This window comes from Thalassotalea piscium (genome assembly GCF_030295935.1).
Taxonomy (GTDB): domain Bacteria; phylum Pseudomonadota; class Gammaproteobacteria; order Enterobacterales; family Alteromonadaceae; genus Thalassotalea_B; species Thalassotalea_B piscium.
This window is the reverse complement of sequence record NZ_AP027362.1, coordinates 807,400-865,070: the sequence shown is the minus strand read 5'-3', so window position 1 is coordinate 865,070 and position 57,671 is coordinate 807,400. Positions and strand designations below refer to the sequence as shown.

Below are 57,671 nucleotides of genomic sequence, written 5' to 3'. Positions count from 1 at the left end.
CACCATGCACTATTTTTATTTTTTTAGGCTTTATCTTCATACGTTTAACAAAATTAACTAAATCTTTTTGATCGGCATGGGCAGAATAACCACTAATGGTATGAATTTGAGCTTTTATATCAATACGTTGACCATTAATATACACATAACCACCCTTCCCTCTAGATGAGTCGCCATAATATTGAATGTCACGCCCCAGTGTTCCTTGTGCTTGGTATCCTACAAAAATAACATCGGCAGTTTCATCATTTAAGAACTTTTCTAAATAATTAACAATGCGCCCACCAGAACACATACCGCTTGCAGCAATAACAATTGCAGGCTTGTTTCTGCTGGCTAAATAGTTAACCGTACGAATATGCTCATCGTGGGTGTCGATAGTAACTAGCTGTTCAAAATTAAGCGGGTGTCGTTGATGCTTAACCTTATTTAACGCTTCTTTATCCCACAAGGTTTTAAACTGTCGATACTGCTTGGTAAAATTGGCAGCCATCGGCGAGTCAACAATAACTTCTATCGATTGCCACACACCTTTATTAGGTAACTTATGGGCTTGATGAATAATATGCTCAAACTCATACAACAACTCTTGCGTTCGCCCAATGCTAAACGCAGGGATCAGCACTACACCATTGTCTTTAACAGCATGCTCTATCACCTGTTGAAGCTTGGCGCTACGTTGCTTACGGCTGTCGTGAAGCTTATCACCATAAGTAGACTCTATCACTAACACATCAGCACGATAAGGCGCTTTAGGTGCAGCAAGTAATGGTGCGTAGGGAGCGCCTAAGTCTCCTGAGAAAACAATACGCTCAGACTTTTTATCTACAACCTGTTTAAATGCACAATCAATCTCTACGTAAGCTGAACCAAGAATATGCCCTGCAGGCTGAAACTTTACCTTTACAGCCGCTATGTTTGACGAAGCCGCTGGTATAAACGGAATTTCAATCCAGTGTTTATAGGGTACAGACACTAGCTGTTGTTTTAATAACTTAAGGCATGCATCGATAATTTTTTGATTGCGTGTAACGCCTACTTTTAAGGCATCAGCTATTACTAAAGGCAATAAGCTTGCTGTGGCTTCAGTTGCATAAATAGGACCTTTAAACCCAGCGGCTAATAAGTAAGGAATACGACCAACATGGTCAATATGGCAATGAGTTACAATAAGCGCTTGAACCGAACTGATATCAAACTCAATGGCTAAGGCATTTTCGGTATCGCCGTTAGTGATTTCTGCCCCCTGAAATAAACCGCAATCAACCAAAAGTGAATTTTGTTGGTTAATAACTAACTGATGACAAGAACCCGTAACGCCACTCACCGCTCCGTGGTGTAAAATATTCATAAGTACTCCTTTACTATTTAATTTATTTGCAATGTTAAATTAAACAATTAAACAATTAAACACTCTATATTATTGATGGCCTGAAGGCCAACCTACAATACCAAACAGCTTAACCCGTAGGTCGGTGTTTACGCCGTAAAAATATTAATGTTACTGATGACCTTATCGGTAATTACTCCTGCATTACCCTACAACCGTCATTTTTGATGGGCTGAAGCCCAACCTACAATACCAAAAAACTTAACCTGTAGGTCGGCGTTTACGCCGTCAAAAATTGATAATATTTACTTCAGAGCTAATTAAAGAAATGTTGATAAAACTTACTCGTTATTATTTTCTTTTCGATTGTCTCTGGCAGCTTATATGATAGTGCAAAGTGTTGATATAAATCGCTATACCACTTAGTTTCAGCGCTATTGCTGTTTACCATTATCAATTGTTTTCCAATAAACTTTTCAATTATCTCAACTGAAGAATCTAACCTGTCAGTTCTTACGCATAGTACACTGATATTGCCATTACTAATTTGGCTATACCCTAGATCTTTATCAAATGCTGTGCTGTATATATCAATACCCGTCATTGGTTTAAATTCTTTTTCAAACCAATTAAGTGCATACAAATGATCAAACTCTTCATTATAAACTTGTTCAATTAAGTCTTTAGATTGAACGCGTGTAGACAGTGGTTTATTTCGCGTGCTTAAACAATTGGTATGTGCAGCAAACAAGTAAGCATCTAGATCATGAAAAAACATAGATAAATTACGACTCCGTGGTTCTCGTACAAGCGTAATAATCTTAGTGTGCTTTCTTTTTTTAAATGTCCACCTTAATAACGCTGAAAAAAATGCTTGTTCAATGCTATATATAAAATACCGCCATCCAAACTTGGCTAATCCTTTAACTCTTACTGGGCAAGTATGGTTTTTAAGATAAAACGCATGTATATGAATAGCGCCAGGAATTGAGTGTTCTAATGATGTAGAACCCACCTTTCCCATTTGATAGATAAAAATGGTATCAGGATCTGCATACTTAGCCACTAACGCTTGTTTTGCACTAAAATAAGCTTTAATTTTTTTTACTATATTCAAGTCTTTTTACCTTAGTTAAAACAATGAAACCTTTAACTTTTTAACAACAAAGTAGTATCCAATGCTATTGTTCATTACCATTGCAATTAAAACAGCTGTTGCAGCCCCTAGTGCACCATAAGTTGGCGTAAGACAAACCAATAGTAGAACAAGTAGTGTAACCGCTATTATTAAACTTAATCGTTGCTCCTTTTCATGGCCAGTCATTATCAATAATTGCCCAACAGAGCCAACAACTGTTTTAAAAAACAAACCAACAACTAACAATCGCAGGGTCAAGCTACCTGCAGTATATGCCTCTCCAAAAACCAATAAAATGTCTTTAGCAAAAGAAAATACAATTACCAACAACGGTAAGGTAAGTAGTATCATTAAACGAGTAGAGCTTCTATAAACATCTTGTAATTTAAGCCTAGTATTTCCTAAATGGATCTCCTTCGATAATTCAGCAAATCGTGGAGACAAAACGCTGTTAGCTGCCATTAAAATAAAAGTCAATATTAATGCGATGCGGCTTGTTGCAGCAAAAATAGCAACCTGCTCAGGCGAGCTTAAAAATCCAAGTATCACCGTTGCGCCATTTGTCATAATAGTAGCAAGAACAGCCACACCCCAAAGTAAATAACTACTTGTGAGTATATCTTGCTTAGCCGATAATTCAGTTGCAGTGGTTAATACAGGTAGTTTTCTGCGCCACAACCAGTAACTGATAATTGCGGTCAGTATTATTGACACACCATACATTAACGCTAACCCACTAAAGTTAATCACAGGTACAACCATTACCGCTAGCATCAACAAAAACACAAGCACTATCCGAGTTAATGTATTTAAAAATGCATATGTATGCATGCTTTTCAAGCCTTGAAAGCATTGAACAAAAACCACAGATACATTAATAAAAGGGATCAGAATTGCCGTAAAAGTGAAAGCAATCGCATAATTATAGGAAATAAACGTTATGTAAAATCCAAGCCATCCTAGCAACAAAATTCCCCCTGAAAATAACACAGCAAATTTTATCGTACGTGTTATAAGAAATTGATAGGTTAAAACTAGTTCACTCTTATTGATCGCTTTATTAGCAATTGCAATATAGCGTGTTACAGCATTATCACAGCCAACCCTAGCTATTGTTGCCATTATAGTAAGCAAAGAAACCATAAAAAAATATAAGCCCGCATCCTCGGTAGTAGCGCTGTACCGAGTAATTAAGGTAACTGTTACAAACCCTAAAAAAGCCGCTAATACTCTAAACAGCAACACCGAACTTATTGCTTTTAACATGCTTATTTCTGATCTTCGAAGTGATAATTAAATAAAATAATGTCTTTTTCATAAAGTGTTTTTACATAGTTCATTGACTCTTGGTCGTAATAGTAAGAGTAATGTGATTTTGCTTTATTTTTACTAATTAATGAGAAGACAGACTGTTTAAATCTTGCTGTTTTTCCATGGGTAATATTTTTGTGCGGCAAGGGCACTTTTGGTAACCCCAACTGATTTTGCACGTAGTCAAAGTCTTGCTGTAAGTTCTCAAATTTACCTACAAAATCGACCAAGCAATTGTCATTTTCGTCATAAATAAATTGCCATTGCGAAATAACGTGTCGGTAGTAGTCTTTCGCATTTAAGTAGTCGTCTAATTCAGCTGTTGGAAAACGTTCAAATAAAAACTTTTTAAAGCTGCATTGATAACGTACATCTCCATGTTGTTGTCGATAGTTAAATTCTGACACCAACCTTGCCCAAGGATTACGCACAAATGTAAATTTGAAATACTGCTGAAATAACGCTGCTGAAATATGGCCACAATCTACATATTCACTCGCCTTTAAATGAGCCAAGCGAGGTGGGCCAAGTAATTTATTAGTATTTGGCTTTAGCAACAAAGGCGCCCTTTCTGCCCACGTTAAATTATTGGCTTTTACAAATACACTTTCAATGCTTTGCCCTGCAGCCTTAGGAATGTGAATAAAGACGCATTGATGACGGTGAGATATCATTTAAAACTTTGAAGGGTGAGTAATGATGAAAGGATAATGGTTTTATGTGATTTAGTCTAGCGTCTAGGCGCAAGCTTTTCTAGCAATGAGATAAGCTTTACACTTAATGTATTAACATCGGCTAGTTGTTCAATTTGTTTCCTAGCATTATTGACTATTGCTACTCTTAATTCAGAATTTTCGTAAAGTTTCATAATGTTATCACGCAGGCTTTCTGCACTTTTCTCAGGAGAAAGTAAACCACTTTCTCCATCTATGATCAGTTCAGGAATACCACTGTGTACTGTAGATATTACCGGCAAGCCAACAGCCATTGCTTCCATAATAGCTACTGGTACTCCTTCCATATCTCCGTTACGTGCAGTTACACTAGGTTGCAAAAAAATGTCGCAATCGTGCATCTGGGCTAACACTTGTTTTTGATCTAATTTGCCAAGCAGTACAATATTGTCAGATAAGTTTAGCTGATTAATTTGCTGCTTTATTTCGTGTTCAAGCTCACCGTAGCCTGCTAGCACATACTGAATATTTAATGATTTAGGTAACAATGCCATAGCGTTAATCGCATAGATTATCCCTTTTTTTTCAGAAAAACGTGCCACGGTAAATACTTTAAAAGCTCGGTGCGAATTTTTTTGAGTATTGCATAGATAATCGGTGTTGTTTGCATTAGTTTTTTGTACAAAAGGAAAGTTAGCTAAATTCACTCCCATTCTATGTACTTTTACTTTTTCTTTCGCGCAGCCCAATTCAATTAACTTTTCTCGCCATAAATTACTTATAGGCAACATAAGTTCAGTTTGCTTAAACAATTTCTGATATTCAGCTTTATATAAGGCTAAAGCTTTTATAGCTGATACTTCATAACCATGAAATACCGTTACAATATTACCGTTGAGCGCACCTAATTGTCTTAATTTGTTCGCTAATATACCGTTATAGCCAAAGTGGCAAACAATCGCATCAAACTCTAAAGGCTGTTCTACTTTGGCTAAAATACTTGCTAACAACAGGCTTTTACCTTGTTTACCATATTCCTTGTTGATACTTTGCAAAATCAAGCTTCTTTTAGCTTTATTTACTACTGCCCACAGAATATTTTTAATTCGATAGCATAATTTATTAACTTTACCGCTCGGCTCATTTAACAAATATACCGTTTTACTGATGAGTTGATATTGCGATACATCGGCGTGGTGTTTTCGACTTTCTGGCTTGTTTAACGCAATAATAGTTACATTTGCGCCTGCATCTATCAACGCGGTTACTTGGTTAAGCACAAACGTTTGAGACAAAACCGGGAACTGATCTACAAAAATAGCTATCTTCATGATACTCAGGTCTTCGCTTAATTATTACTCTAGGCGCTAAATCATCACAATTAGCACTGTACTGCGACTTCAATTTTCAAACTAATCTAATTAACTATGTAATACCAATCTCACTAATTATTTGATCATTTCTACTGGTTAAAGCAATCAACTACTGCGTTATTTATTTTATAATTAGAACAACTAGTTATGAAAATAAATGCCTTGTATTTGACTGTTTTCACTGCGTATAAAATAGATCACTTAATTAATGAAACTGGTATAAACATTTCTATGGGCCAAAATAATCAACTGCTGCGATATCTATTTTATAATTTTCGTTACAAGGATGTAGCTTGTGTAGACAATGCAGAAGCATAATTGTTCTGAACAGCTCGTTATAAAAATAAAAGCCTTGTGTTTGACTGTTTTCACTGCGTATAAAATAGTTCACTTAATTAATGACACTGGTATTAGTTTATTTGAATATTTTAAAAAAATAAAAATAAAAAATAAAAAAGCGAGCCTAAGCTCGCTTTTTTTAATTGTTACAGTAATAAAATATTACATATTAACAATATTTCTTAGTTTTGGTCTGAAGAGCCGTGCTCACCAAATGTACCAACAAAACCACGGTCTTGCTCAGAAAGTACTTTATACGCTGCGTATACAGTGATATCGCCTTCTGGAGCTTCAGTAGTAATTTCAATCGCTACTTTACCGCGTGTTGTACCAGCATGAGCCATGATAGCATCCATTACTTCGTTTTTAATGTCTAAAACACCACCAACTGAAGGAGTTGCTAATGGAGTTGGAATTGCAACCCATGCAGTATCAGCTGTGTTACCTGCTGAACCTTCAATCATGTAACGAATTGAAATCTTACCATCTTGGTCACCTGTGTTTGTGTGACGTAAGATAACTTGTGTATTATCACCAAATGGCATGTATGGAACTGTTAATACTGAACCATTTAATACCCACTCACCAGCGTCTAGGTCACAAACTGCACCAGTTGCTGCATCACATGCTTTCATTTCTTTCACTGTAGGAGCTGTAGAGAAAGCAGAGAATGAAGCTTCAAACATTTGTGCTTCAGCATATGGAGATAATGGGTTACCAATACCAGCAGCGTGTAATGCAGTTGTATCAAGTACTAATTGGTACTCTAAATCAAGTGTTTGGCTAGGCGTTGGAGTTGGGCTTCCATCTGCACTTGTAGTATATGTTAAGATAGTATTTGTTGCGTCTAACGTACCAGCAAATAACGTATCTGCACCAGCTGTAGCTGTTGTAGTTAACATTGCAGAAGCTGCAATTTCAGCTGCTGTAATAGTGCCGTCGCCGTCAGTATCCATCCAACCAAAACCGCCAGTTTCTTGGCTAGTAATAGATAACTTACCACCAGTGGCTGCTAATTCAGCACCAACACCTGCAGTTACTTCCTGCGTAACTTTTAATACAAACGTATCTTGATCTAAGGCATCAATAAGGCTTGGAATTGTATTTGGAACTAATGATTGACGTTTTTCAGTAACATCAATAATTGCATCAAATTTACGAGAAACAGCTGCAGAGTACTGAGGCTTAAGCTCTAATACTGGTGTCCAATCTGTTACATCATAATCTAAACCAGCAGTGTTAGTTGCTTTAGACTTAATATCAACAACTGTAGTACCAGTTAAGCCAGTTGCACTTAAAAATACGTCTCTAATAGTAATTACTGCTAGTGGTGGAATATCTTGTCCAACAGGCACTGTAAAGCGAACTGTATTTTCAGTAATATCTAATACTGGAACGTTAAATGGACCTGTACCATTAACATTATAGGTTAAGAAAGGAGCAACTGTTTTAGTTAAATCTACTTTTGCACCTTGAATGTCAATAGTAAGAGTTGATTCATCTTCGTAACCACCGATACCAGCAATAACCATACCTGGTAATTGTGCAGCGCCAACTTGTGCCGCTTCAATAGAAGCTTTAACAGTAGTTGTTGTACGCGTTTCAAATGATGAAGCATCACAAGCGTCAGCAGCTGTCATTATTGCAGAACCAACATCAGCACGGCCAGTTTGGTTTGCATCAGAGATAGTATCATTGTTACCGCCTTCAGCATTACCAGAGTTTTGTAAAATAGCACCTAACTCAACGGCAGCAACATCACAGTTAGCAGCACCTGGATTTGTACCAGTAACAGACAAACCTGTTAATATAGTATCTGTGTGACCAGTTACGATTTCTGCAGCATTTGCCATACCTGTTACAGCACCAGTAATTGCGAATGCGATTAAAGTTTTTTTAAACATTTTTTATCTTCCTTCGTTTCATGAAACAAGAGAGTATGTCTCTCATGTTATATACGTACGTTAAATTAACACTTAGGTATAACACTTAGGCCGTCGCCTAAGCGACTTCTAACGCGAGTTAGTTTAACCAGTGTTTCAACCATGTCAACAAATATGTGATCAATAAAAAACTAACTGAACACTTTTTGCACACAAAATATCATCCACACAGTTAAATCTTAACGTAAAATAACGTTAACTAATTATAAAGCATAATTCAAGCGTGTATAGTAATAATTTTATTGATTAATACGCTGTTTTTATTGATTAATGTCTAAATTGGCTAAACCCGCGCCAAACTTAGCCTTAATTTCTTCCCACTGGTCACTACTCTCTATCACTTTAGGGGTTACAAAAACTACTAACTCGGTTTTATCACCCGCTTCTGTCTCACCTCTAAATAAGTTACCAATAATAGGCAAGCTACCAAAGAAAGGTACTTTCGTATTTTTCTTAGTTTTATTACTACTAATTAAGCCGCCTAACATAATGGTTTGGCCGCTTTCAGCAACTACTTCTGTTTGAATAGTTCTTTCAAATACCGACGGGTTAAGCGAGCTTGTGGTACCAGCTTCTATGGTATTACTAACACTTTGATTAATTTCCATTAACACCACACCTTGTGCATTAATAGTAGGGGTAACCGATAAGTTAACCCCTGTTCTACGGTATTCAATTTTTGTTGTTTGTTTAGAGCCAGCCCCATCTAATGGGTTGCTTGCGGTTTCTCCCACAATTGGAATATCAGTTCCAACGGTAATATTAGCACTAACACCATCACGCACTACAATTGACGGCTTAGATAAAATATCAACTAAACTATTTGATTGAAATAACTGAATAGCTACGTCTAAATTACCACCACCTAACGCATATGATAAGCCACCAAAGCCCTCACCAAAAAATGCGCCCGTTGTATTAACTGCATAACGACCACTACTAAAAGCAAACTCAACCCCTTGCTTGAACTCATCTGCCATTGTTACTTCTGCAATAATAACTTCAAGCATAACCTGCTTAGGTATTAGGTCTAAACGCTTTATTAATGGCAATATTTGTTGGTATTCTTCCCCTGACGTATAAAAAATTAGCACGTTAGCACGTTCGTCAACCACCATTTTCATGTCTTTAGAGCTGGCAAAACCAATATTTTTTGTTGCTGGGGCTGATTTTTTATTTTGGCTAGCAGCCGATGTACTATTAGAAACACTAGCAGTGCCGCTGATTAATGCGGTTAAGCTATCACCCATATCCACTGCGCGAGAGTAATTTGGCGTATAAATAAAGTATTGTTGTTCTGATGTTTGTGTTGGTTTATCTATCTGGGTTGACCAAAACACTGCTCGCTGAATAACGTCTCTGCTATTAGCAAAAAAATAAAGCTCACCCTGGTGTGCAATTTCAACTATTGACAGTGCTGGCGATGTAGACTTTGAACTACCAACACTAATGCCTTCTTGACCAAGTAATTCAGTAAGTTTTTTAATAAGCTCGTCTGTAGAGCTATATGTGGTTTTATATACCCCAATTTGACGATCTTGCATCATGGGTTGATCCATTAATTGAATCAATTCTAATGCGCGAATAACATCTTTACGTTTTGCTTCAATGGTTATGGTGTTACGAGTAGTGTCTACCGATGTCTTCACACCAAGCATTTGTCTTAGCGTGTTTCCAATAGTAGCCTGCATTCCGTATTCAAATTGAACCATTTGCATAATTTGAAACGATGTTTGTGGTACATCACTTATTTTTTTACCATAACCGTAAACAACATTCCCTTTACCGTCGTCACTATCGGCTTTGTGAATATAAAAAATATTGTCATCAAACCTGATACTAAAGTTACGCTGATTCAGTAGCTCTTCAGTTAATGTAAATAATTTTTTTTGTGAAATATTATTTTTTAAATTTAGAGTAATTGGCTGACCACTCTTTTTAACATCATCCGCAAGTATATAGCTAACTTTCAGCTGTTCACCAAGCACATAATGTAAAAACTGCTCTAGAGGTAAGTTATCTGAAGCAACCTTAATTGTGTCTTTATTACTAAATTGTGCGAGTACATCTTCCGCTTTTAACGCGTCTTTACTGTTTAGCTTTAAAGGAGGAACAAATCTAAATGCTTTAGCTTGTTCAGCTATTGGCATTTTGTTCGCTGCAGGCGCTTCATTTTCAACCAAGGCTTTATTTTTACTTACAGCAGATAAATAAGACTCTTCTAATTTGGGCTTTTCAAGAGGCTGTGCTGCACAACCAGCTAAGAAGATTAAAATTGCAACGCTAATTGTATTACGTTTATTCATACGTTAAATGACACCGTGTTGATAACAACTGTTCAAAAGATTGTTATAGGGTTTATTCTAAATTGACTAAGACTTGTACATTACTAAAGTAAGTTGTTGTGGTTTGTTATTAAGCGTACGCTTCATAACCACTTCTGTATCTTTAATATTTACGATAGTAAAGCCCGATAATTCACTGTTAATATCAAACTGCTCTATCGCTGTTTTTTTTGTTTTAGTATTCCTTACCTCAATTAAAGCATGGTAAGTATTGTTTTTTCCTTTACTATTTTCAATTATAGCTTTAAGGCGCAGTACCGTATCACCTGCAAGTATTGAATTCAAACGTCCTTTTTGCTTTGCTTCTCTCGCCAAGCGCTCTTGTTTAAGTTGCTCTGCAGATTTTTTCTTAGGAACATTTTTAGGTTTAGAGCGGGGGGCCTTTTTTTTGTATTGTTCATATACTTTGTCAAATAACGCTGAAGCTTCTTTACTGGGTTGCGGTGTTACTAATGCAGTAATCTCTGTTCGTGTATTGCTCGTCGCATTTTTAGCATCAACTAAAGCTAAACGTTCGATGTTATGTATAGCTAAATATATAATAAGTATAGCAACACAAGCCAGACTTGCCTTGTTTAACATTATGCTCATTTTATGCCTTAGCCTCCGTTGAATTATCTTGCTCGGTTGCATTTGCGTAAAATTTAAGCATAAACCAGCCATTAGTTTTACCTAACTTTTTGCCCGATTGGTTGGCAAGGTCTAGGTAAAATTCAGTTATTTCAATTCTCTGTGGATAACGTTCAAGCGCACCCATAAACTGTATTACATTAAGTGTTTCACCTGTAAACTGAACTCTAATTTGAAAGCTATTAATGTTAATCTCTGGTATAGGAGTAATTACTTGCCAGCCTATATTAGAGGCTGCCACCTGGTGTTTTTTAAACAAACTCTCTAATAGCTTTTGTTGAGTTAATTTAAAGTCAGCTTCCTTTTGGTAAGGAAAAAAGACAGCATTTCCTTTTTTTACTTCAGCCGCAAGCTTTTCGTGATTCTGTTGAAAGGTTTCTTCTTGGTTTAAAATATTTTCAATTTTACTTTTCTTTTTGGCTAGCAATTTTATTTCAGCTAATTGTGCATCTTGCCAATCGTAAACAGGCACAAGTATAAATTTAACTGCCCCGAGAATCACCATCAGAGTAATTAGTAATGAATGCTTTTTTAACTCATCCATTGTTTGTACCCTCTTGTTCATTAGTGTCTAAAACTAAATTAGCTAACGCTACACTTTTAAAACTGATAACAAAAAACTCTATTTTTCCACCTTTATTAATAGGAAAATCAAATTTTGCATCTTCTATTCGTTCGTGATTATTCATAAAAGTTAATAAGTCGAGCGCATTTTCGGTATACCCCCGCAGAATGTATCGCCCATCGGTTCTACGCAAATTACTTATTCTAGCTTTTGGAAAAACATCAGAAACAGCTAATAATAAATCTAAATGGGAAGATTGCGTACTGAAGAAGCTGCTCAATGCATCAAACCGTTGGAGGTTTTCTTCCATTTCTTGTTGAGCGCTTAACATGGTTGTAAATTTATCATCAAATTGTGCCATCGATGTTTCAAGTTCATTTTTCTTGTAACTAATAAAAGCACTCACCACGAGTAAATTCAGTAAAAAAATAGCTGCAAGTGGCAACCCTAGCCATTTAATTTTTTCTTTTGACAATAGAGTGTCTGAAGGTTTAATAAAGCTAATCAAACGACTGAAAGGCATTTGTTTAAAGGGAAGACTAAAGCGTGTAGCAAATTGCTCTGCACCGATTATTTCTTCACTATCAGGCATGATCCCTGCTGACAAGGCAAACATTGCTGGATTTTTAACCAGAGCTGACTGAACTGAAGAATAAACTACATTATTTGTACGTGATACGAATAATGAAGTTTGCTTTTTATTGATGGTTAATAGTTGATTATTTTCAATTTGGTGCGAAAATATTGCCGTTTCAGGAATTGTAAATAACGCTGATGGAACATTTGGGTCTAAATGCCATACGTTAACTTTGCTTTGCCCATTATCTTGATTGCACAAACTATACTTGGTATGAAGTTTGTTTGGGTACTTAAGCGCCAATATTTTTTTTAATTCTTTATTGTTATCAACAGGAATGCTGTCAACAGACTCTTGATAATGCTTTCGAGCAAGGATCAAAAGTTTAATTGATGCAGAAGAATCACACGGAAATAGCGCTATTTTTTGCTCATGGTCTAAACGAAGTTCATAGAGTTGGCCATCATAATATTTCACTAAAGAAAGTAAATACGGCTTTATTTTCGACTTTGCCCAAGAAATTATTTTATTACTCAATACCTTACTCACATTAACCACGAACATACATTATTAATACTGGGGGAGTGTCTAATGTAGCATAGGAAGATAAAAACACTACAATCTCCTTTTCAACACTAGATTCACCCACAGTACTTTTCATTTTTATTGCTATGTTATTTGAAGGGTAAAAAAACATTTGCTCATCTTCAACCAAGCCTGTTAACTCACTAAAGTTTTTTTTGTTTAATTTTCCTTCATCGCGCAAACTAACAATATGCTGCGCCATCGCCTCATCGGTAAGAACACTAAGTAATTCGATTGGCGAATTCATCGGATTATAATAGCCTGACTGATAAATTGACATGTTATTTTGTAATACTTTGTATATTTCATATGGCAAATTAGGAATATGAATTAAGTCTTGAACATGTGGTACTTTACCGTTGCGCTTATCTGCTCCTTCACTACCACTTGGCCGAGGAGTGTCATCGATGTCTTGCCAGTCTAGTAGCAAGTCCGAAAACTTTATCGTGTTAGCTAACCCTAAAGAATTGACTAAACTATTTAATCTGCCTACTTCTGGGTAATGAATACTAAGCAACCCTGCTTGGTCTTGCATTGACACTACAACTGTTGCATTCATATTAAACGGCTTACTGTAGAAATTCCACAGCGGAACTTTACCTGTGGGGTCTTTAAATGTTTTAGTTTGTGTTAGTAAATTAAAAAGTAATGTTGACTCAGCGCTTTGTAACTCAACTAGCGCAGTATTTTTGTCATCAAACCATTGAGCAATTTTCACTTGATCTCTTGCTGTATTGGTTAAATACAACGCAAGAACAGATAATATTGCAACAATTAACAATACTTGAATAAGTGCTATGCCACGTTGATTCATTCATCTGTTCCAAAATAAGGCGATAACCATCGCTCTGTGTTGTTATCTAGCTCAACAGGAATAGACAATGACAAACCAGACTTTTTAATAGTAAAAGTCAATTGTTCTGGCATTATTTGACTGTCTATGCCCGAGTAACGATTTCGCCATTGTAATTTATCACCTGTGGTGTAACGAAAACTTTTAACTTTGTAGCTCGACCAACCTAAGTAATTAAATGTAGCACTGTCGAGGTTAGTGAATAATGTTAGTTGATGGTCAAACCTTATTTCTTGGTCAGTTTTTACTAGTAAGATATTTTCAATTGATACGGCTTGATAGATAAGATCAAACTTACCGTTTGTATTTGGCACACTAGTGATACGAAAAATTTCAGGAAAATCACCAGAAAAAATACCAGAATGTGTAATCGCTAAAAGGCTGTCTGAATGACCAATAAAAAAGAATGAAGGTGTTTTTTTATTATCTACCACTACTAGTGCGTGAATCCCTTCAAGTACTCGCTGAGTGGCTTCAATATTTTTTGCTATTAGTGCATTATCAGAGAAGCTACCTAACTGCTTATCCCATCGGCTCGATAACATGATATAAACATAACTACCAGTAAACAATAACATTGTTAAAATAGTTAACGAGATCATTAGCTCAATTAATGTAAAACCGTGGTTTCGTTTATAAACATTGCCACCTTTATGCATTATTCCAACCTAGCTCTTTATATTGATACTGTTTCTGCATTTTATTAGTTTTTAAGAATAATGTTACTTGCCATAATTTATATTTTTTGGGCGGAGTAACAAATTGCCCTGTATCTACATCGAGCCTTGTCGGTGCTGCTTTAAATTCTTCCAGCTGGGCTTGCCAGCTATACTCTGTTTCCCAGCTTTTACCTTTGCCTGACAACTCAGTTTCATTGCCATTACTTTTACCTCGAATCTCCAGCTTAATATTGGCTAGTATCGACGGTAATGCTGTTTTTATTACAATATGGTTATTAGCTTTATCGCTACTTAAATAAGCCCCACGATAAATTAGTGTAATTGCAGAGATTGAAATTATTAAAATAACCGTTGCAACAAGTACTTCAATTAAAGTGAAGCCTTTATACATTGAGGGGGAGTTTGGTATATGGTTTGTCATAGGTTGTTTTCTGCACTAACTGCTAGGTGTTAAGTAGGTAATTTCTTCTTCGCCGTTTACCCAACTTTTTAAATTTAAAGACATTGGTTCTCCTTTATATTCACCCGCCATTGTGCTTGGAGAAATAATTCCAAGCGTATTGAAGGTCATAATTTGTGGTTCAAAAAAAATTGACTCAAATGTCTCTACCGTAATAACGCTTTGATTATTTATCCCCACGGTTAAGGTAGCTCTTTTACCTTCCAACGCTAATTGATGTTGCTGGCCTGTCGCATAAGCACGGTAACTAATTCTTTTTAACCAGTTTTTTAGCGTTAACATTTCTTGCTTTGCTTCTGCTTTTTCAAGACTGTTGATTGCTAAAGGACCAACCATACCCATTATGAGTGCGACAATCGACATTACAATCATAAGCTCTATTAAAGTAAAACCTTTGGCTGAATGTAAGTATCTAGTCATGTCATCCTCTTTATTGCCAGTACAAATACCGACCTACATTTACATACTTAACTTTTTGTAGGTTGGGCTTTAGCCCATCAAGCATTAAGTTTTATTCTTTTTTCAGCCTTTTGACGGCATAAATACCGACCTACATTTATATACTTAATTTTTTGTAGGTTGGGGGTAAGCCCATCAAGCATTAAGTTTTATTCTTTTTTTCAGCACTTTGACGGCATAAATGCCGACCTACATTTACATACTTAACATTTCGACGGCATAAATACCGACCTACATTTCATTAATGTTTTTAAATGCCCATTTCGTTGATAGATACCATACTCATTAACATAACGACAACGACACCACCAACAAATCCACCCATAAACAATATCATTAAGGGTTCAAGCAAAGTAGTCATTCGCTCTGTCCAGCTTTCAAACTCTTGTCTTGAACGATTGGCAATTTCATCGAATACTCGTTCTAAATTACCTGACTCTTCACCAACTTCCAGTAAAGATACAAAAAATGCAGGGTACAATGAAGTTTGCTGCAATGCCGGTGTTAAAGCGCTGCCGCTTTTAACCTTAGCTTTTGCTATGTCCATTTCTTTTTGTAATATTTTATTTTTAATATTACCTGCTGACAGTCCTATGGCCCTGTCTATTTGAACTCCTGCTTTCACCATTAACGCTAGGCCACTGTTAAAGCGAATACGCTCTACTGTTATTATTGCTTTTTTTAAAAAAGGGATCTTTAAACTAACCGTTTGCCACCAGTTAATAAATGCCACTTGCTTACTTGCTGATATAAGTAAAAATATAGCGGCAATTACACCAACAATTAAAAAACCTTGGTATTCAACCATCCATGCACTCGTAGAGAGCATTATTTGGGTATACCATGGTAACGCAGCAACATCGGTGAACATTGCTGACATTTTTGGTACGATAAAGTTAAAGATAAAAAAGATACTCAGTATACATACGAAAAAAATGACGGTCGGATAAGCCAGTGAACTGATTATTTTACGTTGTAGATCACGCCTAAATTTTAAATCTTTCGCTAAGCCATCGAATATTTCACTTAAATTACCAGACGCTTCACCCAGTTCAATTAAATTACAATATAATGGATCAAATATATCACCATGGTCTCTTACTGATTCAGATAAACTTTTACCTTTTTTTAGATTGCTACTAATATCACCAAGTAATTTAGCTAAAGCTGGCTTAGCTTTAGTTTTTTTTATGATATCTATACCCTTATCAATCCTTACACCAGACTCAAGCAACAAACTCAATTCAGCTGTCAAAAACTCTAAATCTGCTAATGAGACTTTAGTACCGAAACTAAAGATACTAGCACCAGTTTCAGTCGTTTGTTTGACCTCTGTTGGTAAAAGATTTTGCTTTTTCAATTCTACTAAAGCCAACGTCTTATTGTCAGCTTCAATTTCTCCTTCAACCTTACCACCTGAGTTGTCGTATGCTTTATAGGTAAATATGGTCATAATTAGCCTGCTACTCGAACAACTTCTTCAACCGTTGTTAACCCAATAATAGCTTTGTAAAATCCGTCTTCTAGTAATGTTCTACGTGATAATGCAGCATTATGTTTTTTAGCTTTAGGGATAAAGTCAGAGTCTTTAGGCATCGCTTTAATTTCATCATCACAACGTAAATACTCTGTTACCGCCATACGCCCTTTGTAACCGGAATTACTGCAATGCTCACAACCTTTTCCTTTGGTCAGTTTAATTTCTGGTAAGTCAAATTTTTGTGCAAGCGAGCTAAGTTTATACTTATCGATTAGCATTTTTGCTTCAGGATCTGGCATTGCACATTCGCTACATACTTTACGTGCTAGACGTTGAGCAACTATAGAGACTAATGCTGCATTTAATAGAAACTCTTCGACACCTAAGTCTAATAATCGTGTATATGCACTTGCTGCATCGTTGGTATGCACCGTAGAGAATACAAGATGCCCAGTTAATGCAGATTGCAACGCAATTTGTGCCGTTTCTTTGTCTCGTATCTCACCAAGCATGATAATATCGGGATCTTGCCGTACAACTGAACGTAACCCTGCAGCAAAACTAAAGCCAATATCGCTATTGACTTGCACTTGGTTAATCCCTTCTAATTGATATTCTACTGGATCTTCTAGTGTGATTATTTTTACATCATCGTTATTTAAGGCATTTAGAAACGTATAAAGCGTTGTTGTTTTACCCGACCCCGTTGGACCTGTTAATAAAACTACACCAGCTGTTGTTTTAATATCTTCTCGGATCATAGATTCTATATCCGAAGATAAACCTAAAACCGACATATCGTATTGCACATTATCTTTACGGAGAAAACGTAGCACCATAGATTCACCATCATTTAATGGTAAGGCAGATACACGAATGTCTAACTCTTGATTGGCAATTTTCATTTCTATTTTGCCATCTTGCGGTCTGCGTTTTTCTGCGATATCCATTCCCGCTAATATTTTTAAACGAGTTACAATGGGCAATTGCATTCTAGGAGCTAATATTTCAGCTTCATGTAATACGCCATCTACACGAAAGCGTGCTCTATAACGGCCGTTATAAGGCTCTAAGTGCATATCTGAAGCACCTTGTCTCAATGCTCGACTGATTAAAGAGTTTAATAAATTTACTGTTGGAGCTTCAGTTGCTAATTCTCGTAGTTTAGCTTCCTCGTCTCCACCAATTTCTTGGCTACTGTCTGTAACATTTAATTGTGTGAATCGAGCTGATAGCGTTTGTATATCAGATTCTGAAGCAACATATATATCTGCAACTAAATTCTTTTGAGTTAGCCATTCATTTACACTCAAATTTAACGGATAGCGACAGGCAAATTTCCACTTATCGTTATAATTATCGAGTGGGACCCAGTGATTATCAATTAAAAACCTTAAGCTTATATCATCAACTTCTGGCGGAGGGTTATCTAGCCATTGACCAATATTTACCAGGGGCAATTCCAAGTATTGACTATATAGAGAAGCAATTTGATCATCAGGCAAGCTGCCCATATTAACTAAAATTTCTTCTAGCCGGCCACCATATTTTTTTTGGTAGCTTTCAGCACGAGCTAAGTCGTCTGGAGAAACTAAAAATTGCTGAACTAATAATTCCGCTAATGATAATTTTTGCATTATTTATGTACTATATCTGCATTGTTGTCTGCGCCACCGGGTTGACCATCTGCACCATAGGACATTATTTTATACGGGTTACCATCTTCGCCTGGAACTTCATATACATAAGGGTTTTTCCAGGGATCTAACGGAATATCTTTTGGTAGGTATGGACCATCCCAACGTGGTTTATTACTTTTGCGTAGCTCTTCAAGCTTTTCAGGATAACTACCCATATCTAAACGATAAGTATCCAATGCCGTTTCAAAGGCATTCATTTGAGCCGCAGCAACACCACGTTCAGCAGTGCCTAGTTGATTAAAGAATTTAGGTGCTACAAGAGAGGCCAGTAGGCCAAGAATAACAATGACGATAAGCAACTCGATCATTGTAAAGCCGTGGTGTTTTTTCATATTTATTTCGGTTACAAAGAATTTGCGTAAAGTTTATCAGCACAACATACTACTGTCGAATACATTAATGCTTAGTTAACCTTTTGATACAAAATATTATTACTTTAAAGCCCGTACAAATTTCCAAGCGTGTTGAATTGAAAAAGAATAGCCGAAAAATACAAGGATAAATAAACTGAGCATTAGCCACTCTGGCGTATTAAAATATTCGCCTGCAATTCCACATAAGGCTAGTGTAATTGACAAAGCACTTATTGCCCATAATGCTTGACGAGAAGATAAGCCTAAGCGCATACAAATATGATGCAAGTGGCCGTTATCAGCTTTAAATGGTGACACCCCTTTACGGATTCTTCTGAACATAATCGCGAACATGTCCATTAACGGTACTGCAATGATCCAAAGTGCGGTTACCGGACGAAACACCGCGGTATTTTCATCCGAGCTTTGTGTACCTATAGCAAGTAACCAAATAACACTTAGCCCCATAAACATGCTGCCAGCATCACCCATAAATATTTTTTTACCGCGTGGGTTGCGTGTACTCACGTTATAAAAAAGGTATGGAATAATTGCAACAACTAATATCAATGGTAATAAAATATCGGCGTTTGCATTTTCCAAAACTGTAAGTATTGCAACTGATGTTATAGTAACAATACTCATCGAACCTGCTAAGCCGTCAATACCGTCGATCATATTAAATGCATTAATCGCGGCTATACAGGCTAACATAGTAAAAATCATGCCGTAACGTCCAATATCAACATTGCCTAGCGCGAATAAATTACCAAAATCGTGAATATAAAGACCTGCACCAAAGACCATTAATGTCGCAACAATACCCTGAAATATCATGCGAGGAGCAACGCTTAGGTCGTATATGTCGTCCATTGTGCCAATAAATACCAGAAGTGCTGAAGAAATAAAATAAAGATTAAGCAGTTGGCTTTGTTCAACAAAAAATGTTGAGGCAATTAATACTCCGGTATAAATAGAGATGCCCCCAATCAATGGAATAGCCCCATCATGTTTTTTGCGATCATTAGGTAAGTCTACCAAACCTATATGAGGGGCAAGAGGAAGTAATACTTTAATCGTTAATACTGATACAAAAAAGGCAACGAGTAGAGCAGAAGAAATTAGCAACATTAATATTTTACCAAATATACTTGTTAGTACGTTCTTTAATCCATCAAAGAACAAGAGACCCAAAAATTGGGGCTAATTATAATAGTCTATTGCTTATATAGCTAGGGGGTAGCACTTAATAATAAATAAATAAATAATTAGCGTGTTATTAAGTGCTAAATGTATATTTTTTGTTAATTTTTTAGGCTTATATGCCAGATATTGCCGCAATAGCTACAGCTGCTTGATAAATAATTTGGGTAGATACTTGCCATAATGTGATATTTTCCATATAGGAAGAATCTAAAGGAACAACTACCGTATCACCCGGACGTAAATTATTCCCTGTGTTACTTGCAAACCAATTTCCACTATCGGTCATTTGTACTGAACCGTTAGCTTTAATTACATAGATTCGCCCTTCATCAGCTTGCTTCTTTGCACCACCACTTAGCTTTATGTAATCGTATGCATCTAATTCTGGTTGATAAATATGCGAAGTAGCTACTTGTACTTGCCCAACCACATTAATAGAGTCTTGGTTAGTAGGCACATATAATACGTCGCCGTTTTCTAACATTATATCTGTATTAGTATCCGAAATAACTTTAGGTATATCAACAACTAACCGACCTACAGGTGTTACCTTAGTTAAGTCTGCTAGTAATAGTCTTGCTTGGCTATAATCTAAGCTCTGAGAGCCATCACGCTGCGCTAAACTTTTAGATGCGATCTCCATACGCAAACTTTCCGACACTTTTATTAGATTTTCTAACTCCATTTGTTTGAGTTTTTCACGAGTAAATAATGACGCCTGAGTATCAGCATAATCTGTAAAGCCACCCACTCTTTCAATTAATTTACTAAGAGATTCGCCTCGTCTAATAGTGTATTTGCCTGGAAATTTAAACTCACCTTTTAATTCCACAATATGATTTTCTTGCCAAGCAGGTATATGATGGATATTAAGTCGGTCTTTACTTTTCACCTTGATATTTTCATTAACATCACCTTTAAGTGCCTTTGCTAAATTCAATTCTAATGTTAATTTATTTGCTATTTCTCTATTAACTTCATCACGTGTTATTTCAGCCTTAACTAAATAGGCTGACTCAAGTAAACCACCAGCAGCCTTAACAATATCTACCGCTCTTGCATTTTTAGATAAAGGGTATATTCCCGGGTATTTAACTGCACCGTCTATTTCAACAATTTGCATAGGTTGACCAGAAGCAGACTGTCTTCTGAGCTGATCAATAACGGGGACTAGTAGACGTTTACGAGAAAAATAACCTAAATCTTTTATGTCAACTTCTGCCGTGATATTTCCAGCTAGTTCATCTAAAGATAAATACGCTTGTTTTAAAGTTTCTTCGGCTTTATCAATGCTTGCCGCTCGTTTACTTGATAAGTTTTCAGGGTCGTCGCTGTAATACTCCCAAAACATTCGTTCATTGTAGCTTTCTTCAGCTTGTTTTTTTTCACGCTCCAGTAATAGCTCTTTTGTTAATGCAAAGTCATCTAACGACTTTACATTTGCCGTATCGGTTTCAACATTTGAGAAAACTAAAATTTTATCACGAGGCTGTAGTTCAATATTATCAGCAGAGTTTTTATCAGCTACCGCTTTAAATATACTGAACTGTAGTACGTCTATGTTGCGACCTATATCTTTTTCACGAATAATTAAACTATAAGTAAGATCAGCTTTATCAGCTAAATATGAATGAATATTTGGCAATAAGTCAGTAACTTTTTGTCCTTTTTTCCATTGATATTTTCCTGGGCGAGTAACAGCTCCAATAACCATTACAGATTCTTCATACAGTGAGGATGTTTTCATTACTCGTACATAGTCGCCGCCTTGAACAGGTTTATCTAATGTTTCTTGCTTAGATAAATCAACATTTAAAACAGTGCGTAAGTTTTGATTGTTAAAGCGCTCGACTACAGTTGACGATGGGTAGGCTGATGGAAGTAAACCACCTGCCATTTCCATTAATGACTTGAAATTGTCTTGCTTTACTAATTCATAAATAGCTGGTCGTGTAACTTCGCCATCAACAGTAACGCGCTCGCCTACAGGAGCTATGAAGATTACATCACCAGATTTTAATAACAGATCATTTGAAGAGTCACCTTTAATTAACAGATCGTATAAATCAAGCGTAGTTATTAATTTTCCACCACGTTTTAATTGGATATTTCTTAAAGAGCCAATATCGTTTATACCACCAGAAGCAAAAATTGCATGTGTGATACTTGATAATGAATTTAATACATAAGGACCCGGTTTAAAGGCATCACCTAAAACAAAAACGCGGATAGAGCGTAGTTCTTTAAGAGTTACAATAACATCAACACCTAATACTTTATTTTGAATTTGATTCGATAGGTATTTTTTTGCTTCTAAAAATGTCATTCCCGTTACGGTGAATGGCCCTAGTTGCGGAACAATAATTTGCCCTTCGCGACTCACTTCTAATTCGTATTCATTATTTTCTTTACCAAACATCTGCAAAGAGAGTAGATCGCCAGGGCCGATCATATATTGCTCGGGCACTGCAATGTCTATTGTTGGAGCAAAGGTATATGGTGCATTTGCGAAAACGTCGTAACCAAAAGGCTTAGGCTTACCATCATCTTTTTCTGGCTGTTGAACAAATTGTTCATCTTGGTATATAGGATTACCTAACTCATCATATTGCGTACCACGAGGAAAGTACTGTTGCAGGGGTTCGTTTTCATTTGCGCCAGTTTTGGTTGTTTTTTGATTTAACTGTGCTCTGATGGCGTTGTAGTCGACCCCCATACTTTGCGCTAATGATTTTTGCTGCGCTGGCGGCAGCTTTTTAAATTGTGCAAGCTGTTGAGGTGAAATATTACTCGGCAATTGTGCAGCCATGGTAATACCAGTGAACATTAGTAGGACAAAGCCAATATACTTACAAGTTTTTATCATTCTAAACGCCAAAATTTCCAATTAATTAATATACTTACAGCCTAATAAAACTAGCCCTGTAAAAAAAAATTCTTTCAAGTGTACCACTTTCAAAGTAACACTCAATTATTTAATCTGATAAGAAGCTTTACCTTTTCATTATTCTATAGGTGCTTCGTCAAACTCTTCAAGAAATGCTTCTAAGTCTGCTTCATCGTCTTCGTTAATAATTATCGGTGGATTTCCGTCGTAAACTTTATAACGCATATTCTGATAATAGGCATTTTTAACAAATTCGTATGAGTCTATTGAGTTTCGAATAAGTTGCTCTTGGTCAACCAATGCAGCTCTTGATTCAAGGCCAATTATTGCACTTCTAACCACATTCGGCCAAAAATCAATAACTGCTAACGGCCAATAGTAACGATCAACATAGTCTCCAACTTCTTCTCGTACCGAAGAGGGCCCTAACACGGGAACAACAAGATAAGCGCCATCGCTTACACCGTACTTACCTAATACTTCACCAAATTCTTCATGTTCTCTTCCCCAGCCAAAGTCACTGGCAGGGTCAAATATTCCTAAAAGACCAATAGTTGAGTTTAGTAAAAATCGACCTGTACTTTTTGCAGCACTACTAAACTTGCCTTGCAGTAAGCTGTTAATAATTGCAGACGGCTCATTTAAGTTAAGTGCGGCATTATGGAGGCCTGTTCTAATGTCTGTAGGAACGTAATTAACATAGCCCTCTGCAACAGGTTTAAGTGCGTATTTGTCGGCATATTCCCATGTAAAGGTCCAAAATGGGCGGTTTATTGATTCTAACGGGTCGTTAATAGCGTTTGCTTGTTGTTGGTCAACAGCATTAGTTGAAGAACAGCCTGATAAAATTATACTAGCCAATACGATAATTATTTTTACAACAGGTAATATTTTTACAGACATTAATTTCACTAACTGATTTCCTATATTAAAATATATTTTTTATTTGCTCTGATTATCAATAAAAATAACGGAAATGATTATTAAAAATAATAATTTCTCGCAATGTTAAAATAAAAATAAGCAAGACTTAGCCATTATTCATAAACTGGATATTAAGACGCAATAAGCTTAAATACCTAAATTAACATTATGCTTTCAATTGTAGGTCGGCATTTATGCCGTCAAGACGTTTACCGTCAACATTTTACCATTAATAGTTGCCTTTAATTAATAGTACTGTCTAATGAGCTGGTAGGTAATTTCATCTACATCAACCTAATTATCATCACCCTTTTCAATTGTAGGTCGGCATTTATACCGTCAACATTTTACCAACAATAGTTGCCTTTAATTAAGAGTACTGTCTAATGAGCTGGTAGGTAGTTTTATTTACATAAACCTAATGCCCGATTCTTCGACAGCAACGCCTAACCTAAAAAATATGATATTACTCTTAAATTCTCACCTATGACCGCTATTAAACTTATTATTTCTTTATTTCTTTAGTACGACTTGCTTCGTTAACTTCAATTTGTGACTCTAATATTGCTAGCTTTTGTACAATACGGTCTAGTGTTACATCTACTTTATTTCGCTCAATATCCATTAACAATATTTTAATTATTGCAGCACCTAACCCTAAAATAACGGGGATTATAGGCGGATAAGAAATTCCTGCTGCATGACCAATCCAGTCAGTTATTACAGGAAATGTGCCCAGCACTAATACAATAAAAGCAACAAAAATCCAGCGTAATGCTTGGCGAGGAGCTATATGATCTCGTCTAACCAACCAATAAATGGTGAATGCCAATACCACACCAATGATAGAAGAAACAATTTGCGGATTAGTCAAAATTATTAAGCCCTGTTAATCGTTTAAAATAGCGCTCTTTTTTGGTCGGAAACGCTTTACTTACTGATAAGAGGCCGCTGTATAATAAGTAATAACCGACAGCAAACCATGAATGAAATATTCTAGAAACTCCCGCTTTTCTATCGTTCATAGTGACAGCGACTTCTTCAATAGAAAGGCTCATATTTCTCATCATTAATAATACTCCAACACATTGGTATTCAAACATAGTTGCTTGTCTTGAAGTTAAACATTTCAATGCTTTTTCATTATAAAGGCGAAAGCCTGAAGTAATATCAGAAACAGATAGGCGGTTAACACGTTTAAAAAACTGCCATGCGATATGTCTACCCGTACTGCCCCTTTCTGTGCAGTTACCAATAGCAACATCAGCCCCTTCTTTATGACTTTTTATTAATGTCGCTATATCGCTTACATTATGTTGACCGTCTGCATCCATAGTTACAACTAACTTGTAACCTAATTTATCCGCTAATCTCAATCCCGCTTGCGTGGCTTTCCATGCACCTAAATTTTTTATAGGAGAAAGGACTTGTGCCCCCGCTTTTTTAGCCTCAATCGCAGTATTATCTGTGCTCGCATCATTTATAACAATCACTTTATAGTTAAGCGCACAAGCTTGAGACACTATTTTTCCGATAGTGTCTTCTTCATTCATTGCTGGCATAACAATACAGATTTCTTGATGGTTCAATTTAGTTGGCTTTGACACGAATTAATAATAAAAAACAAATTATAAAGTTTTCACAGCAAAACTGCGAGTAATAAGTTATTTAGATGACATCAAGATAATAGTTTTTGATAAATTTTTGTAATTTTATTGCTAACTGAGCTTATTGCAAAGTGCTTGTCAAAGCGCTCTCTCCCTGCTTTACCATAGTTGGTAAGCAATTCAGGATGTTCGATAACATAACGAAGTTTATCAACTAAGCTTTTAACGTTATTATGTTTAACTACAAATCCGGTTTTATTGTCTTGAACTACCCAGCTCATACCAGAGCCTTCAACATCAGAAACTAAACAAGGTTTACTTGCCCTCATTGCTTCTAAAAGCACCACACCAAACGCCTCTGTTCGCTCTATTGAAGGTAGGCACAGTAAGTCTGTGTTATTCAATTCGACAGCTAGCGCTTCATCAGACAAATTAGATAATAATGTAACTTGTTTAGCCAAATTACATTTTTCAATCTGATTTATTATACGTTCTTTTAATTCCCCGTTACCGACTATGGTTAAATTTATAACTAGACCCTGTTTGCTTAATTCAGATAATGCATCAAGTAATAAAGTATGTCCTTTGTAATAGGTAAGACGACCAACCATAAGTAAGTTAAGAGTATTTTGAGAAACACTCGCATTGATAACATCACAGTTATTGCCAAATAGTCCTAGAGGAACAACCTCTATTTTATTTTGAAATAGGCGTAATGGTTTGCTTGTCTGAGCATACGGAGGAGTTGCTACAATAATTTTACTCGCTTTATTAAGTAAAGCCCTTTCAAATAACCGATAAAATGGATATAACATCGTTATTTTTGTATCAGGTACGGCTCCAATGACATCTGATTGCCATTGTATTACCCATGGAATATTTCTTACACAAGGAAAAAACAAACACCAAAAGGCTGATAAATTAGGAGTATGAATATGAATAATATCAGGTTTTTCTTCTTTAGCTATCCGTTGGAGATAATAACCAAAAGTCGGTGATATAGGCGCATATACCGCTTGTCCAAAAAATGGTACTCGATGCACTTTAGCTCCATTTATTACTTCCACAATAAATGGCTGCTTTTTCTCATGATGATGTACTATTGCGCTAACTTGATGCCCATCAAGACTTTGTTGCTCCATCAAAGCAAACATAAAGTTTTCAACACCACCATGAAACGGGGGGAAATATTTACCTATGTGTAATATTTTCAATTCCATACCTTAATAGCATTAATAACGAACTATTAACTATTTTGACACTAACTTATAGACACCAACAGTCTCATTAGCACATTTATCCCAAGAGAAATCTCTTGCACGGGCAAGGCCACCTTGGATTAAAAGGCTTGTCCACTCTGAATCAATAGCCAAACGTTCAATTGCTAGCATCATATCGTATATGTCGTCAAAATTAATTAAAGCAGCATTTTCTTGTGTAATTTCTTGCATTGACGAGTTTTTAGAAGTTAACACAGGTATGCCTGATTGCATTGCCTCTAGCACCGGTAAACCAAACCCTTCATATACTGATGGAAATAATAATGCAGCCGCAGCCGAGTATAGAATGGGAATATGCTGTTGGTGAATATAACCTAAATATTTGCCCCACCCTCGACTCGTTAACTTTTCAATTTTTTTCACAATACGTTGATTATTCCAGCCCAGACCTCCAATTAATATTAATGGTAAACCATTCGTATACTTTTCACGATAAAGCATGAATGCATCGAGCAACCCTTCTAAATTCTTGCGTGGTTCGAGTGTAGATACAAATAAAAAATATTGTCCATATTCAAGCTGGTATTGTTCTAGTATACACTCACAGTCACTTTTTGTTCGAGGATAATATTGTGGGTCTGCACCTAAATGTACTGCAGATACTTTCTTCTTATTTACGGAAAACTTGCTTAACAGTTCATTTTTAATAAATAGGCTATCGGTAATAATATGATCAGCTGTATCTAAAGAGTGCAATATCGCTTGGTTGACAAAATCTACTCTAACTTTGGGATGGAATTCAGGGTAAATTAATGTTGATAAGTCATGTATTGTAACAACTTTCTTACCATCAAAATTTGGTAAGATAAAGTTAGGAGAATGAAAGATATATGAACCATATCGCTTAAGTGCCGACTTAGTCACTATCGGTTGTAATAATTGGTATGCCTTTACAACGCTTTGAAAGGTGGCAAGTTTGTTCCTTATTCTGGCAAAAGAAGTCGATTGACTGTCAGTATTCTTTTCAGGAGAATCATAATTGACGATAGGGTCAGAGAAAAATTTACCATGAGCAAAAAATTTAAGTTCTTCTATTTGCTCATGCTCTTTAATTAACTTACCTAGGTTATTGGTATAATGACCAATACCTGTTAAAGGTTGTAATAATGGGTCGCAGCCTAAAACAACCTTCATTTAAGGTTTATACATCCAATTTAAAGTATCTAACAATTCATAATTTTGATATTCGCCAATTGCCTTTACTAGTTTAGTATTATCTCCATATAACTCTTTAATTTCATTACCTCTAACAAAGTCAGGATTTACTTCGACATTAATTTTATAACCTGAGAATTCATTTAATAAATTAATTACCGATAACAAGGATGTCGCTACACCTGTACATACATTAAATACCTCAGACTTAACGTCGCTTTCTAAAAGCTTAATATATGCAGTCACTACGTCTCGTACATCTGAGAAATCTCTTGCTACCTCTAAATTACCTAACTCAATTGAGTTGTCATTACGTTTAAAGGCACTAACAATTTTAGGAATTAGAAAATGTTCAGCCTGCCCTACCCCTGTATAATTAAAAGGACGCACAATTATAATCGGCAATTGATTAAAACGAACACTTAGTGCTAATTCCATTGCACTTTTAGAAACAGCATAATCATTAACAGGAGTGAATGGCATACTTTCTTCGATAGGTAGTTGTGTATTGTTTCCATAAACATTACCACTACTTGCCACTAAAACCTTTTCAATAGGTAATTTAAGCTCTACCAAGCAATCGATCAAATTAGTGGTACCAATTAAGTTAGCCCGGTAAATGTCTGTGACATCACCATGGGGTACAAAAGAAATAGCGGCCAAATGCACAACAAAATTAGGCTTGAGCTTACATAGCTGTGCTTTAAGCTCAGTTTTATTAGTTATATCAGCAACCACAACTGAGGTACAACCTTCAATTCTATCTGTTGTTTTATGACATAAAGCAACACATTCATAGCCCAGTTTATTTGCTAGAGAAACAAAATGGCGCCCAGTAAAACCCGAAGCGCCAGTTACAAGTATTGTTTTCATAACTAAAAAGAAATACCTTTTTCGTTACGCCTGAGATCAGCTTCTACCATCATCGCACAAAGCTCTTCTAAAGTTGTTTTTGGCTCCCAGCCAAGGTCATTCTTCGCTTTAGTAGCATCACCTATTAACAATTCAACTTCCGCTGGTCGATAAAACTTAGGGTTAACGCTTACTAATGTTTTACCTGTACTTGCATCTACAGCGGTTTCGTTTTCTTCACGGCCTTTCCATTCAAGTTCGATATTTACTGCTTTAAATGCCATGGTTACAAAATCACGTACGGTTTCGGTACGATTCGTAGCCAATACATATGTATCGGGCTTATCTGCTTGCAACATACGCCACATCCCCTCCACATAATCTTTTGCAAAGCCCCAATCACGTTTGGCATCCATATTACCAAGCTCTAACACTTCAAGCTTACCTAATTTTATTTTAGCAACAGAGTCGGTTATTTTCCGTGTAACAAACTCTTGACCACGTAAGGGTGACTCATGGTTAAATAAAATACCACTAGTAGCAAATATATCATAAGATTCACGATAGTTAATCACCATCCAATGTGCATATAACTTGGCTGCACCGTATGGACTTCGAGGATAAAAAGGTGTGCTCTCTTTTTGAGGGATCTCTTGAACTTTACCAAACATCTCTGACGTAGATGCCTGATAAAACTTAATTTTAGGATTAACAATGCGAATAGCTTCTAGCAAATTAACCGGGCCAATACCTGTAATTTCAGCAGTCGTTATTGGTTGCTCAAACGAAACCCCCACAAAACTTTGTGCGGCTAAGTTATAAAGTTCATCGGGTTTAGTTGCTTGTAATAAACGAATACTGGCAGATAAATCTGTTAAATCATATTCTAACAATTCTAAATTTTCATGGTTTTCAATACCTAGCTCTTCAATGCGCCATAAGTTCACAGTACTTGTTCTGCGGTAAGTGCCGTAGACTTTATATCCTTTTTCCAAAAGAATCTCAGCTAAATATGCTGCATCCTGCCCGGTGATCCCTGTTATTACTGCTGTTTTCATTTTTCAAATTCTCTTTCATTAATAAATTGAATAGATTTAATTGCTATACCTAAATTTCGTGAATCAACATCATTATATCTCACTAAGTAAGGCACTGAAATAGTTAACTCGGAAGTAGTAGCACTTAAGTTTTTGGGTAATTTAACCGTAACTTCAAATTGACCACTACGCTTTAAAAAAAGCTCTGCGACTAGTTCATCATTAAGTAAAAATAAAATATTTTCATTTATATAATGTTCATTATACCCATAAATTTTCATCAAGGTATGACTTTCATTATAGGATATTCTTATTTGGCTTTTTTGGGCTATTGTCCAACGAAATTCTTCAGGCTTAGACCATTGCCCTGTAGCTAAATAATAAGAAGATTGCTCTGAATGTAAATAAAAACAATCATTTCTTCTTTCTTTTATATGCTCAACATCATTATTTTTATATGTTGTCTTATTTATATTTATATTTTCATTGACTGCAAAAACATCTAAAATCATTCCTTGATTTGGATAGATAAGATCAAATAAATACCGCCAATCATGATCAAAACATCGTAAATAACCATCGGTTTGATCTCGCAACTCTCTCAATGATAATTCTGACATACCTACTAAAGAATATTTTGATGAAACAGCAACACCTCGAGGAAAATCCCCAATTCGAATTACTTTATTATGGGTATTAACTAAGAGGCCTTCAGCTGAACTACAAGTAAAAAAAGCATTATTTTCATCTAGCCAGAGGTTATGTGCATGCATGCCTAAATCAAAGGTTTCAATAAGTTCTAATGTGTCAATATGAAATATATAATGCGTACTTTTACCCTTATTATGGGCTACAAGCCCAAGCCTATTATAAGGAAGTTTTACAATAGAATTAAAATGATTGTAGTCTTTTCCTCTTTCAGCTACCGGGTACCATTTACGCCATACTTTAGTATCACTATTCCAAATAACAATGGAATTATCAGCCGTTGATGTACACCATATTTCATTATCTATGGCGACTATTCCATGAACATCGCCAAAGTCAAAATCAGGAGAAATCCTGCCAACTTCTTTTAAAGAATCATCAAGTATAATTAATTCACATTTTTCAGTTTCAGAGTGATAACTGTCGATGTTATTACGGCAAGCAACATAATAATGCTGCTGCAATTTAGCAACTCCGTAATAAAGCCCTGATCCAGAATGAATTGTTATACTTATATTGTTTTCTATATTAAGAAAAATTACAGAATGACTGGTTGTTACAATAAAGGAATTCAATACTAACTACTTATTAAAAGTCGATTTTACAAACTGTGTGTATTCTAATGCCGCAATACTAACGTCATGTTTATTTAAAATAAATTCTTTTGCTGTTTGCCCTATCTGAAGCCTAACCTCTTCATCATTTGCTACATACTTAATTGCACTTTCCATCATCGTTGTATCAAAGGTGTCTAAAGGTACTTTAATGAGGGTACCTTCTGGAAAATCTGAGAACGAAGCATAATCAAATACCAAATTACAACAACCTAACCCCATAGCTCTAAATAGAGCTGCTGATGTTTCTCCTGCACTCGGATAACGCAAACTAATTACAACATCAGATGCCTGTAAATAATGATGAAACTCTTCAAAAGTTACAAAGCCCGTCAACTTGACATGTTCAACTAAGTCCAGCTCTTCTAGAAGCGAGTCTAAATCAATAGCGTCAGACTTATCACCAACCAACCAGTATTCAAAGTCAGGGATGTATTCTTTTACATTAGCTAGCGCCCTTAATGCAAATTCAATTTGTTTAGGAGGCGTGATAAATCCCATAGATGAAAAAATCAACTTCTCTTTTGGAATACCTAACTGTTCCCTAGCAACTGTTTTACTCTCCAAAAAACAGCCATCTATATCATTTGTAAATGGAAATGGTATCCGCCTAGTTGCTTTTTCAGGAAACCTATATTCTAAATCTAAAAGTGACTGATATGAATGAACAACCACGCCCAGAGAAGAATCAACTAATGTTCCGTTAATCGGCATCATAAACTCAAGTAAATGATCGAAAATATAATTTTCTCTATTTTCAGCAATTCTTTCACCAAGTTCGCCATAATCATGGCGAAGCAATGCCTTATACTTCTCGGTATCGCCTTTAGCTAAAGTCTCTTCAACCAATAAATGGTGCATAGAGTAATCATGTAAAACTAATAAACCTGGTTTATTTTCAATTTCATCTAACATATAAGCATGGTGAACATTGTTCCCCATCTGATAGATTCTAGGAATCTTCTTCATTTTAGATTTTTTAGAAAACTCATCTAATCGATAAAATGAGCAACCATCAGGCAGCCAAGTTGGGTCTAGTGCATCATTAGCAATAACGAAAATAACTTCCCAAAACTTCGTTAATGCTTCTCCGAGCTCGCAGCAATAATCAGCGATTCCTGTTTTACTTGGTGGTAACGGAGTAAAAATAGCTAATTTATTTTTTTGTGACATATTTATTTACTCCCTTGTAAATAAATATTGCCGCCACCACTAAATAATATTTCATTCAATACGTCTCCTGACCGTTTATCAAGTTTAGAAAAATTAAAATTTTCAGGAATATCATCACTAAAATTTAATTCTACATTTCTAAAACCAGTTTTTTCTAATACAAATTTAATTAATGAGGGGTGCTTTGGTCGTAAATGGGTTGAGTCCATATAATAATAACGACTCAAGGTAAAAAGCGATTGTACATTTGGCGTTTCAATAAATATCCGCCCTTTTGGCTTGAGCACAAAATAAACTAAATTAAATATATCTCTCAATTTTTTAGGCGGAATATGCTCAATAATATGGATTAGTGTGACATAGTCATATGTATTTTCTTTTTCAGTCGACAAATATATTAAAGCATCACTAAGGTTAACATCTAAACCTTTCTCCCTGCACGATGCAATTGCCTTTTCACTTATATCAATACCTTTTGAAATAATGCCTTGCTGCTGAGTATATTCAATAAGCTCACCTGCACCACAGCCAATATCAAGAAGTTTATCTTCTTTATTAACACCAGAAATTAAACTTTTCAGATATTCTTCTTTATCTGTTTTATTCTCAAACTGTAATTCCCATTCTCGATATTCATCATCAAGTAATATTTCATTACTTAAGCTTTCCATAATATCATGGTTAAAATCAGAAATTTTTTCATTGATGTTAGCTTGAGTTAATATCTCTTTTTTTGTAGATTTCAATAAATCAGCAAGTTCAGATTGCAACTTTGCTTGCTTAGTAGAATTTTTTTCTATATCGCTTTGCAAATGAGTTTTTATTTTACCCAAATTTGATTTTTCAGTATGAAATTCACTTTGCAACAACTCTTGTTTTTGATTTAATAGCTTAAGCTTAGACTCTATATAAAGCTTTTGTTTAACATCTTGCCCTGCAAGTGTTTCATACTTTTGATTTACTAGTTGTAAAACAGAGTCTATATAAAGCTTTTGTTTAACATCTTGCCCGGCAAGTGTTTCATACTTTTGATTTACTAATTGTAAAATTGAATCGGCATAAAGCTTTTGTTTAACATCTTGCCCTGCAAGGGTTTCATACTTTTGATTTACTAATTGTAAAATTGAATCGGCATAAAGCTTTTGTTTAACATCTTGCCCTGCAAGGGTTTCATACTTTTGATTTACTAATTGCAAAATAGAGTCCATATAAAGTTTTTGCTGAACATTTTCACTTGCTAGCCTCTCATACTTCTGGTCAAGCACTTTCATTACATCACTGATCCAAGCTTTTTGTTGGTGATTAAAAAGCAAAGCAGAAAAGTAATTTATCATTTTCTCTTTAGTTTTTTTAGGTATAAAAAAAACCAAGAACTTATAAACAAAAGACATAATATTCCTAGATTCAGCTTATGGAAATAGAGCTAATTGCAAGCCCTAACTGCCTTGCACCTGCCTGCTCCGTCGGTTCTTTTTCAGTTGCTGACATAATACCAATTTTTTGAACAGATAAAACACTAGAGCCAGCATCTCCTGATACTTTAAATATAACATCATACCCACCTGTTAAGCACTTTTTTACCTTAAAATCACTAACAACTTCTCCATTAACATTAACAGAAATAGACTCTAAAACTGCTTCGTTTAACACCGCGATAGCATGAACTTTAACTTTATATTCCGTTGATGCTTTTAAACACTCATTTAACTCTAAGATACATAAAGACTCATTTCCAGACCATCTAAAATGCTTATCACCACTACGTTCCAAAGAGTAAAAACCTTGAACATAATCTACACATTCGATAGAAATAATTTTATTAGTATTTAATACTTTATTACTACTACATGTGCGACTCTTATTAAGACTTGCTATTCTATTTAAACGATCATTATCTATGTAATACTTGTTTAACGTTCTTAATCGATTGAAAAATAACTCTTTAGCAAACTGATATAATTCCATATCCATAGAATTGCGCTTTTCGATCAGTGATCTTGTTTCAAAGGCTAAGTCGTATTTACTACCCAGGGTTTTATCTATATTTAAATTAGTTGTAAAAGCAGAACTATCTGAAAACGGATATCTACCAAATGTCATTGAAAATATATCTAAACTTAGATCAAAATACTCTTGTAATCCAATAAATTGAAAGTTATTGGCTAGATTTCGTTTAGCTTCATTAACCAAATCTTCATCGTAAATACTCCAATCTCTTTTATCTATACGACAACCAGTCTCATCAGTTTGATAACGGTTTATAAAAGATTGCGTTTGTAAGTTACAGGCTGTAGCGTTTGCATGGCGGTTTTCAGAAGTTACCCAGTCAATTAAGGTATAATCTTTCATAAGTTTATGGTATTCACGCCATTCATCACTAATAGGAATATCTTCTGTTTTTGTGTTTTGTACTCTATCAATCCATGACTTTGGTTGTCTAGCTTCATGAAGATGATTATGGTACTGAGAAACAACGCGCTCTACCGGTGAACGCAAAAAAGTAAGCCAAATATCGCCTTTCAAGTTCTTATCAATAACATCATAAGTAAAATGCCCTGCAAATAATCGATATAAATTAGGGTTATCTTGGATACTTTTTTGCAACTCCCAATGAGTTTCTGCTGGGCAAATTTCGTTGCTATTAAAAAGACCATCTAAAATTGCTCTGAAAGTAGAACCTGCTGTTTTTGGTAAATGGTGAAATAGTACTCGCGTACTTTCTGGGTTAAGTACTTGACCACATAAAGTATCGGCTGTACGTAAAAAATTTGGAAAGTCTGAACTCATCTTTAATCTCTTTAATCTAATATGTTATCTAATTCTTCAGGCCCAGTAATTTTTTTTACTTGGCCATCTTCTAACCAAAGCACTCTGTCGGATAAATGCTTAAGTAATTTAATGTTATGGGTAACCAATACAACAGTTTGGTCTGAATTAATCTTTTGTTTAAGTAAGTAAGTTGACTTCCTTCTAAATTCAGCATCACCTACACCTAACATCTCATCGATCAAAAGAATATCTGTGTCTAAGTGGAAGGCAACAGAAAAACCAAGTCTTGCTTTCATACCGGATGAATATGTGTAAAAAGGTTTATCAATAACAGCGCTTAAACCAGACAATTCAATTATTGCTGGCATTTTCAAAAATATATCATTATATGAATAGCCTAAAAACAAGCCTTGCAATACTGCATTCCTACGACCAGATAGACGAACGTCCATGCCTAAGTTCAAGTTAAGTAATGCAACGTTGTTTTTAAAGGTATTTATTGTTCCTTTGTCTGGGCTTACAACACCTGCTAATAATGATAGCAATGTACTTTTTCCTGCTCCATTAGACCCCAAGACCCCTAATGTTTCTCCCTTAAACAAACTTAAAGAAATATTCCTTAAAATATTTTTTTCTTTAGAAAAAATTGAGAAAGATTCTCGAAAATTTATATCTACATCTTTAAGCTCAAGTACTACTTCATTCGTCATCTTAGAACCACTTTAAAATAAGAATTATTGAATCGCTTAGCAAAGGCTAATGCACCTAGAATAAGAATGATAAAAACAAATGTCATTTTAGATAGATAAACCAAATCAGGGACATTCCCTTCAAGTAAAACATCCCGATAACATTGAATCAGGTAAGCCATAGGATTTAAATAAAAATAGTTTTCGATACTAGGGGGGATTAAGTCTGTAGAGTAAAAAATACCAGATGCAAACATCATTGCCATTAACACACTATTTATTAAAATTTTCACATCAGGAAGAAATGGAACAATGAGCGCAGCCCATAGTGAAATAGCAATCACTAAAAGAAGCTCTGAAGCAAATAGTAGAGGTAAAACCCAATATGCACTAGTTATTTCATAACCCACAATAAATAAGTATAGAAATAGCACCAAAAATACAAATAAAGACTTCGCAGCGTCAGTTAATACTGTTACAGCCGGGAAAAAAACTTTATTAATTGAAACCTTACCAATTATACTCCCTGCGTCTGTTATTGAGTTAGCACTATTAGTAACAGTTCGGAAGAGCCACTGCCAAACGACTAAACCGATAAGTAAATATGACACAAAGTCTTCTGTTTCCACACTTAAAATGAGGCCAAATACTAAATAATAAATAACCATCAAAAGCATTGGTTCAAAAAACCACCATAAAAAACTTAAATACGTTTTTTTACTTTCCGCCATTAAGTTTGACGATGCTTTATAAAAAATCAGATTCCAAAAATTAGACACAATTCGCCTTTGCTTATATTTGAAGTAATCATTTAAAGTAAGAATAGTGCTTTAAAAGCGCCATTCAAAAATTTTGCGACAATATAACGTTTATTCTACTTATTGTCATTGCATATAAAGGAAAATAATTAATACAAAAAGTTTATCTTAGCTATTATTAATGCTCGGTTTTAATAAAGTATCCAAATGAACATAGCAACACCGCTACTATACAAATAATGCTTTGTAACTCAATCAACAGTAATGCGCTTAAAGTAAAATTTAATTTTCCGTTTATCTTTACTTTTGTTTAACTCAAAAGGTGATTTAATATTACTATGTCGTAAGGTAATAATAAGGTTATTAGTAGTAAGCCTTTGGCTCGGCAAAGAAAAGGTTCTGTTTTTAAGCACATGAAACCCCATTGATTTACCATTTATTAACACTTCTGTTTTATCAGTACCATTATAGTATTCACCGTCTAAGGTAATATTAATTATTGGTTGTTTAAGTAAACTATTTTCTAATAAAAAACTGATAATAGACTCTTTTCCGATACTCCAAACACCCGCCTTTTGCTGAAAGGACCAACCTTTTACAAAAAGCACCTTATTTGGTAGTTCACTGCCTGATATAGACTCTTTACTTATTGTTGAATAGGTTTTAATTAATGTATTAGCAATATCATCCCTAATCTTTGCTAGCTTTTCAGATGTTTTTTTCAAAAAGGGCTCAAGGGTACTGGTATTATCAATCGGTAAAACATTACGCTCTGCGAATGCTTTTACTAGCCTAGTGGTTCTTGTTTGAGCACATTCCTTTTTTATATGATAGTAAGTGTTCAGAAAACATTCACTTGAGAAACGATTATCTTTATAATCACCAATAAATTCAAAGCCTTTGTTCTCAATCATTACTTTAATTTTATGAGCAAAGCCTGGTAATTCTCTTTTAGCAATTTTACCTGTATAACAGGTACTATCCTTTCCATCAACTACTGTAGGCCAAGTAAAGTAAACCTTTACACCTTTATCTTTTAATAATAATAAACGCTCTAAATTATCTTTAAATACATCGGTAATCATAAATCCTTTGCTAAGTTGAGCATCTAACACATACTGGTCACAGCTTTTATTATGACTTCCGTCTTTTTCTATCCGCTCTAAACCATTGCGTTCTGAGTTTCCATAGGTTTCATTTGAATTTTTCCCGAGTAAAATATCAAACTTTGATAAGCGTTTTAAATCCTCACGTAAAAGTTCTCCTTTGTTTCGTTGAATAAACAAACTTGTTAGCGCACTTTTAAGTGGGTACTGAGTGAAGACAAACTTCATTTTTTCCACAAAAGGCAAGTTATTAAAATAATACTCAAGTTTTAAGTTTTTGTCAGCAAGCGCTGTTAAGAAGTTGTCTGGTAATTGCTCATTATAAGAGTACTGATTCCATTCTAATGGCAAGATCACAACATCACCTGTTTTAACCACCTTTAATAAATTGTATATCTTCAGTTGTAGGGGATAGCCTGCATTATCTGCACTCGTTATAGCTGGGGCATTAAAATAGTCAACCAATAAAAAAGGATCTATTGAATGAACTGAGTTTGAACCTGACTCTACTATAACTTTACCTTGCGTATCAGCAGAGGTTTCTAATAAAAACTGTCGATAAGAAAAAGGCGCTGTTCTGTCAATAATTATATGTTGATCAACAATATAAAAGTAGCCTATTACCAGACCAATAAACATAGAGAGTGTAAGTATTAAAAACTTTTTATAATACATAATGTTAAAAATTAAAATAAAGAAATTCTGATGCAGTTGAGGCAATTCCCAATAGCACCGCTAAAAGCAAAGACAAACTAATTACACCGCTATCAACAAGTGAAAACTTGTTTTTATTCATTCCTATCTCAAGTGTGTTTTTTGCAAAAAAAACAACCAACCCGAATACAAACACCATTTGTATGGTAGACACTGAGCCAATTAAATGATTGCCGTTAACAATTTCCCAACTAGGTGTCCACCCGGTAAAATACTGAATAAAACTAGAAAATTGCGCCGTACCTTTAACACCATTTAAACCAAACATTCCCTTGAGCATTGCAAAAGCAGATGCTATATCATTCGCTCTAAAAAATACCCAAGTAAAGTTAATAAAAAGAAAAGTAAGAGTCCAAGCGAGATAGGCTGGTAATTTAACATTTACTATTTGCCATATTCTATGTATTGCTAAAGCCCCACCATGAAGGGCTCCCCATACAATAAAAGTCCAACCAGCACCATGCCATAAACCACCTAAAATAAAAGTCGCCATTAAATTAAAATAAGTTCTCCCCGCGCCCTTCCTGTTACCACCTAACGGTATGTAAAGGTAATCTCGCAACCATCGAGATAACGTCATATGCCAGCGACGCCAAAAATCTTGAATATCTGTCGCTTTATAGGGGGAATTAAAATTCAAAGGTAGGCGAATATTAAACAGTAGTGCTACACCAATAGCCATATCGGTATAACCAGAGAAATCGTAATATAATTGAAAAGTATAACTAAGACTTGCTCCCCAAGCTTCAAAAAGACTTAGCGGAACTTGGCTATCAAAGCCTAGATTAGCCCAAATAGCAAAGGTATCGGCAATAACAACTTTTTTAAATAACCCAATTGAAAAAATGAACAATCCTTTAGCGATATTATGATAATTTATAAAAGTATTCTTTAAATTAGCAAACTGCGGCATCATTTCTTTATGATGAACAATAGGTCCTGCAATAAGTTGCGGAAAAAAAGAAACAAATAAACAGTAGTTCAAAAAATCATATTCTTGCGTGTCATTTTGATAAGAATCCACTAAATAAGCAATTTGTTGAAAGGTAAAAAAACTAATCGCTAAAGGTAGTAATAAATTCAATAAATCAATATTTAAACCGAGCACTTCATTTAAGTTAACAATAAAAAAATCGCTATATTTATAATAAACTAGCACGGCTAAATTCAATACTATTCCAAGAATAAGTACAGATTTTCGAGATAAAATACTTTGGTCGCTGGTTTTGGTTTTATGTAATGCATTACCAATACCAAAATTAACTAGCATAGACGCTATAATTAACAGTAAATAAGCAGGGTTCCAATAGCCATAAAAATATAATGACGCTAAGACCATCCAAGCTTTACCGAGATGGGTGTAACGCATTTTATTCAATGTAAAATAAACAATTAATACAACAGGCAGGAAAGCAAAGATATAAAATGGAGAGTTAAATAGCACGCGTTATTCCGTTGTTATCATTATTTAAATGGGGTAGTTTTATTTATATAGCAAAAGGCAAGCATAGTAGATGACTTTACTAATCTGATCAATTAATATTTATTGCAAGTATTATGATGTTTCACATGATTAAGAAATATAACTAAGGGGTAGCCAACATTGGGGGGACAATCAACTACATCAAAATCCCCTTTCGACCTTGGCCAAGCTAATTTATAAACTATGCATCATTACTTCGAAGTCAAAAATACTGTTTTTCTAGAAGTGATAATAATTATTTAAAGTATGCTTCTAAAAAGTTGGTTTTAAATTTTTTGTCATGAATGTCTAATATTGAAGCTGATAAGTCATATTTTTTGTAAATAAAATGCATTATTAAAGAAGCTTTCTTTAATTTTGTACTTGTCATATCTAGCAAGTGCTTAGGGCCTTTGACATAACAAAAATCTCCCCACACTAACCGTGACGGTTGTGGAAGATTAGATTCAACAAACTTATCTTTTATTTCACCAAAAGAGGTTAACCTGCGCCCTAATGGAAACATATCAACTAACTCAAATCCATTTTCTCTAATAACGGGATCCAAGTCTGACCATAATGGCATATTTTCATAAAATGGAATAAAAAATGATTCGGCATGAATAACTAAAACGTCTTTTAATAATTCTTTGGCTCCATTGATTACAGCAAGTTCACCACCTTGGGTGTCTAGTTTTTAAAAGTCACAATTGCTAATACTTTTAATATCATCGAGTTTTTTTGTTTTAACTGATTGAGCATCCTTTACACCATACATTCCATGCCCTCCCACAAACCTTTGGCGTAAAGCTATATTTGGCTTATATACAGAAGAAAGCGCCGAATTGTTCGTTTCATAAAAAATAGCGTCTTGCCCATCACCAATAACAAAGGGAAATATTTTACATTTACCACCCACTGCTACATATTTATCTCTTGCTTCAGTTACAGGCTCAAACCCAACAATAGTAGTATTTAAATTTTCTACTAAAGGTTGATAAATATGCTTTTCATAATCCAATACCTGAGCGCCAACATCAACAATATCAAGTTTACCTAAATCTAGTAAAAATTGATCGTCTGCTAAAAGGTCATTAAAACAAAAAGTTTTCAATGTATGATCCTTAAATTAATTAATTAAAATTTTTGTTCTTCCCTCTTTTCGTAATCGCTTTATTACTTTATAAAGCTTTATAAAATTAAACTACTATTCGCTCTTTAATATCTTTACGATTATTTTCTTAACTAATTAACCACTTGCTTTTATTGTATTTATCTCAACATTATAATCAATCATATCGTCTAATAAAACACTATTTTCGGTAGGAAACATGTCTCCATAATTTATTTCATCAATAGTTTCCGTCATCGATTCTAAGGAAATATTTTGGCTATATTCAACCATGTCTTCAACTTTAACCTCATTCACGGAAAGCATTTCTAAAGGAATATCTTTGGCATAGTCTTTAGGTGGTTCAGTCACATCATCAATCACATAACTGCTATTAACATACTCATCTAAAACAATAACATGCTCTTTTTCTAAAAAGTCTTCTTCTGAAATTATATGCGCTGAAACTTCAGTGTCGTTAGGCCCAATACCTTCAAGCGGACTTGATTCATTTGTACTCCCTGTGCCCTTAGTAGAAACTTTTAATGATTTGGCCAACTTCATTGATGAGCCTTTATCACTTATTTCATTGACTAATGCAACTTTAATGGGTGCCGAATCATCACCTCCTACCTTATAGACAATAATAAGAAGAGCTATCAACGCGAATATGAAATATTTATTCAAAATATTCTCCAAAAATTTATTATCTCTGTGTAGTTAACTTTTTTACCCTAATAAAACGCAACACACAAAATCAGCACTATAGGAAAAGTACTACTCACCTTAAAAATTAATTTAACAAGCATCTTTCTTATCAGTGGTTGAAATTTAAGCAATACATTCAGGTTGTGGATATTTAAACTTATAATTTTAAAGCCCCAGTTACTTTACTGGGGCTTTACATTATATAATTTAATGGCTAATTACCACTCATTTAGCTCTATTTACTGATACATCCAACTGCCATTAGTGGTCATTCCTACACCACCTGAGCCAGCGGCAAAGCCTCTATTGCCATTAAGGTGATACAGATACCATGCGCCATTACTGTTACGTATAAGCACGTCGGTATTACCATCACCATTAAAGTCATTGGCTGCCTTAAACTGCCATGCTGCGCCAGTTGTTAGTCCTAAACCTCCAGAGCCCGCACCAATACCTCTTGCACCAGTTAAGTGGTATAACCACCAACCACCAGTTGCGCTATTGCGTACAAGAATGTCGGTATTACCATCACCGTTAAAGTCTTGTGCGGCTTTAAATTCCCAGTCGGTGTCGTAACTCATACCTATACCACCTGAGCCTGCTGCAAAACCACGGTTACCATTAAGATGATAAAGGTACCAAGCCCCTGTACTGCTGTTTCTCACCAGTACGTCGGTATTGCCATCGCCATTAAAGTCTTTCGCTGTTGTAAACTCGTAGCTTGCGTTTGTTGTTAAGGCTATACCACCTGAATTAGCCGCTAAACCACGCGCACCATTCATATGATATATCCACCAACCGCCTGTTACGCTGTTACGCATTAAAATGTCAACGTTACCATCGCCATTAAAGTCTTCGGCTGTTTTAAATTCCCAGTCTAAGCTCGTTGATAGGCCAACACCACCTGAATTAGCTGCAAACCCTCTTGCACCGTTTAAGTGATACATGAACCATACTCCTGTATTCATGTTTCTCACCAGTACATCTTCAAAACCATCGTTGTTAAAGTCTGCTTTGGCTTTAAGTTGATAGTTCGTATCACCTATCATCGCTATGCCGCCTGAATTAGCTGCAAGACCACGATTGCCATTAAGGTGATTAATCCACCAAATACCATTGCTATTACGCATAAGCACGTCGGGAATACCATCGCCGTTAAAGTCATCGTTGATTATTGCATCTTCTTCTGCTTGCTCTGTAGGGACAACATGCCAGTTGATATCTTTAGTCATGCCCATGTTACGACTACCTGGTACTAGGTTGCCTTGTCCATTAAGTAAGAAGCCTTTCCAGCGGCCATCAGCTTTGTGTCGTACAATTAGGTCTACGTTACCGTCTTGGTTATAGTCTGCGACTTGTTGAAGTACCCAGTTTTCATCTTGTGGGATACCTGCGCTTAAGCTGTGAGTACCTGCTACACGCTCTGTGCGATTAAGGTTTAAGGCCACGGCTTCATAGGCATAAGTGCTTTGATGTTGTAGCAATAAGTCAACCACGCCATCGCTGTTCATATCAACAAGACGTTTAACCTGCCAATCGCTATTGCGACTTACCCCTAATCCGCCTGAGCTTGATAATACATCGCCATTCGCATCAAGGTGGTTAACATACCATGCACCGTTGGTGTTATGGCGTAATAACACATCAACATAACCGTCGTTATTAAGGTCGCTAAGTCCTTCAAATACCCAGTCTTGGTTAGTTGTTACCCCTAAGCTTCGATAGCTCGCAACGCCTTTAGCTCCATCAAGACGATATAGCCACCAACTGCCATTGGTGCTATTTCTGACTAGTACATCGGATAGCCCATCGTTATCAAAGTCCTGCAATCCTTTAAATTCAAAGTCTTTTGATTGTGGCAGCTGTCCTATAAACCCTACATCGCCTGTAACACTACGGTTACCATCTAAGGTAAATTGATACCAATGGCCATTATCATGGCGTACCAGTACATCAGCATTAACATCATTGTTTAAATGCCCTATGTCTTGTACTGTCCAGTTACTGTCCGTTGTCAGCCCTACACCGCCCCAACTCGCTAAGCTTAAGTCGGTATTGATACCGTATAAGTACCATTGACCCGTGCTTTTATTTCTGAGCAGTATGTCTGCTAGGCCGTCACCATTAAAGTCAATGGTTGACTTTACGCCACCTAAAGTTGGATCTAAGGGAGCATAGTCTTGTCCATCCAAGATACCATCGCCATCGGTGTCGTTATTGGTTGGGTCTGTGCCTGCTTGGTATTCTGTAAGATTGGTTAAACCGTCGTTGTCTTTATCGCCAAATGCATCAAGACCATTAAGTGGATCAAGGCCATTGTCAAACTCATACTTGTCATCCATACCATCTTCGTCAGAATCAGCGTTATTAATGTCAGTGCCTAAGTCTGCTTCTTGATAATCATTTAAGCCATCGCCATCTGAATCGGCAAGAGAATTCCAAGCTTCTGGATATTGACTTAAATCGGCCAATTGCAAAATATTAAAACGCGGTGGAATATAGTTACCTCGTTCAAACTCTTCAATAATACCGTTATTATTTGAATCATAATCAAATGTTGAGTGCTCAATAGCTAATGCATTACCTCCACTATCAACAGAAATAATCTGCCATATTCGCTCTCGCTCTGTATCAACACTACTATATGTCATTGTTACTAGATATTGAGCTACTGAGTAGTTCCACTCACTCCCCATAATAAAAGTTTGTCCCGTTTTATTTTCCCAATCAGTATAGCTACTATTAATACCACGACGTAAAGTACCATCAGCCTTAAAGTGATAACCAAAAAGCCAACTAAATTCGACCTTATCACCGTCCCAAGCATCAATATTGTATGCGTTAATATTTGATTGAATAAAATAAGGCAATTCGGTAGTCATTACTGATGTGAAAGTTTCATAACTATTATCGAATTTTGCTAACTGGCTGGAGTAAACCCTTGTTAGTATCTCATTCTCAAAATGCTTTATATTGGCTAAATATGTTTTCTCTACTTTAATGAAAGGAGTGATAACAAACTTAGTTGCGCCATCAATTAATACAATAGTGTTATTAATAAAAGACCAAGTAAAATTATATCCACTATGGGTTGTTGTTGTGCTCCCTCCTTGTATCAAGCTTATTTTATCAGCATAAATGCCCGGCGTACTTCCATTACCACCATAGACAGGTCCATTCTCATGATTATAGTGAAGGGAAACTCCCCAATCGCCTTGAATATCAAAGGAAGATAATTCAGACAATAAACTACTAGGGTTAGCATAATATGTTTCTACTGTACTAGACACTTCATTAACAAGTGGCTGTTCATTAGTCCAAGAATATCCTTCTGGCAGTACCAAATATTTTTCTAAAGTGTTCACAATATTAACGCGAGATACACCATTATTATCTGATATTTTTTCAATTGTACGTAGAGTAATTCCCACTTTCTCCTCTATTTCTCCAAATGGAAATGCTCCTTGAGCTTCTAATTGAGCTACTTCACCTGCAACACCTTGCCCATAAGTTTCAGTAATATAATCTGAAGGCAGGTAAATATTATTAGAGGTTTTTTTGGTAGTCTCAACTAAAATGCGGTCATCTAGAATCGACCAATTAATTGTTTCTTCTTGATAATTTTGGGCACTACCGTTACCTATCAACCCCGTATTATTATCATTAAAAGTTAAACTTATACCCTCATAGGCTACATACCCTGGGCGTCCGTCTGGAATAATAACAGCCGAAGTGTTGCTTATATTTCCTGGTGTAAATGCTAGTGGGCCTGCAACTGGGCTAGATGCACTTGAAAGAGGATCTGTACCCGAGTTAACCTCGAACCCATCGGTATAACCATCACCATCTGTATCCATTAACGTAGGATTTGTACCTAAGTTATATTCCTCTAGATTAGTTAAGCCGTCGTTGTCTGAATCTAATGTTGAATCGTAACTATTATTTTTATCTAATCCGTTCGCTTGCTCCCACGCATCGGGTAATGTATCACCATCATCATCGGTATCAATATCGTCATTTAAACCATCACCATCTTTATCAAGGTCGCGTAAATTTAATACGCCATCATTATCCAAATCTAAATAGTCAGAATTGCCACCAATTTGCCAAGAGTTACTATCCCAATTATTTACATTCCATTTAAGATCTGCCGCATTAGCTTGTAGAGTTAAGCCAATTACAGATACAAAAAAACACATTTTTAAATTTATGTTTATATTCACATTAACCTCCTAAGTTAAATAGTAAATTTATTTAACTTAATAATTACTCTGGAATAGAATGATTAGATTTAACTAAATCTATTAAAGTAGTAATGGAAGATTGGTCTAAACAATTGGAGTTGGGTGCTGTTGCTAAAATGTCATTATTCCCCTCATATTCCACTTGAGAAAGCCCCCAGCATGCAAGTTTACTTGTTGGCATTTTAGTTGTGCCTAGAATTCTCACATCCGACTGATTTATATTAAATTGCGAACCATTAAAGGTGATGTCTTCTAAGATAGCAGTAGAATTACTATCAACATCAAAGTTGCTTGTAATAGTTGACGTTGTAATATCTAACATTGCATTGTTTTGGATATCAGCATTCAAGATTGTTAAGCTTTGCCCGCTTAAGGTACTATTGTTAACAAGAACCCCACTAAGTGTTGTATTTTCAACACGCAATAAAGATCTTTCTGTAAGAGTTGTAAATGCTGTAATATTACCACTCGATATATTAAAACTAGAGTTCCACAAATACAGCCCAGTAGCATTAATATTTTGTGCATTAAGTTTCGACATATAAAAATTGGTATTTCCACCTACTGTCGCATTAACTAGGTTAAGCTCACTATTAGACACTTGTAAATTACTTGTCGATGATAAGTTTGTTGCCTTTAATAATGAAGTATTTTCAACATCAATAACTCCTGTTACATCTAAAATATCTACTGCAAGCGTTGAACCGCCACCAATCAAAATATTATTGCCTGTTGCTGTAATACTTTGACCCCATCCCATCCAGTTCGTACCTCCATCTAAATCAAGTGCCTTACCTTGAGCAGACGTAATATCAAGAGCTACTTGCTGACGAACAGAGGAACCTAATACTTTTACAGCTTCACTTTGGCTAGAAACCGTACTAGGCGTTTGAATAAACCTAATAGCTGCATTATTATTACCAAAAATTCCCAATGCAACCTTGCTAATATTAACTCCAGAAATATAAGCTTGTGCTCCCTCTTGAAGGAGGATCCCTGTTCCATTAGGTGTATCCGGACCAATTATAGTGACATTGATAACTGAACCGTGACCATTTCGTGAAAAAGCCGCACCGTAATCCCAGTCGTCTCCTAGTGTAATTGTTAAGTCGATAAGGTATAAGCCACCGCCAAAACCGCCCCATATTGCTACTTTGCCCGATAAGTCGTTTGGAATTAACTCAGCGGTATGCCCTTCTTGTGGCTGTATATTAATACTTTGACTAGCAACTTGATAAGAGTTTCCTTCCCAGTTGTTATCCCCATCAAATGTACGTTTAACAGTTATATCGCCATAACAATTACCTTTTATTCTAAAATTTAAATCTTTATAATTTACATGTTCTGTATAAGCCTTATTCAAGGCAGCTGCATCAGCAGTACAATCAACATCTACTTCTATTTCACCATCAATTAAATTCATCCCCATAGATTTAGATGCTAAGAAATCAAAATTTTCATTTACCTCAGCCGCTTTAGCGGGGGTATTGGGTGAAAAAATGTTTGGCACTGTTTCAGCTGAAACACTTAATGATATAAATAATAATGTAGATGGTATGATAAAAGCAGTTTTAATATTCATTGTATTTCCTTAAATAATCGTATTTAACTTGTTATTTGTTACTAAAGAAGCAAAATTATTTCTCTTAATTTAGCTTTTTATAAAACTAATTTAAGAGAAATAACTAGATCTAATAGGCGTATTTTAGCTAACGCTTATACTTAATGAATCAAAAACATCATATTGAAAACTAAAGCCCCAGTTACTTTACTGGAGCTTTACATTATATAATTTAATGGCTAATTACCACTCATTTAGCTCTATTTACTGATACATCCAACTGCCATTAGTGGTCATTCCTACACCACCTGAGCCAGCGGCAAAGCCTCTATTGCCATTAAGGTGATACAGATACCATGCGCCATTACTGTTACGTATAAGCACGTCGGTATTACCATCACCATTAAAGTCATTGGCTGCCTTAAACTGCCATGCTGCGCCAGTTGTTAGCCCTAAACCTCCAGAGCCCGCACCAATACCTCTTGCACCAGTTAAGTGGTATAACCACCAACCACCAGTTGCGCTATTGCGTACAAGAATGTCGGTATTACCATCACCGTTAAAGTCTTGTGCGGCTTTAAATTCCCAGTCGGTGTCGTAACTCATACCTATACCACCTGAGCCTGCTGCAAAACCACGGTTACCATTAAGATGATAAAGGTACCAAGCCCCTGTACTGCTGTTTCTCACCAGTACGTCGGTATTGCCATCGCCATTAAAGTCTTTCGCTGTTGTAAACTCGTAGCTTGCGTTTGTTGTTAAGGCTATACCACCTGAATTAGCCGCTAAACCACGCGCACCATTCATATGATATATCCACCAACCGCCTGTTACGCTGTTACGCATTAAAATGTCAACGTTACCATCGCCATTAAAGTCTTCGGCTGTTTTAAATTCCCAGTCTAAGCTCGTTGATAGGCCAACACCACCTGAATTAGCTGCAAACCCTCTTGCACCGTTTAAGTGATACATGAACCATACTCCTGTATTCATGTTTCTCACCAGTACATCTTCAAAACCATCGTTGTTAAAGTCTGCTTTGGCTTTAAGTTGATAGTTCGTATCACCTATCATCGCTATGCCGCCTGAATTAGCTGCAAGACCACGATTGCCATTAAGGTGATTAATCCACCAAATACCATTGCTATTACGCATAAGCACGTCGGGAATACCATCGCCGTTAAAGTCATCGTTGATTATTGCATCTTCTTCTGCTTGCTCTGTAGGGACAACATGCCAGTTGATATCTTTAGTCATGCCCATGTTACGACTACCTGGTACTAGGTTGCCTTGTCCATTAAGTAAGAAGCCTTTCCAGCGGCCATCAGCTTTGTGTCGTACAATTAGGTCTACGTTACCGTCTTGGTTATAGTCTGCGACTTGTTGAAGTACCCAGTTTTCATCTTGTGGGATACCTGCGCTTAAGCTGTGAGTACCTGCTACACGCTCTGTGCGATTAAGGTTTAAGGCCACGGCTTCATAGGCATAAGTGCTTTGATGTTGTAGCAATAAGTCAACCACGCCATCGCTGTTCATATCAACAAGACGTTTAACCTGCCAATCGCTATTGCGACTTACCCCTAATCCGCCTGAGCTTGATAATACATCGCCATTCGCATCAAGGTGGTTAACATACCATGCACCGTTGGTGTTATGGCGTAATAACACATCAACATAACCGTCGTTATTAAGGTCGCTAAGTCCTTCAAATACCCAGTCTTGGTTAGTTGTTACCCCTAAGCTTCGATAGCTCGCAACGCCTTTAGCTCCATCAAGACGATATAGCCACCAACTGCCATTGGTGCTATTTCTGACTAGTACATCGGATAGCCCATCGTTATCAAAGTCCTGCAATCCTTTAAATTCAAAGTCTTTTGATTGTGGCAGCTGTCCTATAAACCCTACATCGCCTGTAACACTACGGTTACCATCTAAGGTAAATTGATACCAATGGCCATTATCATGGCGTACCAGTACATCAGCATTAACATCATTGTTTAAATGCCCTATGTCTTGTACTGTCCAGTTACTGTCCGTTGTCAGCCCTACACCACCCCAACTCGCTAAACTTAAATCAGTATTGATACCGTATAAGTACCATTGACCCGTACTTTCATTTCTGAGCAATATATCTGCTAGGCCGTTATTGTTAAAGTCGACTCCACGATTATCAGCTAACGAAACTAAAGGTGATAAGTCGTCGCCGTCAAGTACGCCGTCGCCGTCTGTGTCAGCAAGTGTTGGGTTTGTCCCTAAAGTAAATTCTTCTAAGTTCGTAAAACCATCCCCGTCTGAGTCTGACAATGCATCTGAGGCGTCAAGTGGGTTTAGGCCGTAAGCCAATTCAAATTCATCTGATAAACCGTCCCCATCAGAATCAACGTCATCAATATACGACCATAATTCCCTTCCCATATAAGAATCAGTCATTATGTATGTGCCATGAAGGCCATCTGCGATAAAGTCATCCATCCATGATAACTCACCTAGTTGAGTTACATTATTTTCTCCATTTTGAATTTTGTAATAATTCATTGACACTACATAGTAAACAGAATTTCCAACCACGCCTTTTACTTCAATACTTGTTTCAACAGACTCGACTTGGGTAAATACTTTTGTATTTAAATTATATTTATAAATATTATAAGTACAGAAAAAGAGTATCTCATCATCGAAAGGCACCACATCCATTCGACTTTTACAATCATTAGACAAAACAACATTAGGAATAACAGATATTGCTAAATTAGATTTATTTAATTTCCACAGCGAAGGTTCGAAGCTTTGATTATCAGCGACAAAGTAGAACTTATCTGGATATTCATGAATATGATCATTAGTTAACGCTTTTAGAGGTGTGATCAACGATGAATAACAATCACTGACACAGAAACTTTTAGCATCGGTTTTTGTATTTGACAATATATTAAATATATTTAAGGTATTGTTATCGACGTTTAATAATTTACTTTCAGAGAGAGCATAAACATCACCATAGAAGTCTTTATTTAGCTCATTTATAGTTATTTTGCCATTATCAACGATAACACTCCATAAGCGATTTACCCAATAATCACTTTCATTCGTGCCATCTGCCGAAAAGTATAAAACATCATTGACTACATTTAAGGATGTTGGAGTACCTTTATTCTTTATTAGTTTAGGTGGGGATTTGCCATCGGAAAACCATAACTCCAGACCCCAACCAATTTTCTCTTCTAATATGAAATAAAAACCTTCAGAAACAACTGCAAAATCCTGAACCCATTTGTTTGTTTTTACGGTATCAGATTTAAACACTATACCAACAGAGTTATTGCTTAGATCTACTTTCCATATAGCATAGCCGTTAACTAAATCAAATGCTTGTATATAAAAATCATTATTAAATTTGCCGAGATATCTAATCTCTGAATTCCCCGTACCTTCATTTATTTCATCAAGTAATGTTAGCTGTTTACTTTGATCTAAGACCCAAAGTTCATCACCAAACTCAACTGTCTTAATAATAAAAAGTTCTTTATTCAGATATTCTCCTATATACGTAGGGGAACTGCCTAAATCGTAACCAGTATTAATAGTGAAGCTCTTTAGTCCTTCGCCTGATAACAGATATAATTTTTGACCAGATAATTCTGTGGCCGTATAAAATAATCCTTTGGATGAATTATAAAAGTTTCCAGGATGAGAACTTCCCGCCCCCACTAAATTGTCTTTATACAATGAAACAGTGTTATTTGATAAATTCACTTGCCAAAGTTCGCCGCCTGTTACCGCTGTATTATTAGTAAAATAAAGCAAATCATCAATTACTTGGTGAAATTCAGGAAAGATCAACCAATTATAATCTGTATGAATATTATAATCTTCGTCGTAAACATCTTTGATTTTTATAGTTGATGAGCTCGTACAATCACTCCTGTATAAAATCGTACTGTTCCATGAATACTGCCTCTTTTTAGTAAAGAATATTTCATTTTTTCCGACAAATAAGTTATCAGGTTCGTAATTTCCTTCCATCGTAGTACCATTATCTGTACCATCTGATTGCCACATTTTTTTGCTATATGATTCTGAAGTAAATACACAAAGTTTATTATTTAAGCTAACAATTTGAGAAATATTGCCAGCAAACGTTTTTACAACACTAACCTGTTGATTATTTAGATTTATCTGCCAAAGGTTTTCATTGCCCACAACATATAATAACGAATTTAACCATACAAAATCATTTGCATCTGATCCATCACTTCCAGTATTTAAATCAAAATCGTATACAACACCAGAAGAATCTATAAATGACATTTCGTTACCCGTCGCGCTACTATATTGTGAGTAAGCTATACCTCCATTTATTAAAGTTATGTTTTTAATAGAATCTTTTTCGTCAATCAATACTGTTGTGCCATCTGATTTCAGCTCTAAAATTTGATCTTTATAATTTGAATATGACTTTCCATGAATTAGAAGTTTATTACCTAAAGGAATTAAAGAGTTAAAATCAAATCCAGATGGAATATTGTAGATTTTACGTGTACCTGTAGGAGTGCCATCACTTTGCCATACTTCACCGTATCCACAACAAGCCCCTACTTTAAAATAAAATTTGTTATTAACTACCACGAAATTAGTCGGTCTACTTGATGATGAGCCAGGGAAAATATCTTTGAACAACGATATACTATGACCGTTGTAAAACCACAACTCTTCCCCATACTCTTTTGTGTCAATTGAAAAATAAACATTATTTCCCATCTCACCTAATGGAGTTAATTGTAATTGGTCACCCTGTTCTATATTTTTAATCAGACTCAGTGTTGCATGAGCTGATACGGTAAAGATTAAAAAAACAAGAAGCATTACTACTTTTTTTAAAGAAAAAACCACTCTTTTATTAAAACATAAACCATTGAACAACATTAATTCTTACAACCTTATAACAAAAAGAAAAGAAACTACCTTACAAACACATCAGATAAATTGTTTTTTTGTTTGCTCTGCGAAATTACTACAATCATGATTAATAGCAGAAATTTTTACTGATACACCCAATTTGTATCAACTGTCATACCAATCCCACCACTACCTGTTGCAGCACCAAGTGCTCCGTTTAAATGACTTAACCACCAAGTGCCTGTTGTCGCATTACGAATAAGTACATCCGTATGACCATCGCCATTAAAGTCATTGGCACTGACAAACTCAAAGTTTTGATTCGTCGTGATACGTACCGCGCCACTTCCCGCTGCAAATCGTCTCGTGCCATCTAAATGATATAAGAACCATGAGCCATTGACCATATTACGCGTTAATATATCAAGCTCCCCATCATCATTAAAATCAGCTATCGCTTTAAACTCGTAATCCAAGCTCCGCGTCAAACTTATACCTCCACTACCCGCTGCTAAACTTCTTGCGCCATTTAACTGGAATAAGTACCAATAACCATTGCCACTATGTCTCACTAACACGTCGGGGCTATCATCACCGTTAAAATCACCTACGCCTTGAAATTTATAATCAACGTTTCTCGTTAACGGTAAACCGCCACTATCTCCCATGATGACTCGTGAGCCATCTAAATGGTATACCCACCAAACACCATTGGTTTTATGTCTAACAAGGACATCTACATTACCATCACCATTAAAGTCTGCCGCCGCTTTAAACTCATAATCTAAGCTGCGCGTCATACCTACTCCACCACTACCTGATGCTAACCCTCTACTACCATCTAAATGACTTATATGCCATGCACCATTGACATTATTACGTAATAGAACATCTAAATGACCATCACCGTTAAAGTCTGCTTTGGCTTGTAATTCCCAGTCGGTACTTCCTGGTAAACCCACACCGCCTGAGCCCGATGCAAAACCTCTAGCACCATTCAAGTGATATAAATACCAAGCTCCACTACCTGTATTACGCAATAACACATCGGCATTGCCATCACTATTAAAATCATCAGGGGTTGCTTGCTCTTCCTCTTCGTCAAATTCATTCGGCACTACGTACCAAGAGATATCTGATGTCATGCCTACATTACCACTACCAGAGACTAAGTTACCTTGCCCATTTAGCAAAAACCCTTTCCAACGACCATCGCCTTTATGTCGTAACAACAGGTCTACTTTACCGTCTTGGTTATAATCCGATACTTGTTGGAGTACCCAGTCTGCATCTTGTGGGATACCCGCACTTAGGCTATGACTACCCGCCGCTCGCTCTGTTCGGTTTAGGTTTAAAGCAACTGCTTCATAAGCATAGCTGTTTTCATGTTGGAGCAGTAGGTCAACCACCCCATCGCCGTTCATATCGATTATCCGTTTAACTTGCCAATCACTATTGCGACTCAACCCTAATCCGCCTGAGCTCGATAATACATCGCCATTCGCATCAAGGTGGTTAACATACCATGCACCGTTGGTGTTATGGCGTAATAACACATCAACATAACCGTCGTTATTAAGGTCGCTAAGTCCTTCAAATACCCAGTCTTGGTTAGTTGTTACCCCTAAGCTTCGATAGCTCGCAACCCCTTTAGCTCCATCAAGACGATATAACCACCAACTGCCATTAACACTGTTTCTCACCAATACATCTGACAGTCCGTCGTTATCAAAGTCTTGCAAGCCTTTAAATTCAAATTCTTGTGAGGCTGGTAACTGACCTATAAACCCTACATCGCCTGTTACACTGCGGTTTCCATCTAAGGTAAATTGATACCAACGACCATTATCATGCCGTACCAGTACATCAGCATTACTATCATTATTAAAATGCCCTATGTCTTGTACTGTCCAGCTACTGTCCGTTGTCAGCCCTACACCACCCCAACTCGCTAAACTTAAATCAGTATTGATACCGTATAAGTACCATTGACCCGTACTTTCATTTCTAAGCAATATATCTGCTAGGCCGTCACCATTAAAGTCAATAGTTGACTTTACGCCACCTAGAGTTGGATCTAAGGGAGCTGAGTCTTTTCCATCTAAAACGCCATCTCCATCAGTGTCTTGTGAGTTGGGATTGGTGCCTAAGTTGAATTCTTCAAGATTTGTTAATCCGTCTCCGTCTGAATCAATATATGCATCAAATTGGTTGTAAGGGTTTAAACCGTTAGCTAATTCATACGCATCGGTTAGACCGTCATTATCACTGTCAACACTCGCATGATTGTTAATAGATGACAGAAGATTTCCCGCTGCATCATATTGATATGTTACTTTTAAATTATTGCCATAATCAGCTTCAGTAATGCGACCTAAGTCGTCATAAGTGTATGTAACGGCGAAGACGTTAGTGGTAAATAGTAAACAAATGATTATAAAAACGTTTAAACTCTTAAATTGAATTTTAGTTATTTTATTACTCATAAATACAGCTCTATCGATTAAATAGTTAAAAGAGTTTATTTTAAAAAAAACTCTACAAATATCACTTTGACTCATGAGCCATTGCTCCTTTTATTCCAAGGACATTTTTAAGGATCAAAGTTGTTGATTCACTGAAAATGCCAAGCCTCATATTTTTCCCTAAAAAAGCTTTCCTTAATTCCTTATTTCCTTTAAATAAATCTTTAAGCCCTAATCCCTTTGCCAATTTTTTACTATTTATCATCGAGCTTTTAGCGGGTAATAATTTACTAAAAACTCCCCCAGCCAACATCCCCACAAGTATGTCTTCTCCAAACTTATTTAGATGTTCAGCTTCTAATTTCTTTGGATTTAAGCCAATAGAAAGAGCTATATCAACTGCAGAACCCGCCATTGAACTAACGCCACCAATTGCAGCTCCTTTTAGAATAGCTATCCCTTTCACTCCTCCTAAAACGAAAGGACCAACAGCTGCTGCAGTAGCTCCGGATGCTGCACCAATGCTAGTAGATTTTAACAAACCGAGCCAAAATTCCCCACCAGACTTGTCATGATTTTGTATCGCATACATAGCTCCTCCGAAAAGGCCTCCAATTACAGCTCCTGCTGCTATATGCCCCAACTCCCCCTCGGGATCTACAAGCATCACTGGGTTTCCCTGTACATAAGCGTAACGATTTAAGGATTGCCCTGAAATTGGATTGCCCAACAATACATCACGGTTGATGAAGCGTCGCATACTCGGGTTATAAAAACGGGCGCGCATATAATACAAACCATTATTATCAGTCATTACACCGTCGCGGCCATTGTAAGCAAAAGGTTGAGTACTCGAGCCCCACTGTTGAACTTTTTGGCCAAAAGGACTGTAGAAATATCGATTACTAATTGACGCGTTTTCACGTGTTAATGCTACGGTACTGCCACGATAATCATAGTGATATGTGTGGTAGCCTTCTGTGGCACTTTGTCGACCAATTAATCCTATGCCGTAAACATTCCAAGCTTTCACCGTTCCATTTTGATCTGTTTCCATGAGTACTTGTTCTAAAGTGGTTGCTGGGTTAACGATGTACCGTGTTGTATTCGCCCCTTCTATACTAGCAATACGGTGATTATCAGGATTGTATTGATAGTTAATACCGCCTGCGCTAGTTAAGCGATTACGTGAGTCATACGTAAAAGAGGAAAGACCGTAATTTAACCAGCCCGATGTCATATTTCCATCAAAGTCATATTGCACTGGTAGGTTATTCGCGGTTAGTGCTCGGTTGTCTAATCCGTAGGTAATATTTGTGATAACAGGTGCTGGTTTTAAACTATTAAAGCCTGTTTCTTGAGTTAGCATTCCTGCTAAATCATAAGTGTAGCTGTAGTCAATTATATTATCATTACCTGAATTCTTAGTCGTTTTACCTGTTAGTTGACTCGCTTTGTCGTAACTGTAGTTGGTCGTCAAACCATTAGAATGAGTTGTGGTAATTAAACGACCTAAAGTATCGTAATAATAACTCGTTACTCTATTTTCCCAGTCCGTGACTTTAGTTAACTGGCCAGCTTGGCTATATGTATAATGAACAGCTTTTCCATCAGGGTAAGTTATTCTGGTAAGTTGATTCACAGCGTCGTATTGATATTGAATTAAGTTACCATAAACATCTGTATGAGTGATAAGGCGATCTAAAGCATCGTAAGTATATAGCCATTGCCCTTGTGAAGTAGTTGCTTTAGTACGATTACCATTTGCGTCGTATTCATAACTAACATTACCTGTAGTTTCAATAGTAGATGTTAATCTTAGTGCATCGTCATACGTAAATTGACTAACTTGCCCTCTAGCATTTGTGAGTTTTTTTATCGCGCCTCTAGAATTAAACACAGTTTGCCAGTACTTATTATCCATTGTAGTTAAGCGAACCAAACGTCCTTCAGCATCGTACGTGTATTGCAAAGTATTATTATTAGCATCAGTTAAACTTGCTCGTTGCCCATTTAGTGAATAACTTTGTGTTGTCGTACCATTGAGTGCGTCGGTTGTCGTGAGCAATCGATTAGAAGCATCATAAGAGAATTGCGTTTTATTTCCTTTAGCATCAGTTTGGCTTAATAAATTATTGAGTTTGTCATAACTGAATAATTGATTGCGGTTTAGGGTATCAATTTGAGTAATTAAACGATCTAAACCATCATATCCAAACGCTACTGTATCTCCTGCGGCATTAGTTTCTGATATTTTATTACCTACGGCATCATAACCATATTGAGTCGTATCAAATAATGCATTAGTAACACCTATCATTTGTCCTTTACTGTCATACGTAAAAATAGTAGTTATATGACCCAATGCATTTTCGATAGTAAGTAACCTGTCTTCACCATCATAGGTATATTTGGTAACACCATTTAATGCATTAGTTTCAGTGATTAACTTGTCATTTCCATCATAACTATAGCTCGTTGTAAAACCTCTAGCGTTGGTTATTGACGTTTTCCTACCTTTAGCATCATAAGTAAAAGTAGTGACATGATTTAGTGGATCTGTTTGCGTTAACAGCTGGCCTTTCAGGTCATAGGTGTAAGTCGTAACTTTACCAGCAGCATCAGTCATAGTAAGAACACGACCCGCATTGTCATAAGTTAAGGAAACGCTATTTCCAGTTCCATCTGTAATTGACTGCGTTTGACCATTACTAATAACATAGTCCGTTTGAGACTGATTAGGTTTAATCGTAGCAACAACTAACCCATCAGCATTGTATTGTGTTTGCGTGATTTGAGACAAAGCATCTGTCGTTGAACTTAAGCGATTATTTGTATAGGTAAATTGAGCACTTTTTGAATTAGCATTGGTCAAACTAATCAGGTTACTATTTTCATCATAAGCAAAGGTACTAGTGCTACCGAAAGTATCTACCGACTGAATTAAGTT

General features: G+C 36.0%; 41 protein-coding genes and 1 pseudogene (2 of these 42 only partly in view). All 42 read right to left on the bottom strand.

Annotation, left to right across the window (positions count from 1 at the left end; all coding sequences use genetic code 11):
• On the bottom strand, positions 1–1,351 hold the 5' portion of the coding sequence (locus QUD79_RS03615; RefSeq protein WP_184423565.1) for an MBL fold metallo-hydrolase RNA specificity domain-containing protein. The gene continues 77 nt to the left of window position 1, outside the view; the window shows 1,351 of its 1,428 coding nt (coding positions 1–1,351); its start codon is at positions 1,349–1,351; the stop codon falls past the left edge of the window.
• A 295-nt stretch (positions 1,352–1,646) separates the two neighbouring features.
• A complete protein-coding gene (locus QUD79_RS03610) occupies positions 1,647–2,447 on the bottom strand; it encodes a putative capsular polysaccharide synthesis family protein (protein WP_184423566.1) in 801 nt (266 codons plus the stop codon).
• Between the two features lie 15 nt (positions 2,448–2,462).
• Positions 2,463–3,734: an oligosaccharide flippase family protein gene (locus QUD79_RS03605; RefSeq protein ID WP_184423567.1), complete on the bottom strand. Its 1,272-nt coding sequence runs from the start codon at positions 3,732–3,734 to the stop codon at positions 2,463–2,465.
• Positions 3,735–3,736: 2 nt separating this feature from the next.
• A complete protein-coding gene (locus QUD79_RS03600; protein ID WP_184423568.1) occupies positions 3,737–4,453 on the bottom strand; it encodes a sulfotransferase family 2 domain-containing protein in 717 nt (238 codons plus the stop codon).
• 56 nt (positions 4,454–4,509) lie between these two features.
• Positions 4,510–5,784, bottom strand: coding sequence for a glycosyltransferase (locus tag QUD79_RS03595; RefSeq protein ID WP_184423569.1), 1,275 nt, complete (start codon positions 5,782–5,784; stop codon positions 4,510–4,512).
• Positions 5,785–6,347: 563 nt separating this feature from the next.
• Positions 6,348–8,069, bottom strand: coding sequence for a hypothetical protein (locus QUD79_RS03590; protein WP_184423570.1), 1,722 nt, complete (start codon positions 8,067–8,069; stop codon positions 6,348–6,350).
• Positions 8,070–8,368: 299 nt separating this feature from the next.
• Positions 8,369–10,414, bottom strand: coding sequence for a secretin GspD/PilQ domain-containing protein (locus QUD79_RS03585; RefSeq protein WP_184423571.1), 2,046 nt, complete (start codon positions 10,412–10,414; stop codon positions 8,369–8,371).
• Positions 10,415–10,480: 66 nt separating this feature from the next.
• The gene (locus QUD79_RS03580) at positions 10,481–11,044 is read right to left on the bottom strand and encodes a hypothetical protein (RefSeq protein ID WP_184423572.1); all 564 of its coding nucleotides are present in this window, start codon (positions 11,042–11,044) and stop codon (positions 10,481–10,483) included.
• A 1-nt stretch (position 11,045) separates the two neighbouring features.
• A complete protein-coding gene (locus QUD79_RS03575; protein WP_184423573.1) occupies positions 11,046–11,627 on the bottom strand; it encodes a hypothetical protein in 582 nt (193 codons plus the stop codon).
• Positions 11,620–12,762 carry a hypothetical protein gene (locus QUD79_RS03570; protein WP_184423574.1) on the bottom strand — a complete coding sequence of 381 codons (1,143 nt, stop codon included), beginning with the start codon at positions 12,760–12,762 and terminating at the stop codon, positions 11,620–11,622. Before QUD79_RS03570 ends, QUD79_RS03575 begins: the two co-directional genes overlap by 8 nt.
• 13 nt (positions 12,763–12,775) lie before the next feature.
• Complete coding sequence (locus QUD79_RS03565; RefSeq protein ID WP_184423575.1) at positions 12,776–13,624, bottom strand: hypothetical protein; 849 nt, start codon at positions 13,622–13,624, stop codon at positions 12,776–12,778.
• The gene (locus QUD79_RS03560; RefSeq protein WP_184423576.1) at positions 13,621–14,322 is read right to left on the bottom strand and encodes a PulJ/GspJ family protein; all 702 of its coding nucleotides are present in this window, start codon (positions 14,320–14,322) and stop codon (positions 13,621–13,623) included. Before QUD79_RS03560 ends, QUD79_RS03565 begins: the two co-directional genes overlap by 4 nt.
• Positions 14,315–14,764 carry a prepilin-type N-terminal cleavage/methylation domain-containing protein gene (locus QUD79_RS03555; RefSeq protein WP_184423577.1) on the bottom strand — a complete coding sequence of 150 codons (450 nt, stop codon included), beginning with the start codon at positions 14,762–14,764 and terminating at the stop codon, positions 14,315–14,317. The genes QUD79_RS03560 and QUD79_RS03555 overlap by 8 nt, the downstream gene beginning before the upstream one ends.
• Positions 14,765–14,779: 15 nt before the next feature.
• Positions 14,780–15,223, bottom strand: a complete 444-nt coding sequence (locus tag QUD79_RS03550; protein ID WP_184423578.1) for a prepilin-type N-terminal cleavage/methylation domain-containing protein — start codon at positions 15,221–15,223, stop codon at positions 14,780–14,782.
• Positions 15,224–15,512: 289 nt separating this feature from the next.
• Positions 15,513–16,715, bottom strand: a complete 1,203-nt coding sequence (locus tag QUD79_RS03545; protein WP_184423579.1) for a type II secretion system F family protein — start codon at positions 16,713–16,715, stop codon at positions 15,513–15,515.
• Positions 16,716–16,717: 2 nt separating this feature from the next.
• Positions 16,718–18,379, bottom strand: coding sequence for a GspE/PulE family protein (locus QUD79_RS03540; RefSeq protein ID WP_184423580.1), 1,662 nt, complete (start codon positions 18,377–18,379; stop codon positions 16,718–16,720).
• A complete protein-coding gene (gspG, locus tag QUD79_RS03535) occupies positions 18,379–18,774 on the bottom strand; it encodes a type II secretion system major pseudopilin GspG (protein WP_184423581.1) in 396 nt (131 codons plus the stop codon). Before gspG ends, QUD79_RS03540 begins: the two co-directional genes overlap by 1 nt.
• Positions 18,775–18,873: 99 nt before the next feature.
• Entirely contained in the window at positions 18,874–19,926 is a 1,053-nt protein-coding gene (wecA, locus tag QUD79_RS03530) for a UDP-N-acetylglucosamine--undecaprenyl-phosphate N-acetylglucosaminephosphotransferase (RefSeq protein ID WP_184423582.1), read from the bottom strand.
• A gap of 187 nt (positions 19,927–20,113) precedes the next feature.
• On the bottom strand, positions 20,114–22,867 hold the full coding sequence (locus QUD79_RS03525) for an SLBB domain-containing protein (RefSeq protein WP_184423583.1): 2,754 nt from the start codon (positions 22,865–22,867) through the stop codon (positions 20,114–20,116).
• A gap of 138 nt (positions 22,868–23,005) precedes the next feature.
• Positions 23,006–23,791 carry an MlaA family lipoprotein gene (locus tag QUD79_RS03520; RefSeq protein WP_184423608.1) on the bottom strand — a complete coding sequence of 262 codons (786 nt, stop codon included), beginning with the start codon at positions 23,789–23,791 and terminating at the stop codon, positions 23,006–23,008.
• A 526-nt stretch (positions 23,792–24,317) separates the two neighbouring features.
• Positions 24,318–24,686, bottom strand: coding sequence for a DUF2304 domain-containing protein (locus QUD79_RS03515; protein WP_184423584.1), 369 nt, complete (start codon positions 24,684–24,686; stop codon positions 24,318–24,320).
• Positions 24,679–25,401, bottom strand: a complete 723-nt coding sequence (locus QUD79_RS03510) for a glycosyltransferase family 2 protein (RefSeq protein WP_221435153.1) — start codon at positions 25,399–25,401, stop codon at positions 24,679–24,681. The genes QUD79_RS03515 and QUD79_RS03510 overlap by 8 nt, the downstream gene beginning before the upstream one ends.
• 89 nt (positions 25,402–25,490) lie before the next feature.
• Positions 25,491–26,633, bottom strand: a complete 1,143-nt coding sequence (locus QUD79_RS03505) for a glycosyltransferase (RefSeq protein ID WP_184423585.1) — start codon at positions 26,631–26,633, stop codon at positions 25,491–25,493.
• A 36-nt stretch (positions 26,634–26,669) separates the two neighbouring features.
• Positions 26,670–27,833 carry a glycosyltransferase family 4 protein gene (locus tag QUD79_RS03500; protein WP_184423586.1) on the bottom strand — a complete coding sequence of 388 codons (1,164 nt, stop codon included), beginning with the start codon at positions 27,831–27,833 and terminating at the stop codon, positions 26,670–26,672.
• Positions 27,834–28,727, bottom strand: a complete 894-nt coding sequence (locus QUD79_RS03495; RefSeq protein WP_184423587.1) for an NAD-dependent epimerase/dehydratase family protein — start codon at positions 28,725–28,727, stop codon at positions 27,834–27,836.
• A gap of 2 nt (positions 28,728–28,729) precedes the next feature.
• Positions 28,730–29,764, bottom strand: coding sequence for a GDP-mannose 4,6-dehydratase (gene gmd / locus QUD79_RS03490; RefSeq protein WP_184423588.1), 1,035 nt, complete (start codon positions 29,762–29,764; stop codon positions 28,730–28,732).
• Positions 29,761–31,026 (bottom strand): YncE family protein, encoded by a 1,266-nt coding sequence (locus QUD79_RS03485; RefSeq protein WP_184423589.1) that lies wholly within the window; start codon positions 31,024–31,026, stop codon positions 29,761–29,763. The genes gmd and QUD79_RS03485 overlap by 4 nt, the downstream gene beginning before the upstream one ends.
• Positions 31,027–31,032: 6 nt before the next feature.
• Complete coding sequence (locus QUD79_RS03480; protein WP_184423590.1) at positions 31,033–32,238, bottom strand: glycosyltransferase family 4 protein; 1,206 nt, start codon at positions 32,236–32,238, stop codon at positions 31,033–31,035.
• A gap of 2 nt (positions 32,239–32,240) precedes the next feature.
• The gene (locus QUD79_RS03475) at positions 32,241–33,629 is read right to left on the bottom strand and encodes a class I SAM-dependent methyltransferase (protein ID WP_286289894.1); all 1,389 of its coding nucleotides are present in this window, start codon (positions 33,627–33,629) and stop codon (positions 32,241–32,243) included.
• A 13-nt stretch (positions 33,630–33,642) separates the two neighbouring features.
• Positions 33,643–35,025, bottom strand: a complete 1,383-nt coding sequence (locus QUD79_RS03470; protein WP_184423593.1) for a sulfotransferase family 2 domain-containing protein — start codon at positions 35,023–35,025, stop codon at positions 33,643–33,645.
• Between the two features lie 11 nt (positions 35,026–35,036).
• A complete protein-coding gene (locus tag QUD79_RS03465) occupies positions 35,037–35,717 on the bottom strand; it encodes an ABC transporter ATP-binding protein (RefSeq protein WP_184423594.1) in 681 nt (226 codons plus the stop codon).
• Positions 35,714–36,475 (bottom strand): ABC transporter permease, encoded by a 762-nt coding sequence (locus QUD79_RS03460; protein WP_184423595.1) that lies wholly within the window; start codon positions 36,473–36,475, stop codon positions 35,714–35,716. The genes QUD79_RS03465 and QUD79_RS03460 overlap by 4 nt, the downstream gene beginning before the upstream one ends.
• 230 nt (positions 36,476–36,705) lie before the next feature.
• Positions 36,706–38,199, bottom strand: a complete 1,494-nt coding sequence (locus QUD79_RS03455) for a hypothetical protein (protein WP_184423596.1) — start codon at positions 38,197–38,199, stop codon at positions 36,706–36,708.
• A 40-nt stretch (positions 38,200–38,239) separates the two neighbouring features.
• Positions 38,240–39,718 carry an MBOAT family O-acyltransferase gene (locus QUD79_RS03450; protein WP_184423597.1) on the bottom strand — a complete coding sequence of 493 codons (1,479 nt, stop codon included), beginning with the start codon at positions 39,716–39,718 and terminating at the stop codon, positions 38,240–38,242.
• A 274-nt stretch (positions 39,719–39,992) separates the two neighbouring features.
• A pseudogene (locus QUD79_RS03445) lies at positions 39,993–40,421 on the bottom strand (hypothetical protein); the annotation flags it as partial.
• A 12-nt stretch (positions 40,422–40,433) separates the two neighbouring features.
• A complete protein-coding gene (locus QUD79_RS03440; RefSeq protein WP_184423599.1) occupies positions 40,434–40,850 on the bottom strand; it encodes a hypothetical protein in 417 nt (138 codons plus the stop codon).
• Between the two features lie 135 nt (positions 40,851–40,985).
• Positions 40,986–41,534, bottom strand: a complete 549-nt coding sequence (locus QUD79_RS03435; RefSeq protein WP_286289887.1) for a hypothetical protein — start codon at positions 41,532–41,534, stop codon at positions 40,986–40,988.
• Positions 41,535–41,794: 260 nt separating this feature from the next.
• Complete coding sequence (locus QUD79_RS03430; RefSeq protein WP_286289885.1) at positions 41,795–45,778, bottom strand: FG-GAP-like repeat-containing protein; 3,984 nt, start codon at positions 45,776–45,778, stop codon at positions 41,795–41,797.
• 43 nt (positions 45,779–45,821) lie between these two features.
• Positions 45,822–47,381 carry a hypothetical protein gene (locus QUD79_RS03425; protein WP_184426932.1) on the bottom strand — a complete coding sequence of 520 codons (1,560 nt, stop codon included), beginning with the start codon at positions 47,379–47,381 and terminating at the stop codon, positions 45,822–45,824.
• A gap of 243 nt (positions 47,382–47,624) precedes the next feature.
• Entirely contained in the window at positions 47,625–52,223 is a 4,599-nt protein-coding gene (locus QUD79_RS03420) for an FG-GAP-like repeat-containing protein (RefSeq protein WP_286289882.1), read from the bottom strand.
• 176 nt (positions 52,224–52,399) lie between these two features.
• Positions 52,400–54,742 (bottom strand): FG-GAP-like repeat-containing protein, encoded by a 2,343-nt coding sequence (locus tag QUD79_RS03415; RefSeq protein ID WP_184426863.1) that lies wholly within the window; start codon positions 54,740–54,742, stop codon positions 52,400–52,402.
• A gap of 61 nt (positions 54,743–54,803) precedes the next feature.
• Positions 54,804–57,671, bottom strand: the final stretch of a protein-coding gene (locus tag QUD79_RS03410) for an RHS repeat-associated core domain-containing protein (RefSeq protein WP_286289877.1). 4,365 nt of this gene lie beyond the right edge of the window; only the last 2,868 of its 7,233 coding nucleotides appear in the window; its start codon lies off the right edge, out of view; its stop codon occupies positions 54,804–54,806.

Bases quoted from the DNA above. Each gene is read 5' to 3' on its own strand.
- QUD79_RS03550 (WP_184423578.1), bottom strand. From the start codon at position 15,223: ATGACTAGATACTTACATTCAGCCAAAGGTTTTACTTTAATAGAGCTT.
- QUD79_RS03525 (WP_184423583.1), bottom strand. From the start codon at position 22,867: ATGATAAAAACTTGTAAGTATATTGGCTTTGTCCTACTAATGTTCACT.
- QUD79_RS03600 (WP_184423568.1), bottom strand. From the start codon at position 4,453: ATGATATCTCACCGTCATCAATGCGTCTTTATTCACATTCCTAAGGCT.
- QUD79_RS03585 (WP_184423571.1), bottom strand. From the start codon at position 10,414: ATGAATAAACGTAATACAATTAGCGTTGCAATTTTAATCTTCTTAGCT.
- QUD79_RS03465 (WP_184423594.1), bottom strand. From the start codon at position 35,717: ATGACGAATGAAGTAGTACTTGAGCTTAAAGATGTAGATATAAATTTT.
- QUD79_RS03480 (WP_184423590.1), bottom strand. From the start codon at position 32,238: ATGTCACAAAAAAATAAATTAGCTATTTTTACTCCGTTACCACCAAGT.
- QUD79_RS03555 (WP_184423577.1), bottom strand. From the start codon at position 14,764: ATGACAAACCATATACCAAACTCCCCCTCAATGTATAAAGGCTTCACT.
- gmd (WP_184423588.1), bottom strand. From the start codon at position 29,764: ATGAAAACAGCAGTAATAACAGGGATCACCGGGCAGGATGCAGCATAT.
- QUD79_RS03545 (WP_184423579.1), bottom strand. From the start codon at position 16,715: ATGACCATATTTACCTATAAAGCATACGACAACTCAGGTGGTAAGGTT.
- QUD79_RS03565 (WP_184423575.1), bottom strand. From the start codon at position 13,624: ATGAATCAACGTGGCATAGCACTTATTCAAGTATTGTTAATTGTTGCA.
- QUD79_RS03605 (WP_184423567.1), bottom strand. From the start codon at position 3,734: ATGTTAAAAGCAATAAGTTCGGTGTTGCTGTTTAGAGTATTAGCGGCT.
- QUD79_RS03560 (WP_184423576.1), bottom strand. From the start codon at position 14,322: ATGCATAAAGGTGGCAATGTTTATAAACGAAACCACGGTTTTACATTA.
- QUD79_RS03575 (WP_184423573.1), bottom strand. From the start codon at position 11,627: ATGGATGAGTTAAAAAAGCATTCATTACTAATTACTCTGATGGTGATT.
- gspG (WP_184423581.1), bottom strand. From the start codon at position 18,774: ATGAAAAAACACCACGGCTTTACAATGATCGAGTTGCTTATCGTCATT.
- QUD79_RS03475 (WP_286289894.1), bottom strand. From the start codon at position 33,629: ATGTCTTTTGTTTATAAGTTCTTGGTTTTTTTTATACCTAAAAAAACT.
- wecA (WP_184423582.1), bottom strand. From the start codon at position 19,926: ATGTTGCTAATTTCTTCTGCTCTACTCGTTGCCTTTTTTGTATCAGTA.
- QUD79_RS03415 (WP_184426863.1), bottom strand. From the start codon at position 54,742: ATGAGTAATAAAATAACTAAAATTCAATTTAAGAGTTTAAACGTTTTT.
- QUD79_RS03495 (WP_184423587.1), bottom strand. From the start codon at position 28,727: ATGAAAACAATACTTGTAACTGGCGCTTCGGGTTTTACTGGGCGCCAT.
- QUD79_RS03595 (WP_184423569.1), bottom strand. From the start codon at position 5,784: ATGAAGATAGCTATTTTTGTAGATCAGTTCCCGGTTTTGTCTCAAACG.
- QUD79_RS03500 (WP_184423586.1), bottom strand. From the start codon at position 27,833: ATGAAGGTTGTTTTAGGCTGCGACCCATTATTACAACCTTTAACAGGT.
- QUD79_RS03540 (WP_184423580.1), bottom strand. From the start codon at position 18,379: ATGCAAAAATTATCATTAGCGGAATTATTAGTTCAGCAATTTTTAGTT.
- QUD79_RS03420 (WP_286289882.1), bottom strand. From the start codon at position 52,223: ATGCTTCTTGTTTTTTTAATCTTTACCGTATCAGCTCATGCAACACTG.
- QUD79_RS03520 (WP_184423608.1), bottom strand. From the start codon at position 23,791: ATGTCTGTAAAAATATTACCTGTTGTAAAAATAATTATCGTATTGGCT.
- QUD79_RS03455 (WP_184423596.1), bottom strand. From the start codon at position 38,199: ATGTTTATTGGTCTGGTAATAGGCTACTTTTATATTGTTGATCAACAT.
- QUD79_RS03590 (WP_184423570.1), bottom strand. From the start codon at position 8,069: ATGTTTAAAAAAACTTTAATCGCATTCGCAATTACTGGTGCTGTAACA.
- QUD79_RS03425 (WP_184426932.1), bottom strand. From the start codon at position 47,381: ATGAATATTAAAACTGCTTTTATCATACCATCTACATTATTATTTATA.
- QUD79_RS03470 (WP_184423593.1), bottom strand. From the start codon at position 35,025: ATGAGTTCAGACTTTCCAAATTTTTTACGTACAGCCGATACTTTATGT.
- QUD79_RS03580 (WP_184423572.1), bottom strand. From the start codon at position 11,044: ATGAGCATAATGTTAAACAAGGCAAGTCTGGCTTGTGTTGCTATACTT.